General features: G+C 53.2%; 57 protein-coding genes (1 of these 57 running past the window's edge). 25 read left to right on the forward strand and 32 right to left on the reverse strand.

The features are described 5' to 3' along the window. Positions 1-75: 75 nt before the first annotated feature. The 3 genes from JJU14_RS07425 to JJU14_RS07435 all read right to left on the reverse strand — a co-directional run bounded on the left by JJU14_RS07425 (position 76) and on the right by JJU14_RS07435 (position 2398). Complete coding sequence (locus tag JJU14_RS07425) at positions 76-663, reverse strand: hypothetical protein (protein WP_228612134.1); 588 nt, start codon at positions 661-663, stop codon at positions 76-78. Next, the gene (locus tag JJU14_RS07430) at positions 660-2078 is read right to left on the reverse strand and encodes a HAMP domain-containing sensor histidine kinase (RefSeq protein WP_228612136.1); all 1419 of its coding nucleotides are present in this window, start codon (positions 2076-2078) and stop codon (positions 660-662) included. Before JJU14_RS07430 ends, JJU14_RS07425 begins: the two co-directional genes overlap by 4 nt. A gap of 137 nt (positions 2079-2215) precedes the next feature. Then, positions 2216-2398: a hypothetical protein gene (locus tag JJU14_RS07435; protein WP_228612138.1), complete on the reverse strand. Its 183-nt coding sequence runs from the start codon at positions 2396-2398 to the stop codon at positions 2216-2218. Between the two features lie 583 nt (positions 2399-2981). Here JJU14_RS07435 and leuA point away from each other — a divergent pair. The 10 genes from leuA (at position 2982) to JJU14_RS07485 (ending at position 11809) form a co-directional block, all read left to right on the forward strand. Next, entirely contained in the window at positions 2982-4556 is a 1575-nt protein-coding gene (gene leuA / locus JJU14_RS07440) for a 2-isopropylmalate synthase (protein WP_228612140.1), read from the forward strand. Beyond that, complete coding sequence (gene leuB, locus JJU14_RS07445; RefSeq protein WP_228612142.1) at positions 4553-5626, forward strand: 3-isopropylmalate dehydrogenase; 1074 nt, start codon at positions 4553-4555, stop codon at positions 5624-5626. The genes leuA and leuB overlap by 4 nt, the downstream gene beginning before the upstream one ends. A 2-nt stretch (positions 5627-5628) precedes the next feature. Next, complete coding sequence (gene leuC / locus JJU14_RS07450) at positions 5629-7035, forward strand: 3-isopropylmalate dehydratase large subunit (RefSeq protein WP_228612144.1); 1407 nt, start codon at positions 5629-5631, stop codon at positions 7033-7035. Then, a complete protein-coding gene (gene leuD / locus JJU14_RS07455) occupies positions 7032-7646 on the forward strand; it encodes a 3-isopropylmalate dehydratase small subunit (protein ID WP_228612146.1) in 615 nt (204 codons plus the stop codon). Before leuC ends, leuD begins: the two co-directional genes overlap by 4 nt. A gap of 206 nt (positions 7647-7852) precedes the next feature. Next, complete coding sequence (locus JJU14_RS07460) at positions 7853-8347, forward strand: energy transducer TonB (RefSeq protein ID WP_228612149.1); 495 nt, start codon at positions 7853-7855, stop codon at positions 8345-8347. Between the two features lie 308 nt (positions 8348-8655). Beyond that, entirely contained in the window at positions 8656-9384 is a 729-nt protein-coding gene (locus JJU14_RS07465) for an alpha/beta hydrolase (protein ID WP_228612151.1), read from the forward strand. A 152-nt stretch (positions 9385-9536) separates the two neighbouring features. Then, a complete protein-coding gene (locus JJU14_RS07470) occupies positions 9537-9857 on the forward strand; it encodes a heavy metal-binding domain-containing protein (RefSeq protein ID WP_228612153.1) in 321 nt (106 codons plus the stop codon). 2 nt (positions 9858-9859) lie between these two features. Further along, entirely contained in the window at positions 9860-10120 is a 261-nt protein-coding gene (locus JJU14_RS07475; RefSeq protein WP_228612155.1) for a hypothetical protein, read from the forward strand. A 24-nt stretch (positions 10121-10144) separates the two neighbouring features. Beyond that, complete coding sequence (locus JJU14_RS07480) at positions 10145-11323, forward strand: serine hydrolase (protein WP_228612157.1); 1179 nt, start codon at positions 10145-10147, stop codon at positions 11321-11323. Positions 11324-11413: 90 nt separating this feature from the next. Beyond that, positions 11414-11809 (forward strand): DUF4019 domain-containing protein, encoded by a 396-nt coding sequence (locus tag JJU14_RS07485; protein ID WP_228612159.1) that lies wholly within the window; start codon positions 11414-11416, stop codon positions 11807-11809. A gap of 95 nt (positions 11810-11904) precedes the next feature. On the opposite strand, the gene JJU14_RS07490 is transcribed toward JJU14_RS07485, so the two are convergent. The 3 genes from JJU14_RS07490 to JJU14_RS07500 all read right to left on the reverse strand — a co-directional run bounded on the left by JJU14_RS07490 (position 11905) and on the right by JJU14_RS07500 (position 14271). Further along, positions 11905-12666 carry an SDR family oxidoreductase gene (locus JJU14_RS07490; RefSeq protein ID WP_228612161.1) on the reverse strand — a complete coding sequence of 254 codons (762 nt, stop codon included), beginning with the start codon at positions 12664-12666 and terminating at the stop codon, positions 11905-11907. Between the two features lie 153 nt (positions 12667-12819). Next, complete coding sequence (locus tag JJU14_RS07495; protein WP_228612163.1) at positions 12820-13227, reverse strand: hypothetical protein; 408 nt, start codon at positions 13225-13227, stop codon at positions 12820-12822. Positions 13228-13293: 66 nt separating this feature from the next. After that, on the reverse strand, positions 13294-14271 hold the full coding sequence (locus JJU14_RS07500; protein WP_228612165.1) for a DUF3667 domain-containing protein: 978 nt from the start codon (positions 14269-14271) through the stop codon (positions 13294-13296). Positions 14272-14426: 155 nt separating this feature from the next. Between JJU14_RS07500 and sthA the strand changes: the two genes are divergently transcribed. Then, entirely contained in the window at positions 14427-15860 is a 1434-nt protein-coding gene (gene sthA / locus JJU14_RS07505; RefSeq protein WP_228612167.1) for a Si-specific NAD(P)(+) transhydrogenase, read from the forward strand. 65 nt (positions 15861-15925) lie between these two features. Here sthA and hemE read toward each other — a convergent pair whose 3' ends face one another. Next, a complete protein-coding gene (hemE, locus tag JJU14_RS07510; RefSeq protein ID WP_228612169.1) occupies positions 15926-16999 on the reverse strand; it encodes a uroporphyrinogen decarboxylase in 1074 nt (357 codons plus the stop codon). Between the two features lie 234 nt (positions 17000-17233). Beyond that, entirely contained in the window at positions 17234-18049 is an 816-nt protein-coding gene (gene nudC, locus JJU14_RS07515) for an NAD(+) diphosphatase (protein WP_228612171.1), read from the reverse strand. Positions 18050-18212: 163 nt separating this feature from the next. Between nudC and rsd the strand changes: the two genes are divergently transcribed. Beyond that, a complete protein-coding gene (gene rsd / locus JJU14_RS07520; RefSeq protein ID WP_228612173.1) occupies positions 18213-18698 on the forward strand; it encodes a sigma D regulator in 486 nt (161 codons plus the stop codon). 66 nt (positions 18699-18764) lie between these two features. Here rsd and fkpA read toward each other — a convergent pair whose 3' ends face one another. Beyond that, the gene (fkpA, locus tag JJU14_RS07525) at positions 18765-19502 is read right to left on the reverse strand and encodes an FKBP-type peptidyl-prolyl cis-trans isomerase (RefSeq protein WP_091345204.1); all 738 of its coding nucleotides are present in this window, start codon (positions 19500-19502) and stop codon (positions 18765-18767) included. An 80-nt stretch (positions 19503-19582) separates the two neighbouring features. Here fkpA and JJU14_RS07530 point away from each other — a divergent pair, with 80 nt between their 5' ends. After that, positions 19583-20581, forward strand: coding sequence for a WD40 repeat domain-containing protein (locus tag JJU14_RS07530; RefSeq protein WP_228612175.1), 999 nt, complete (start codon positions 19583-19585; stop codon positions 20579-20581). A gap of 46 nt (positions 20582-20627) precedes the next feature. Continuing rightward, a complete protein-coding gene (locus JJU14_RS07535; protein WP_228612177.1) occupies positions 20628-20855 on the forward strand; it encodes a SlyX family protein in 228 nt (75 codons plus the stop codon). Positions 20856-20870: 15 nt separating this feature from the next. Here JJU14_RS07535 and JJU14_RS07540 read toward each other — a convergent pair whose 3' ends face one another. Further along, complete coding sequence (locus tag JJU14_RS07540; protein WP_228612179.1) at positions 20871-21077, reverse strand: YheV family putative zinc ribbon protein; 207 nt, start codon at positions 21075-21077, stop codon at positions 20871-20873. A gap of 142 nt (positions 21078-21219) precedes the next feature. On the opposite strand from JJU14_RS07540, the gene JJU14_RS07545 reads away from it, so the two are divergent. The 5 genes from JJU14_RS07545 (at position 21220) to JJU14_RS07565 (ending at position 24937) form a co-directional block, all read left to right on the forward strand. After that, the gene (locus JJU14_RS07545; protein WP_228612181.1) at positions 21220-23121 is read left to right on the forward strand and encodes an ATP-binding cassette domain-containing protein; all 1902 of its coding nucleotides are present in this window, start codon (positions 21220-21222) and stop codon (positions 23119-23121) included. Next, entirely contained in the window at positions 23114-23566 is a 453-nt protein-coding gene (locus JJU14_RS07550) for a TIGR02444 family protein (RefSeq protein ID WP_228612183.1), read from the forward strand. Before JJU14_RS07545 ends, JJU14_RS07550 begins: the two co-directional genes overlap by 8 nt. A 105-nt stretch (positions 23567-23671) precedes the next feature. Next, positions 23672-23812 (forward strand): DUF3149 domain-containing protein, encoded by a 141-nt coding sequence (locus JJU14_RS07555; protein ID WP_091345199.1) that lies wholly within the window; start codon positions 23672-23674, stop codon positions 23810-23812. A gap of 167 nt (positions 23813-23979) precedes the next feature. Continuing rightward, entirely contained in the window at positions 23980-24294 is a 315-nt protein-coding gene (locus tag JJU14_RS07560; protein ID WP_228612185.1) for a hypothetical protein, read from the forward strand. Between the two features lie 82 nt (positions 24295-24376). Then, entirely contained in the window at positions 24377-24937 is a 561-nt protein-coding gene (locus JJU14_RS07565; RefSeq protein WP_228612187.1) for a CBS domain-containing protein, read from the forward strand. 68 nt (positions 24938-25005) lie between these two features. On the opposite strand, the gene pmbA is transcribed toward JJU14_RS07565, so the two are convergent. Continuing rightward, the gene (gene pmbA / locus JJU14_RS07570) at positions 25006-26364 is read right to left on the reverse strand and encodes a metalloprotease PmbA (protein ID WP_228612189.1); all 1359 of its coding nucleotides are present in this window, start codon (positions 26362-26364) and stop codon (positions 25006-25008) included. A 106-nt stretch (positions 26365-26470) separates the two neighbouring features. Here pmbA and yjgA point away from each other — a divergent pair, with 106 nt between their 5' ends. The 6 genes from yjgA to JJU14_RS07600 all read left to right on the forward strand — a co-directional run bounded on the left by yjgA (position 26471) and on the right by JJU14_RS07600 (position 31782). Continuing rightward, entirely contained in the window at positions 26471-26992 is a 522-nt protein-coding gene (yjgA, locus tag JJU14_RS07575; protein ID WP_228612191.1) for a ribosome biogenesis factor YjgA, read from the forward strand. Between the two features lie 146 nt (positions 26993-27138). Then, positions 27139-27681, forward strand: a complete 543-nt coding sequence (locus JJU14_RS07580; RefSeq protein ID WP_228612193.1) for a PH domain-containing protein — start codon at positions 27139-27141, stop codon at positions 27679-27681. Continuing rightward, positions 27674-29245 carry a PH domain-containing protein gene (locus JJU14_RS07585; RefSeq protein ID WP_228612195.1) on the forward strand — a complete coding sequence of 524 codons (1572 nt, stop codon included), beginning with the start codon at positions 27674-27676 and terminating at the stop codon, positions 29243-29245. Before JJU14_RS07580 ends, JJU14_RS07585 begins: the two co-directional genes overlap by 8 nt. Positions 29246-29505: 260 nt before the next feature. Further along, complete coding sequence (locus JJU14_RS07590) at positions 29506-30021, forward strand: YfiR family protein (RefSeq protein ID WP_228612197.1); 516 nt, start codon at positions 29506-29508, stop codon at positions 30019-30021. 5 nt (positions 30022-30026) lie between these two features. After that, entirely contained in the window at positions 30027-31253 is a 1227-nt protein-coding gene (locus JJU14_RS07595) for a sensor domain-containing diguanylate cyclase (RefSeq protein WP_228612199.1), read from the forward strand. 43 nt (positions 31254-31296) lie between these two features. Further along, a complete protein-coding gene (locus JJU14_RS07600; RefSeq protein ID WP_228612201.1) occupies positions 31297-31782 on the forward strand; it encodes an OmpA family protein in 486 nt (161 codons plus the stop codon). Between the two features lie 96 nt (positions 31783-31878). Here JJU14_RS07600 and JJU14_RS07605 read toward each other — a convergent pair whose 3' ends face one another. The 21 genes from JJU14_RS07605 to mshL all read right to left on the reverse strand — a co-directional run. Continuing rightward, positions 31879-32874: a branched-chain amino acid aminotransferase gene (locus JJU14_RS07605; RefSeq protein ID WP_228612204.1), complete on the reverse strand. Its 996-nt coding sequence runs from the start codon at positions 32872-32874 to the stop codon at positions 31879-31881. Positions 32875-33007: 133 nt separating this feature from the next. After that, on the reverse strand, positions 33008-34447 hold the full coding sequence (tldD, locus tag JJU14_RS07610; RefSeq protein ID WP_228612206.1) for a metalloprotease TldD: 1440 nt from the start codon (positions 34445-34447) through the stop codon (positions 33008-33010). Next, positions 34444-35292: a carbon-nitrogen hydrolase family protein gene (locus JJU14_RS07615; protein ID WP_228612208.1), complete on the reverse strand. Its 849-nt coding sequence runs from the start codon at positions 35290-35292 to the stop codon at positions 34444-34446. The genes tldD and JJU14_RS07615 overlap by 4 nt, the downstream gene beginning before the upstream one ends. Next, positions 35270-39094, reverse strand: coding sequence for a YhdP family protein (locus JJU14_RS07620; protein ID WP_228612210.1), 3825 nt, complete (start codon positions 39092-39094; stop codon positions 35270-35272). Before JJU14_RS07620 ends, JJU14_RS07615 begins: the two co-directional genes overlap by 23 nt. A gap of 32 nt (positions 39095-39126) precedes the next feature. After that, a complete protein-coding gene (gene rng / locus JJU14_RS07625) occupies positions 39127-40590 on the reverse strand; it encodes a ribonuclease G (protein WP_228612212.1) in 1464 nt (487 codons plus the stop codon). Next, positions 40587-41159 (reverse strand): Maf family protein, encoded by a 573-nt coding sequence (locus JJU14_RS07630; protein WP_228612214.1) that lies wholly within the window; start codon positions 41157-41159, stop codon positions 40587-40589. Before JJU14_RS07630 ends, rng begins: the two co-directional genes overlap by 4 nt. A 10-nt stretch (positions 41160-41169) precedes the next feature. Beyond that, positions 41170-41652 carry a rod shape-determining protein MreD gene (gene mreD / locus JJU14_RS07635; protein ID WP_091345170.1) on the reverse strand — a complete coding sequence of 161 codons (483 nt, stop codon included), beginning with the start codon at positions 41650-41652 and terminating at the stop codon, positions 41170-41172. Then, complete coding sequence (mreC, locus tag JJU14_RS07640) at positions 41652-42500, reverse strand: rod shape-determining protein MreC (protein ID WP_228612216.1); 849 nt, start codon at positions 42498-42500, stop codon at positions 41652-41654. Before mreC ends, mreD begins: the two co-directional genes overlap by 1 nt. Before the next feature lie 42 nt (positions 42501-42542). Next, entirely contained in the window at positions 42543-43586 is a 1044-nt protein-coding gene (locus JJU14_RS07645; protein WP_228612218.1) for a rod shape-determining protein, read from the reverse strand. A gap of 206 nt (positions 43587-43792) precedes the next feature. Continuing rightward, a complete protein-coding gene (locus tag JJU14_RS07650; RefSeq protein ID WP_228612220.1) occupies positions 43793-47833 on the reverse strand; it encodes a DUF6701 domain-containing protein in 4041 nt (1346 codons plus the stop codon). Beyond that, positions 47833-48282 carry a type II secretory pathway component gene (locus JJU14_RS07655; RefSeq protein ID WP_228612222.1) on the reverse strand — a complete coding sequence of 150 codons (450 nt, stop codon included), beginning with the start codon at positions 48280-48282 and terminating at the stop codon, positions 47833-47835. The genes JJU14_RS07650 and JJU14_RS07655 overlap by 1 nt, the downstream gene beginning before the upstream one ends. Then, complete coding sequence (locus JJU14_RS07660) at positions 48272-49072, reverse strand: type II secretion system protein (protein ID WP_228612250.1); 801 nt, start codon at positions 49070-49072, stop codon at positions 48272-48274. Before JJU14_RS07660 ends, JJU14_RS07655 begins: the two co-directional genes overlap by 11 nt. Then, positions 49072-49614 (reverse strand): prepilin-type N-terminal cleavage/methylation domain-containing protein, encoded by a 543-nt coding sequence (locus JJU14_RS07665; RefSeq protein WP_228612224.1) that lies wholly within the window; start codon positions 49612-49614, stop codon positions 49072-49074. Before JJU14_RS07665 ends, JJU14_RS07660 begins: the two co-directional genes overlap by 1 nt. Further along, on the reverse strand, positions 49608-50066 hold the full coding sequence (locus tag JJU14_RS07670) for a type II secretion system protein (RefSeq protein ID WP_228612226.1): 459 nt from the start codon (positions 50064-50066) through the stop codon (positions 49608-49610). Before JJU14_RS07670 ends, JJU14_RS07665 begins: the two co-directional genes overlap by 7 nt. 13 nt (positions 50067-50079) lie before the next feature. After that, complete coding sequence (locus JJU14_RS16660; protein WP_300976190.1) at positions 50080-50556, reverse strand: prepilin-type N-terminal cleavage/methylation domain-containing protein; 477 nt, start codon at positions 50554-50556, stop codon at positions 50080-50082. Positions 50557-50573: 17 nt separating this feature from the next. Beyond that, positions 50574-51128 carry a prepilin-type N-terminal cleavage/methylation domain-containing protein gene (locus tag JJU14_RS07680; protein ID WP_228612228.1) on the reverse strand — a complete coding sequence of 185 codons (555 nt, stop codon included), beginning with the start codon at positions 51126-51128 and terminating at the stop codon, positions 50574-50576. Positions 51129-51198: 70 nt separating this feature from the next. Beyond that, the gene (locus tag JJU14_RS07685) at positions 51199-52422 is read right to left on the reverse strand and encodes a type II secretion system F family protein (RefSeq protein ID WP_228612230.1); all 1224 of its coding nucleotides are present in this window, start codon (positions 52420-52422) and stop codon (positions 51199-51201) included. Beyond that, positions 52415-54148: a GspE/PulE family protein gene (locus tag JJU14_RS07690; protein WP_228612232.1), complete on the reverse strand. Its 1734-nt coding sequence runs from the start codon at positions 54146-54148 to the stop codon at positions 52415-52417. Before JJU14_RS07690 ends, JJU14_RS07685 begins: the two co-directional genes overlap by 8 nt. 3 nt (positions 54149-54151) lie before the next feature. Further along, positions 54152-55237, reverse strand: a complete 1086-nt coding sequence (locus JJU14_RS07695) for a M48 family metallopeptidase (RefSeq protein ID WP_228612234.1) — start codon at positions 55235-55237, stop codon at positions 54152-54154. Then, positions 55234-56127: an AAA family ATPase gene (locus tag JJU14_RS07700; RefSeq protein ID WP_228612236.1), complete on the reverse strand. Its 894-nt coding sequence runs from the start codon at positions 56125-56127 to the stop codon at positions 55234-55236. Before JJU14_RS07700 ends, JJU14_RS07695 begins: the two co-directional genes overlap by 4 nt. A gap of 9 nt (positions 56128-56136) precedes the next feature. Next, on the reverse strand, positions 56137-56627 hold the 3' end of the coding sequence (gene mshL, locus JJU14_RS07705) for a pilus (MSHA type) biogenesis protein MshL (RefSeq protein ID WP_228612238.1). Its footprint extends 1177 nt past the window's final position; 491 of the gene's 1668 nt are visible here — the last part of the coding sequence; its start codon lies beyond the right edge, outside the window — the gene reads right to left on this strand; it ends in the stop codon at positions 56137-56139.

Genomic DNA, 56627 nt, shown 5'->3' on the forward strand with positions numbered 1-56627 from the left:
TCGCCTTCCAGTCGCAGCGTCAATAAGCGCAGTAAACTGGGATCATCATCCACCAGTAAGACGCGGCCTTCAGGGTTACTCATGATCCACTCCGTTATCCGGCTGATTCAAGCGGGCTTCAATCTGGGTCAGGGCTTCAATTTGCTGCTCCAGTTCCAGATTGCGGGCTCGCAGCTGCTCGTGCTCGTGCTGCACATCAGCCAGAGTGCGGCTCAGGGCACTGATGGCCGACTCGGCTTCCAGCAGTTTCTGATTAAAAGCCAGATCCCAGCCAAACAAGGCGGCCAAATCCGGTGACGCCAACATCAGGTGCTCGGCCAGCTGCATCTGGGCACGAAAACGGGTTAAGTAGTTATTTTCCGGGTGTAGCTGCATCAGGCTCATCTGGATCGCGGCTAGCTCAGGCTGCTCTTCCAACAGCCACTGCTCACGCTGCAGCGAGCTGCTACTCAGCACTTGCTGGCGAAACTGCAACCAGGCCAGCAGGCTGTTGCCATCATCCCCCAGGCTGAGTTGCAGCTCGGGTTCAGCAGTAGTATCCGGCTCCGGTTCAAACTCAACCAATTCCGCTACCGCCTCTGGCTCAGATGCAACCTGCTGCGAATTGAGCAACTGACAGCCCACCAGGCTCAGTAGCATCAGACCGTATAAGAGAACTTTCATACCAATTCCTCGGGCAAAGGCAGGCGAATACGTACACAAAAATCCGCCTGAGGTGAATCGACAATATCGGCTTTTCCGCCGAGCAAACGGGCGCAATCCGCTACAATGGAAAGACCAAGACCGGAACCCAGTACCTGATCATGGCGCGGGCTCTGACCACGCTGGAACGGCTCAAACAAACGTTCGCGCTGCTCGGGCGCGATGCTGTGGCCTTTATTGGCCACTTCCAGCCACCAATGCTGTTCGTGCTGCTGCAGCTCAATGCGCACTTCGCTGTTCTCGGCACCATAGGCCTGGGCATTGTTGATCAGGTTATCCAGAATTCGCCGGAACAGCATACCATCGGTATAGAGCTGCTCGACCAGGCAGTTCAGCTGAATGGCCTGGCCGCGTTGTTGCAACGCCAGGGTATGATCCTGCACACAGGCTTCAATCATGGCGCGGGCCGGGTGCCATTTCAACTCGGGCTTGGCTTGTTGCAGCAACCGGTTGTAATCGAGCAACTGTTCAGTCAGCTGACTGAGCCGGTCGGCACTGCCATTGAGCAAAGTCACTACTTCCTGCTGCTGCGGTGTCAGCGGGCCAACCAATTGTTCGGTTAATAAAGAACAGCCTTCCCGAATGCTGGATAACGGTGTTTTTAGTTCGTGCGAAGCGTGCCGCAGTAAAATCAGCCGCAAGGATTCCAGCTGCTGCAAACGACCGGCCAGCACCCGCAACTGCTCGCCCAGCTCCGTCAGCTCTTTTGGGCCTTGCACCCTGGCTTCAGGAAAGGGCTGCTGCCGGCCAATGGCGCGGATCATCCGCTCCAGCATGGTAACCGGGCTGGTAATACGGCGCGAACCCCAGATTACCAACAGCAGGGTTATAAACACCAACAAAATGGTTTGCCAGGTCAGCTGTTGCTGGGCTGAAGCCACATCGCGCTGCTGCGCGGCCAGTTGCAGCTCCAGCTGCTGCCAGATCTGCTGCGACAAACGGCTTTGCTGCTGCCGCAGTTGCTGCAATAAGGGTTCTAACTGGTCGGCACTTTGCTGGGCAAAGGATTGATTGAGCTGCTGTAGAGTGAGTTCTTGTTGCTGGCACAAGGTACTTTCGGTGAGTGACTGACAGACCTGAGGCAACAGTTGCTGGTAACTGGCCAGATGGTTTTGCGCCAGCCGGGCCAGGGCATCGGTTTTCAGCACGGCAAACTGGCGGATGGCACGCTCGATATCCACCACCTGGTTTTGCATTTGCTCCATCCGCCGCACGCTGGCAGCCGAGTTGCTGGCCTGCTCGACCGCTTGCTGGCTGATGCCGGTTAAAGCACGGTGACTTTGCCACATCAACACCGCTACCGGGATCAGCGCCAGCACAAAGCTGGACAACACCAATTGTCGCAACGAAGCGGTTTGCAGCAGTTGAAGTTTCATCGATGGGATACGGTCGTCCGATTTGGTTCAAGCATACCGTGTTTCAAGAAGAAGCGACAGTCTGTGGCCCGAGTAACCGGAGTGACCCAAGTAACCGGAATGAACCGAGCGACCAAGCCACAGACCATCAAGGGGATTTAGTTACCTGCAGCAGGCTCAGCCTCAGCAGGCAGTGGTGTTGCAGCACCAACAGATTCTGCCTGTTCACGTTCCCAGGTCAAAACGCCCTCGTTATTCAAGTCAATACGACGCAGCATGGCGGTAACCAGCATCAGATTCAGAATCAAAAAAGTGACCAGCGTAGCAATTACAGGGTCCATCGTCGTTCTCCTCAGGCGCTGTGATACAAAGTTCGTGATGAAATTCCAGCGCATTCTGAGGTAACTAATACAACTGTTGTGCCAACTTTATTAATCCATATAAATCATGGAGTTAAATTAATAAACAACCAGCATTCAGCCGATAAGTGTCTCCAATTGGCGACAGTAAAAAAGGGGTATTACAAAATTCATTTAAAAACAGATGCTTACACTGTCTTGGTTTTGCGACACTGGCCTGCCAGCTATAAAAACACGGACATTTCGCCTCGGGCCTGGCTGCCCCGACCACTGAAAAAGATCGACGTTTAGCCATCTATACTGTTGCAAGCCCGAAAAAATGGTGGTATTAATAGATGCACTACAAAAATAAGGCGAACCACAATGCCATTGAATGCTTGCGTTACCAGCATTATTTTCAACCTCCTCCTCCTTCGTATACTGCGCGGGGCGGATTGGTGCTGTTCGTAAGTTAAGTAGCCAAATTCTGAAAAACCCCGTGCCTAAGGCCGGGGTTTTTTGCTTTTGGGCAACGCCATCCCTGCCAGGGCATCACCCAGACAAGAACGATGAAAGGAAAAGCAGCATGAGTGCGGACAATAAAATCTGGATCTTCGACACCACCTTGCGCGATGGCGAACAGGCACTACGGGCCAGTTTAAGCCAGAAGCAAAAGATCCAACTGGCCCATGCCATCGCCCGGCTGAATGTCGATGTGATGGAGGTCGGCTTTCCGGTGTCTTCCCCTGGCGATTTCGACTCGGTGCAGCGCATTGCCCGGGAAGTGAAAGGACCAGTAATTTGCGGCCTGGCTCGCGCCGTTCCCGGTGATATTGAGGCCTGTGGCGAAGCCTTAAAAGCCGCCGAGCGCCGGCGTATTCATACCTTTATTGCCACCTCGCCACTGCATCTGGAATTCAAGCTGCGCAAAACCCTGCAACAAGCCACCGAGCAGGCCGTAGCGGCCATTATGCAGGCAAGCCGTTACACCGACGATATAGAATTTTCCTGCGAAGACGCCGGCCGTACCCCGATTGACGATCTGTGTTACATCGTCGAACGGGCCATTGCGGCCGGGGCCACCACCATCAATATCCCGGATACTGTCGGTTACACCATCCCCACCGAGTTTGCTGCCATCATTCAGGCGCTGAAGAACAAGGTACCGAACATCGATAAAGCCCGCTTAAGCGTGCATTGCCACAACGATCTGGGACTGGCGGTTGCTAACAGCATCAGTGCGGTTCAGGCCGGTGCCCGCCAGATTGAATGCACCGTCAATGGCATTGGCGAGCGGGCAGGCAACTGCTCGTTGGAAGAAGTGGCGATGATTGTGAAAACCCGTCAGGATGTGTTCGCGCCGCTGCACACCGACATTAAAACCACCGAGATTTACCGCAGCTCGCATCTGGTCAGCCAAATCTGCAATATGCCCATCCAGCCGAATAAGGCAGTGGTGGGCGAAAACGCCTTCGCCCATTCGTCCGGTATTCACCAGGATGGCGTGTTAAAGGCACAGAATACCTATGAAATCATGTCGCCAGAGCAGGTGGGCATTCGCCAGAACGAACTAAACCTGACCTCACGCTCTGGCCGCCATGTGATCCAACACCGTTTAAGCGATCTGGGCTACAGCAAAGACGATTACAACCTGGACGAGCTGTACCAGAGTTTTCTGGCACTGGCCGATCAGAAAGGCCGGGTGTTTGATTACGATTTGGAAGCCCTGGTGTTTTTTCAAAACCTGCAAGAGCAGGATGAATTCTACCGGCTGGAGTTTTTAAGCTCCTCCACCCATACCGGCCATGTAGCCAGTGCCACCGTTGGCCTGCGTTGTGGCGATGAATTGCTGACCGAAGCGGCCACCGGCAATGGCCCGGTCGAAGCAGCTTTTCAGGCCATTCAGCGCATCAGCAAGCTGCCGGTCAGTATGGTCGACTTTAACTTAAGCGCCAAAGGCAGCGGCGAAGATGCGCTGGGCCAGGTGGATATCATCGCCGAATTTGAAGGCCGACGTTTCCATGGTGCCGGCCTTGCCACCGATATTGTCCGGGCCTCGGTGCTGGCCTATGTGCATGTATTAAATATGATTCAACGCGCCCAGCAAGTAGATGCCTGCAAACAGGCGCGCCAACGAACCACAGGAGCAGAAACAGAATGAGTGCAACAAGTTACCAGGTAGCCGTACTGGCCGGCGATGGCATTGGGCCGGAAGTGATGGCCGAAGCCATCAAAGTGTTGCAAGCGGTCGAGCAGCGGTTTGGCCTGTCGTTCCAGTTAACCGAAGCCCTGATTGGGGGTGCAGCCATCGATGCCGAAGGCCAGCCACTGCCGCCCCACACTTTATCCATTTGCCAGCAAAGCGATGCCATCCTGTTTGGCTCGGTCGGTGGCCCCAAGTGGACCGGGCTGGCGCCGGACCAGCAGCCCGAGCGCGGCTCTTTGCTGCCACTGCGTAAAACCTTTGATTTATTCTGCAATCTGCGTCCTGGGCAGATTTACCCGGCTTTTGCCGAGTTATCACCGCTGCACCCACGCGTCAGCAGCCAGGGCATGGATGTACTGTGCGTGCGCGAGCTGACCGGCGGCATCTACTTTGGCGAAAAAGGCCGCGGTGAGGACAGCGCCTTTGATACCCAGACCTACAGCAAAGCAGAAATCAGCCGCATAGCCCGGGTTGCTTTTGAAGCCGCCCAAAAACGCAGCCACAAAGTGACCTCCATCGACAAAGCCAATGTGCTGCAAACCAGCATTTTATGGCGCGAAGTGGTAACCGAAGTGGCCCGTGATTTCCCGGATGTTGAGCTGGAACATATGTACATCGACAACGCCGCCATGCAATTGATCCGCAGCCCGCAGCAGTTTGATGTGCTGCTGTGCGACAACCTGTTTGGCGATATTTTGTCCGACGAACTGGCGGCCATTGCCGGCTCACTGGGCCTGCTGCCTTCGGCCAGCTTAAACGGCAGTGGCTTTGGCTTGTACGAGCCAGCCGGCGGCAGTGCGCCGGATATCGCCGGAAAAGGCATTGCCAACCCCATTGCACAAATTTTAAGTGCCGCCCTGATGCTGCGTTACAGCTTTGGCCAGGAAGATGCAGCCAAAGCCATTGAACAGGCAGTGCAGCAGTGCCTGCAACAAGGCATTGTAACCCGGGATATTCAACCCGATTCTTGCTATGGCACCGCCGATGTCGGCAGTGCCATCGCCAACGCTATTGCAGGAGCCTGACCATGGGCCAGACTTTATACCAGAAAATTTATCAAAGCCATGTCGTGGGCCAGCTGAATGCTAGCACCGACTTGTTGTACGTCGATCGCCATCTGATCCACGAAGTGACCTCACCACAGGCCTTTGCTGGCTTAAAGCAAGCCAACCGGCCTGTACGACGGCCAGATCTGACCTTCGCCACCATGGATCACAACGTGTCTACCCAGCGTCGCAGTATGGATGCTGCCGGTGAAACCTCACGCAAACAGCTGGAAGCTCTGGCGCAGAACTGCGATGAGCACCGCATCCCCTTGCTGGATTTAACCCATCCGGATCAGGGCATTGTGCATGTGATTGGCCCGGAGTTGGGCTTAACTCAGCCCGGTATGATCATTGTCTGCGGTGACTCGCATACCTCTACCCATGGCGCTTTTGGGGCTCTGTCCTTTGGCATCGGTACTTCGGAAGTTGAGCATGTGCTGGCTACCCAGACACTGCCACAGCAACAGGCAAAAACGTTGAAAATAGACATCAACGGCGCACTGTCACCCCACGTGACGCCAAAAGATGTGATCCTGGCCGTGATTGGCGAGCTGGGCACCGCCGGTGGCAATGGCTATGTGGCGGAGTTTAGCGGCAGTGCCATTCGCGCCATGAGCATGGAAGGTCGCATGACGCTGTGCAATATGAGCATCGAAATGGGGGCCAAAGCTGGCTTGATTGCGCCGGATGACACCACCATCACCTATTTAAAAGGCAAAGAACATGCGCCAACAGCCGAGCACTGGGATGCGGCAGTGGCTTACTGGCAAAGCCTGTACTCCGACGATGACGCTGTGTTTGATAAGGTGGTCTTTATTGATGCCAGCCGTATCAAACCTCAGATCAGCTGGGGCACCAGCCCGGAGCAGGTGATTGCAGTAGATCAGCCAATCCCGGCAGCAGAGGCTTTTAGCGAGCAGAGCAAGCAAGATGCGGCCCGCCGTGCCTATGAATACATGGGGCTAACCCCAGGCCAGAAGCTGACAGACTTGACGGTCGATGTGGTCTTTATCGGCTCCTGCACCAACAGCCGGATTGAAGATTTACGCGCCGCGGCCAGCCTGGTAGAGGGCAAACAGGTAGCCGAGGGCGTGCGCGCTCTTATCGTACCGGGCTCCGGTCAGGTCAAGCGTCAGGCCGAAAGCGAAGGCTTGGCCACTATTTTCAAAGCCGCTGGTTTTGAATGGCGCGAGCCGGGCTGCTCCATGTGCCTGGGCATGAACGACGACCGGGTCGAAGCTGGCCAGCGCTGCGCCTCGACCAGCAACCGTAACTTTGAAGGTCGCCAGGGCCGTGGCAGCCGTACCCACCTGGTTAGCCCGACCATGGCCGCAGCTGCCGCCATCGCCGGCCGTTTTGTTGATATCACCACAGGAGATTGGGCATGAATCCAAGCATCCACCACTTATTCGCTAGCGGCCTGGTCTGCCCACTGGATAAAAACAACGTCGATACCGATCAGATCATTCCGAAACAGTTTCTGACCTCGGTGAGCCGGGATGGTTTTGCCGAAGCACTGTTTTACGACTGGCGCTATCTGGCCGATGGCAGCCCAAACCCGGACTTTGTGCTGAACTACCCACAATACCAAGGGGCAAGCATCTTGCTGAGCCGGGCCAACTTCGGCTGTGGCTCCAGCCGTGAGCATGCGCCCTGGGCACTGCAGCAGTATGGTTTTCAGGTGATTATTGCCGAAAGCTTTGCCGATATTTTCTACAACAATTGCGCCAACAATGGCATGCTGCTGATAGCGCTGAGCAAAGGCAACATCGACAGCCTGTTCACCCGCTGCAGCGAAGGGCCGCAGCAGTGGCACATTGATTTAAAAAATCAGGAAATTCGCTTTGGCAACAATGCCGCGCTCGGCTTTGAGATTGATCCGGACATCAAGCAGCGCCTGTTAAGCGGGCTGGATTTTATCGGCAGCAGCGAGCAATTCGCACCGCAAATCAGCGACTTTGAACAAAGCCGCAAAGCCAGCCAGCCCTGGCTGGGTTAAGTCACTCATTGGTCCATCACAGGCCCTCACCAGATGAGGGCCTGTCCACTCACTGAACTCACCGTTTCACTGAAAAACACATCTTTTAATTTTAATTACAAAATCACTGTGTTATTTTAACAGTCGCTTCGCTTTCACAGCAAAGTAAACTCATTCAATATTTTACGCAGCGTCACAGCAGTGACATAGCCAAGGGATAGGTAGCTATGACTATAAAACGGAACAGAACAGCATTGATCGGTTTTTTTGTCGGAATGGTGCTACTGGCTGGCTGCAGCAGCAACCAGTCCTCAGAGCAGTTTAGCGACTTACCCCTGACCGAGGCAGCACTGCGTGCTCCTGAGTGGCACAGCCTCCAACGCTATGAAGCGCTTTATCCGGTTGATGAGGCACGCGCGGGCAATAGCGGCTGTGCAACCGTTGAGTATGTCATTACCCCCGACTACCGGATTACCGATGTCAAAACCACACACTCAACCAGCAGGCACTTCGCACAGCAAGCACGGCAGGCAATTACCCGCCTGAATTTTGCTAATGTTGCTTCCGGAATCTTAACCGAACCGGTAAAAACAAGAACACGCTTCGAGTTTTGCCTGCAAAACAATGACGGTGACTGTGCTGTCAGCATGCTGCAACAAGAGCGGCACTGTCAGGGGACTGATGTATTCTTTTCCATTGGTTCTCGGGTAAAAAGGCTATGACATTTCCAGGAAGTTCAGGTGCAGGTTTTCAAGCAAGCAACTCAACAAGCCACTTCATCCGGTACTGTGTTGTGTCCGCACTCTGCCTTTGGCTGACAGGTTGCGCCCAGCTAGTAGCCTTTAAAATCAATGATCATATCAAGCCCAGATCCAGCACACAGGATGAAGGCGAGTTGTTACAGGCAAACCATTACCGGCACTGCCTTGAGCCTGGCTCCTGCATCAGTTACTGGCACATTCAACCGACGGATGAGCCCATCGATTATACATTTAAGCTTACTGTTCAGACACCTACCGATGCTTGGAGCATGACAACTAACCTCTCGACCGATGATCAGAATCTATTTCAGGGCACCATGTTGATTCTACCCTGCTATAGCTGCACCAAAGAAACGATGGGATGGCATGCTGCCTATTTCAGGCATCTTGGATTCAATGTATTGCTGCCGGATTTATTAGGCCATGGCGACTCAAGCCCTGGTTTGGGTTTTGGGATTAAAGATGCGCAATTACTCGAGCAAATCATCCACAAGCATCATGAACTACCAAAACCTTTGTTGGTGACCGCACTATCGATGGGGGCTTATACCGCAGCGCATTTGCAGCACCAGCTGGATGTGGATGGCATGATCTGGATTGCACCCAGTGTGCAGTTTGATGATGCTGTGTCGCTGTACCCGCAACTTAGTGGCTCGCGTTGGCACCGGCTTATCCCGGCAACGTCGTTGCGAAAAGGTGCTGAACTGGCGTTAAAAAAAGCCAACATCACGCTGGCGCAAACCAATCTGCTGGACTATCCACCGCTCTCGCGCTCACTGGTTTTACTCTCAGATCATGATCTCATAGCCCCCTATGATCACTACTTAGCCTGGAGTGAGCTGCCGCACATTGATCTGTTCAACCTGACGGAATACCAGCACTTTCTAATGATGGCCATAACGCCAGACAAACATGAGATGATCTTCAGTTGGCTCAAGCAGCTTGCCCCCCTGGCGGCCCAGACCGCTCATGCTGTCGAGCAGAATGAGTCCGATTAACGGTGTTTGCTTTTGTTGTACCCTATACATTTTTAGTTACAAAACGACATGCTGCTAACACTTACATTATGCCGTAAGCTGGGCTAGTTTGAGAACTTGTTACTCTTGCGACTTTGTTTCTCTTGCTACTTACGTTACTGAGGAGACTTGCCATGCTGTTCACAACCACCGATTCATTACCCGGCTATCAGATCCAGGCTGTGCTTGGCGTTGTCACCGGCAATGTGGTGCAATCCAAGCATGTCGGCCGCGATATTATGGCCGGGCTTAAAGGCATTGTTGGCGGCGAGCTAAAAGGCTACACCCAGATGATGAGCGAAGCCCGCGACAAAGCCATTCAGCGACTGGTCGAAGAAGCCACCCAACTGGGAGCCGACGCCGTGGTTGGCATTCGCTTTAGTACCAGCTCAATTCTGGCCGGCTCCAGCGAGCTGCTGGCTTATGGTACTGCCGTCAAATTGCAGCGGGCCTGAAGATGAATCAACTCAATGAGCAGCAAGCCAAGGCCGCCGCCGATGCCCTGCTTGGCCCGCAGCAGGCAACCATTGATGCCAAAAGGCAACATCAACAGGCGGCTCAGCAAAAAGCCAGCGCACACCGCAAACGCATGGCATGGGCCCTGCCCTGCCTGGCTGGCGGCCTTGCTCTGGGCATGATGCATACAGCCCCACTTTTGTCGGCGATACTGGCGGTTCTTGCTATCGCCACACTTGTCACCTTTATCGTCCGACAATAGACCAAACTGCTCAGGGAAGAATATATGCACACCAGACTAGCCAATCTTTCCATCAGCCTCTTGCTGTTTGTTACCGCTTGTACGGCCAAACCACTACTATCAGTGACTTCAGCCGATCAATCCCCCGAAGCTACAAGCCTTTTCAATTGGCATCAGGCTAGTATTGCGTCCGGGTTTTCCGGCCTGGCTTTGGTGGTTCAGGACGACAACATCCTGCTCAAACAGGCCTATGGACTGGCCGACTATGAAGCTGGCCGAGCATTTACCACCGAAACCGTCTTTGATACCGGCTCTGTCACCAAGCAATTTACCTCTGCGGCAATTCTCACCCTGCAACAGCAAGGGCTCTTGTCGGTGCAGGATACCTTAGCGCAGTTTTTTCACGATGTGCCGGCAGATAAAGCCGGTATTAGCCTGCATCAGTTGCTAACCCACAGTGCCGGCCTGGTTGATAATCTCAAAGGTGGTGATTACAGCGCGGTTTCGCGCCAGCAGTTTCTGCAGCAGCTGTTTGCTTCCAAGCTGCACAGTGCTCCCGGCACCGAGTTTGCGTATTCAAACGCAGGCTATGGTTTGTTAGGCCTGGTGATAGAGCAGGTTTCAGGCCAAAGTTATGAGGCTTACCTGCAGCAATGGCTGTTTCAACCGGCGGGTATGCAGTATACCGGTTATGTGCAGCCCAAGTGGCAACCAGAGCAACTCGCTGTCGGCTACTATCAGGACCGACGCTGGTTTCAGCGGCTAAGACATGGTCTGAGCAAGAACGAGCTCCCGGCCAGGCGCTGGGGCAGCCCATTGGATCACAGCTGGGCAGAGGATGGCCCCTGGTGGAATCTGCATGCCAATGGCGGTTTGCTTTCCAGCCTGGATGATTTGTATCTGTGGTATCAGGCGTTGCAGTCGGACAAAATTCTGAACGATGAACAACGTAGCCTGCTGTTTACACCTCACCAGGCCACAACCCGGCCCGGGCTCTACTACGGTTACGGCTGGATAATCGACAACAGCAACCCGGATGATGGCACCGTGATCCGCCACGGTGGCTCCAATGGCTTATTTACCATGGACTTTCGTATCCAACGACAGGCAGAACAGCAACTATTGCTGCTATGGATGACCAACTATTCGGATCAATTCTTCAGCCAGAATCGTGATGCTTTGCTGCACGCAGTACCGTTCGATCACCTTAAAAAGCACAAATAAAGAACTTTTTTTTCACAAAATAATTGTTTAATATTGCAAACAGGCAGCGGAACTGTCCCGCTGTTTTCAAATAATGGAGCCGGATGCCTTATGAAAAATCTCCTGATTGCCACCTGTTGCCTGCTACTGAGTAGCTTTTGCTTTGCCAGTGAGCATGGAAAAAACACGGCCTTGAACTGGCTGCAACTGATTGATCAGGGCCAGTATGAAACCAGCTGGCAGCAAGCCGGCTCAATGGTGCAACAACAACTGAGCGCAAGCCAATGGCAGGACACACTGCACAAGGCACGGCAGCCTTTCGGTGCCTTGCAAAACCGCGCAGTGCTGAGTCAGCAAGAGCACGCCTCCTTACCCGGTCTGCCGGATGGTCGCTACCTGGTGCTGACCTTGCAAAGCCAGTTTGAACACAAGGCCGAGGCCGTTGAAACCCTGACACTGAGCTTTGAGCAAGGTGAGTGGCGAGCGATTGGTTATTTTATCCGGTAGGCCAGCTTCGCCAACCACCAGGATGGCAAAGGCTTTGGTTCAGACTGTTATTTCCCCACTGGTAGCTTTAACCCTAGCCTTGTGATCATTGCCTGCTATCGCATGCCCTTATGCTGTGCTCCATCGATGGAAATGCATTCTCCGGTTACCCAGTGCGCACGGGGCGAGGCCAAAAATACAGCCACATCTGCAATCTCTTCGGCAGTGCCAAGGCGTCCGGCCGGGATGCTGGCTGTCGCCATCTGGTAGATCTCAGGTTGTTCAGCCTTTATGTGAGCCCAGATCCCGCCCGGAAACTCGGTTGAGCCTGGCGCGATCGCATTGGCTCGGATCCCCTGTGCCGCATGCATTACCGCCAGCTTTTTGGCATAGGCGATAAGCGCAGCCTTGGCAGCCGTGTAGCCGTAATCTGGCATAGGATCACACTCTAGGCCGGAGGTTGATGAAACCAATACAATGGAGCCACTGCCCTGCTCAAGCATCCAGGGAATAACCTGCTCACAGGCATGGACGGCTGCCATTAGATCGACCTTCAAGCTGGCATCCCAGTCCTGCAGGCTTGGCCCTACTGCCAGCGCCGAGGCGTTATGTACCAGAATATCAACACCACCCAAAGCCGCTCTGGCAGCGTCGATAAAAGCCGACAGGGCTTTTGGGTCCGCGACATCGCAACTCGCCGCATAGACGTTGACACCCGTCTGATTAAGTTCATGCTCGGTTTTGCGGAGTGCGGTTTCATCACGGGCGCAAATTGCGACATTCGCGCCTTCGGCAGCGAGGCCTAAAGCAATAGCGCGGCCTATGCCACGGCTGGCACCAAGAACGATGCAGTTACGACCTTTAAGTTTGAGATCCATAGGAAAGTAGCCATAGTGAGGTGATAACTCTCAGTATAGATTTCACTGAAAGAAAAGGGGGTCTTTTAAGCACAATTTTCTACGCTAACCCGACCATTAAGTTACTGATGAAAGGGAGCTTAAAGTCTATCTGGTATGGTGCGATGCAAAGGGTTAACTGCCGGCAGAGACATAGCTCACCGTGAGCTTATCCCGCCGGCCCCAACTGTGTTCCGCTTTAAATTCAGAGCCGCTTAACTCCTTTTCGATAAAAAGCTCAGTGTTGGACAGCCAGCGGATCGGGTGTGGAAAATGCTCCGGGTGCCCTCTTTCGATAAAGATATTGCCACTTTTGTTCGGCAGTTTCGCCTTTGCCTTCAGAATAGAAATTTGGGTACTAAAATCGGTAGTGGCACCGCAGTCTCGTTGAAAGATCACTGCTTTATAGCGCTTATCCGGCGAGATTATTTCGGCATGCACTTCGTTAGCGCACATACCTCCGGCCATGGTATGCAGTATCACCCCAACGAAGGCAATGGGCAGCACCACAATGAATAGGACAATCTTTATCAGTGTCTTCATCTAAACCTCATCAGCAAAACACGATTAAAAAACTTGTGTAGGCTCTTTCCTGCGAAGGGCAGCGCACTACATCCACAACACACTCAGCACTATCAGCGCCAGAAAAGCGCAGAGGAAAATCAGGTTGTAGATGGAACTGGTAAGCCAAAACTTCAGCACCGTTTTGCTCCAACCCTGCTGGTAGTAAAATTTCTGGCACAGCAGCAAGTACAAAGGGATCCACCACAGCAAAGCGGTTTTCAACCAGCCCACCGAGCTGGCCAGCCAGGGCCAGGGGATGCTGCTTTGCAGCATGCCAAGCAGCAACACAAAAACGCCCATTTGCAAAATAAAGCTGTGGCTATGCAGCGCCAGGATCAGGTGCTCCATGTAAAAACGGTTGGAGCGGATGTACATCAGCTTCAGTAGCAAGGCAAACAGCGGTAGCAGCAAAAACATCATTTGCGGTGCCAGTGAAAAAAACTTATTGATTGCGAGTTTAGGGCTGGCTATCAACGCATTAAAACGCTCATCAACCCGCTGCTGGGTTGCATCGGAAAGAAAAGGCAGTGGCAAAGCATAGGGCAGCTTTTCCACGCCAACAAACTGAGTTGGTCCATTGTCAGGCGCTGTTGTTGCGTCACCACGGGCCTCGGCCTCAATTTTTTGCATCAGCTCGCGCAGGGTTAGTTGGCTGCCATCCTCAATTTCTATAAGAATGCTGTCAGGATCGGTGTGAGAACTTTCTTCAATCGCCTGATGCGGGACCAACTGGGCAAGAATGAGAAAGGTGAGTACCGAGGTAAAAATATACAATCGCAGCGGCGGCACATAGGGCACCCGATGCCCCTGCACATAGCGTCTGGTTAAAAAGCCAGGACGAAACCACAGCGGCCACAAAGTGCGCCATAAACGGCTGTCCCAGTTGCTAAATTCGCCAAAAAACTCGCTCAAAACCCCGCTTAAGTTTCGAATGTAGCTCTTTTTCTCCTGACCGCAGTGATGGCAGAAGGCCCCTTGCAGGGCAGTGCCGCAGTTATCGCAGTGTTTTAGCAAGGTTTCCATGCTGTTTATTCTTGTTATGTAAAAGTCCTGTACTGATTTTACGTGAGCGCTGGGTTTTGGCAATAGCCCGCATAAAAGCTGCCGTACCGACCATGGTCGGCTTTTTTTCAGTGTGAAATCAGGCTATTGTTATACTAATTTTGAAACTGGCTGAGATGGAGCCGCCTGTGGCGACAAAAACCAAGCAAAAAACCCCTGCTTACGACTTTGATAGCATTATTATCGGCACCGGTCCCGGCGGTGAAGGCGCAGCCATGAGCCTGGCGAAAAGTGGCCAGCAGGTCGCAGTCATTGAACGCTATCAATCGGTTGGCGGTGGTTGCACCCATTGGGGCACCATCCCATCCAAAGCGCTACGCCATTCGGTCAGCCGCTACATTGAATACAAAGAAAACCCGCTGTTTCAGCTGGATGAAAACAAAACCCATCTGACCTTTGATGAAATCTTAAAGCATGCCGCTGGCGTGATCCGCAAACAGGTGCGACTACGCAGCAGCTTTTACGATCGCAACCGGGTGACCATTTTCCATGGCGATGCCACCTTTATTGGCCCGCATCAGCTGGAAATCACCGAAGCCGATGGGTCTAAGCAAGTGATCAGCGCCGCCAATATTGTCATTGCCAGTGGCTCGCGCCCGTACCGGCCGGCCAATGTCGATTTTAACCACCCACGCATTTACGACAGCGATACCATTTTGTCGCTGCGCGATGATCCACGCCATGTCATTATTTATGGTGCCGGGGTCATTGGCTGTGAGTACGCCTCTATTTTCCGTGGCCTTGGGGTGCGGGTGGATCTGGTGAATAACCGCGATCGTCTGCTGGCCTTTATGGACAGCGAAATCTCCGACTCGCTGAGCTACCACTTCTGGAATTCCGGCATCAATATTCGCCACGGCGAAGAGTTCGAAAGCATTGAGGGCCGGGACGATGGTGTGGTGATGCACTTAAAATCCGGCAAAAAAATGAAAGCCGACTGCATTCTGTTTGCCAACGGCCGTACCGGTAACACCGATAGCCTGAATCTGGCAGCTGTGGGGCTAAAAGCCGATGGCCGGGGTCAGCTAAAGGTAAACGACAACTATCAGACCGAGGTGCCGCATATCTATGCGGTTGGCGATGTGATTGGCTACCCAAGCCTGGCTAGTGCTGCCTACGATCAGGGCCGGATTGTCGGCACCGCCATTGTCAAAGGCAACTGCGAAACCCGTTTAATTGAAGACATTCCGGTTGGCATTTACACCATTCCGGAAATAAGCTCAGTGGGTAAAACCGAGCAGGAGCTCACTGCAGCCCGCATTCCCTACGAAGTAGGTCGGGCGCAGTTCAAACATCTGGCCCGGGCGCAAATAGCCAACACCAATGCCGGCAGCCTGAAACTGCTGTTTCACCGTGAAACGAAAGAAATCTTGGGCATTCACTGCTTTGGCGAGCGGGCAGCGGAAATCGTCCATATCGGCCAGGCTATTATGATGCAAAAAGATGGTGGCAATACCATTGAGTACTTTGTGCATACCACCTTCAATTACCCGACCATGGCCGAAGCCTACCGGGTGGCGGCATTAAATGGGTTAAACCGGTTGTTTTAAGGTGTAGCACTGCCTTTAAACGCACAAAGCCTGGCAGTTGCCGGGCTTTGTGCGTTTTACCGAATTTAATCATCGGTATTCATATGGTAGGTCGGGCTAAAGGATTGCACTGCCTCGACAAACACACTCACCCGCTCTGGATCCACATCCGGCGTAATACCATGACCCAGGTTAAACACATGGCCGGTGCCCTGACCATAACCATCCAGAATGGTCTGTACTTCCTGGCGAATGCGTTCTGGGGTACCCAGTAAAATATTCGGGTCCATATTGCCTTGCAGAGCCACCTTATCGCCAATGCGCTTTCGCGCCTGGCCAATATCCATGGTCCAGTCCAGGCCAACACCATCGCAACCGGTGGCTGCGATTTGTTCCAGCCAAAGGCCGCCATTTTTGGTGAACAAGGTCACCGGTACCTTGCGGCCGTCGGCTTCGCGGGTTAAACCGTCGACAATTTGCTGCATGTAACTGAGCGAATGCTCTTTGTAATCACGCGGGGTCAGCACACCACCCCAGGTATCAAAAATCATCACCGACTGCGCACCAGCGGCAATTTGTGCATTCAGGTACAAGATGACACTTTGCGCCAGCTTATCCAGCAGCATATGCAGCACTTCCGGCTCGCTGTACATCATTTTCTTAATAATGCTGAAGGTTTTGCTGCTACCGCCTTCGACCATATAGGTAGCCAGCGTCCAAGGGCTGCCGGAGAAGCCAATCAGCGGCACTTCGCCGTTCAGCTCGCGGCGAATGGTACGCACCGCATCCATCACATAACGCAATTCCTGCTCAGGATCGGGTATTGGCAAGTTGACCACTTCCATAAAGTCACGGATTGGTCGCTCAAACTTAGGTCCTTCACCAGCACCAAAGTACAAGCCCAGCCCCATCGCATCCGGGATGGTCAAAATATCGCTGAATAAAATAGCTGCGTCCATCGGATAACGGCGTAGCGGCTGCATGGTCACTTCACATGCAAGCTCCGGGTTTTTGCACAGCGACATAAAGTCGCCAGCCTGAGCACGGGTAGCACGGTACTCTGGCAGGTAGCGACCGGCCTGGCGCATCATCCAGATTGGGGTACGATCTACAGGTTCTTTGCACAAGGCGCGCAGGTAACGATCATTTTTTAATTGCATGATGGGATCTGTCCTCGGAGTGAATGGTGCTATCTTAGCATTGCTGCAGCCAGTGCTCTAGTTCCAATGCGGATCCGAATCAAACTGACTGCAGACTGAATTTTGCAAAAAAAGTTCAAAAAGTCGCTTGTATGCCAGAAAAACATCTGCTATAAAATGAAGGCGCTAGTGAAGAATAAGAATAAAGAAGCCCGTTCACGGGACCTTCTAATCACTTCGGTGATTTAAGCCACATTATGTGGCTTTTTTATTGCCTGCAATTCGCTGTTTCACCCGCTCAATCATCTGACCCGATAGGGTTTGTGCCGGTGGTACCTCGGGCAGTTTTGTTACATCAAACCAATGGGCCTCTTCAATTTCATTTGGCTGGCAACGAATCTCTCCCCCTGCATAACGAGCAATAAAACCAGTCATCAATGAATGCGGAAAAGGCCAGGGCTGACTGCCAACATACTCTAGCTGGTCGATATCAAGTCCTACTTCTTCTTTGACTTCCCGTAACGCGGCTTGCTCTAGAGTTTCAGCCGACTCGACAAAACCTGCCAGAATGGAGAAGAACCCTGCTTTGTGCCGGCTGGAACGCGCCAGCAATAATTGCTCACCCTTCACCACTGCAACCAGCACACAAGGGGCGATGCGCGGGTAGCAACGATGGCCACAACGGTGGCATAAGGCTGCGAGCTCCCAGCTCACCAGATGCATGGCCGAGCCGCACTGACCACAAAAACGGTGTGTTTGCATAAAAAGCGCGACCTGCACCGCCCTGGCGGCCAGTTCAAATACCGCATCGCCATAACGCAGCAACTGCCTGGGGTTTTGCCAGTTCTCTTCATCATCTCGATGATCGTTGACCACCCAATAATACACCGGCTGCCCCTCAAACTCGCCCAGGGTACCGCTTTGCTCTGGCTCACCAAAGAAGGGTACCAGCTCGGCCATGCTACTAAAATGCAAGCCATGCTGCGCTTCGGGCCAGTAAAGCCGCTGCTGATTGACTATCAGCCAGTAGCCCTGGGTCTCGGCTTTTAGTGGTAAACTGTGACTGATCATCGTTTATCCTTGTTTTAGGAACATTTAGCAACAATGGTTGGCCTGTTGCCTGACTGGGGGTATGATAAATGGTCAAAGAGTTCAGACCAATGAAAAAACAATTGATTTTAGCGGCAGAATTCTTTTAAGTAGACGATAGACCAGACAGGGTAAGGAGCAGGTCATGTATAGGCGGGTTCAGGCAGCACAACAAAAGTGGGGCGGCGCTTTAACCGCAATCGATCATTGGCTGGAAGAACGCCAGCAATTGATCATCAGCTATTGCAAACTGGCGGGCTTACCTCCCTTTGACGACAAGCAGCGTGCCAAACCCAGCCAGGAAGCAGTGCAGGAGTTCTGTCAAATTCTGATGGACTACCTGTCGGCCGGTCATTTTGAAGTTTATGAGCAGATCGTATCCGAATGTGCGGTTAACGGCACCGATAGCCGGCAACTGGCCAATCGCTTGTATCCAAAGATTGCCGCTTCTACGGACTTAGCATTGGATTTTAATGATAAATATGCGGATCACTTCAGCACCCGGCAAAGTGGTGCCTTTGATCTGGAACTATCTGATCTGGGGCAGGCACTGGAAGAGCGCTTCGAGTTAGAAGATGAGCTGATCCACACCTTGCATCACAAGCACAGCGATCGGCAAACCACAGCCTAGCGCTAAGTTAATGCAGACAGCAAAAGGGCAGCTCATGGCTGCCCTTTTTCGTGGTTGGGTTGGCCGTTACTCGCCGGCTTTTTTGATATCCAGCAATTCGACTTCGAACACCAGCACACTGTTCGGTGGGATCACGCCCATATCACGCTCGCCGTAGGCCAGCTCAGATGGAATGGTGAAACGGAACTTAGAGCCTACATTCATCAGCTGCACACCTTCAGTCCAGCCTGGAATAACGCGGTTTAATGGGAATTCAATCGGCTCACCGCGCTCGTACGAGCTATCGAACACAGTGCCATCAATCAGGGTACCCTGGTAGTGCACCTTTACCGTATCAGCAGCCGCTGGTTTAGCCCCTTCGCCCTGCTCCAGCACCTGGTATTGCAGACCAGATTCGGTCACCTGCACGCCATCTTTACCGGCATTCTCGGCCAGGAAAGCCTTCCCGACAGCCTTGGCTTCTGCTGCTGCTGCCTGAGCCTGTTGCTCTTGTTTTTCACGGAAGCTTTGATCCAAGGCGGTTAAGTGCTGCTGAATATCCTCTTCGGTTACCAGCGCCTTGCCTGCAATAGCATCTTTCATGCCACGAACAATGAGATCGGCATCCAGCTCAATACCCATAGCCTTATGCTCGGCCACGGCATTTTCAATGTAGTAGCCGGCAGAAACACCAAAGCTGTAGGATTGTTTCTGGGTATCGGTATCCAGTTTCACCGGGCCTTCATCAGAAACAGAAGCTGGCTGACAGGCGGCCAAAGTTAAGACTGATGCAGCCACCAGGCTGAGTTTGGTTGTTACGCGCATTATTTTCTCCAAATCGGGCAGCCTAAGCTGCGCACTGTGTTATGATTTTAATCGTCATCCTATACTAACGGTTTGTGGAGATGAGGTTAAGCCATAGCAGCAAATATCTGCCAATTTTCCTGTTTGCACTGCTAACAGCAGCCTGCAGCCGGGTGGAAACCACGCCGGTGCAGCAATGGAAGCATGCTGCCCAGGCCACTTATGCCGCCGCCATCTCCAGCGATGGCCGTTATGCGGTGCAATCGTCGGTGCAGCATGGTATTACCATCTGGGATACCGAGCGTCAGGGTTTGATGTACCAATGGAATCATCGCGATGCCGATGAAAACATTGTGTTTGCGCTGGCCATAAGCCCAAACAACAGCCATGTGCTGAGCGCCGACCGCACTAACTTTGCCTTGTGGCGCATTGCCGATGGCGAAAATGTCGGCTACTGGCAGCTGGACGAGTCTTCCGTTCGGGATATTGCCGTCTCACACAATGCGGAGCACCTGTTAATCGGCAAAGGCAATGGCGGTGTGCAGCATATTACCTTTGCCAGCGGCCGCAGGCTGGAGTTTCTTGGCCACAGTGAGCGCATCAACAGCGTCGACTTATCGCCCAATGGTCGCTTTGCCCTAACCGGTGGCAACGATTACATGGCCTATTTGTGGAATACCGAGACCGCCCAAATCGTTCACAGCTTTCCGCACCCAAGCCGGGTTACTAAAGTCGCCCTGGACCCACAAGGTCGCTTTGCGTTTACCGCCGACAGCCAAAGCACAGCGCAGATTTGGGATATCCAAACGGGTCTGCTGGTTAGCCGGTTGCAATTTACCGCCCGCCAGCAAATATTTAGCGCCGTACGTTTTAGCGCTGATGGCCGCTGGCTGGCCACCGGCGCTCCCAGTCGCAACTTAGCCCTGTGGGATGTTCAAAGCGGGCGCGAGTTGCAGCGCTGGCGGGTCTCACCCCGGGTTGGCAGCCGGCCACCCAGCGCCGCCGTGCATGCAGTGGCTTTCTTTGGTCCTAATCAGCTGATCAGCGAAAGCTCCAGTGGTTTGGCCGAGGTATGGCAGATCCAGCTGGACAACCACTAAAGCAGTTGCGTAGACTTCAACCCCGCAATACAGAGCGAATCAGGTTATGAGCAGCACAGACAGCGACAAAGTCGAACTTCATATTATTGAATTGGAAAGCAAAATTGCTTTTCAAGACGATGCCATGCAGCATCTGAGTCAAGAGCTGCTGGAGCACCAAAAACAAATTAAGTTACTGCAGCAGCAAGTGCAACTGCTGGCGAAGCAGCTGCAACGGCAGGATCAGGATGACATCATGCCACAAGAGCAGGAGCCACCACCGCCGCATTATTAAAGAGGTGGGACGGCTTTAATCCGGCTTAAAGACTCCAATCAGTTGTTCACTGCCGCGCGCCGCTTTGCTCACATCCGCATCCGGTTGCGTCATCTGATAGCCGCAGTGCACGCACTCCACTTTTTCCACATTGTGTTCTAAAAACAGCATCATGCTGTCCATGGCATGGCATTTTGGGCAGGTAGCACCAGCGATAAAGCGTTTTTTCTTGCGGGTTGTCATACAGCTCTCGATTTGTGAACTCTGCCCATTATACATCAGTGCCCACTAAAATGATCAGTGCTGTCGCCCACTGTGCTCGCTGAGCAGTCACTTCTTCAGGTATACTGCCTGCTTTGTGCAATGCTGCAACAGAGATGTCTTCATGATCCAATTGCAACAACTTGAACTGCGCCGTGGCAGCAAAGCCTTGTTTAGCGACGTCAGTCTGACCATTTTTCCCGGCCAGAAGATTGGCATTATCGGCGCCAATGGCTGCGGCAAGTCGTCTTTATTCGCCTGCTTTTTGGGGCAGCTGGCTCCTGATGCCGGTGAGCTTAGTATTCCGTCCAGTTGGGTCATCTCGACAGTCGCACAGGAAACACCGGCACTGGATTGCCCGGCGATGGATTATGTGTTGCAGGGCGATGAAGCCTTGTATCCGCTGCTGCAACTCCTCAAACAAGGCGGCGATGGCGAGCAGCTGGCCAAAGCCCACCAGCAAATTGAGCAGTTAAACGGTTACAGCGCCGAAGCCAAGGCCGGCATTCTGCTGGCTGGCCTGGGCTTTGATGGCGCCATGCAGCAACAAGCGGTGAAATCTTTCTCCGGTGGCTGGAGGATGCGGCTGAACCTGGCGCGAGCGCTGATGAAGCCCTCGCAATTGCTGCTGCTGGATGAGCCGACCAACCACCTGGATTTGGATGCGGTGCTCTGGCTGGAGAAATACCTGCAAAACTACGATGGCACCCTGCTGCTTATCAGCCACGACCGGGACTTCCTGGATGCTGTTACCGACAGCATGATCCATATCGAGCGCCAACAGGTGCAGCTGTACAAAGGCAACTACAGCCAGTTCGAACGCCAACGCGCCGAGCGGCTGGCACAGCAGCAATCCATGTTTGAGAAGCAACAACAGCAGGTCGCGCATTTGCAGCAGTTTATCGACCGCTTTAAAGCCAAAGCCTCCAAGGCCAAACAAGCCCAAAGCCGGGTCAAAGCGCTGGAGCGCATGACCATGCTGGCCCCGGCTCATGTCGACTCGCCATTTAGTTTTGCGTTTCGCCCGCCCAAAGCCCTGCCCAACCCACTGCTAAAGCTGGAAAAAGTGCAGCTTGGTTATGGCGACCACACCATCTTGCACAACATCAATTTTCAGTTGTTACCGGGCAGCCGCATTGGCTTACTGGGCCGCAATGGTGCCGGTAAATCCACCCTGATCAAGCATCTGGCCGGTAATCTGCCAGCCCAGGCTGGCGAGCTTTGGACCGCCAGTGGCATCAGCCTGGGCTATTTTGCCCAGCACCAACTGGAAACGCTGCGGCCAACCGATTCGGCGCTGTTGCAATTGCAACGGCTGGATCCGGCCGCCAGCGAGCAAAGCCTGCGCGATTTTCTGGGCGGTTTTGGCTTTCATGGCGATAAAGCGCTGGAACCCTGCGCGCCTTTTTCCGGTGGTGAAAAAGCCCGGCTGGTCCTGGCCTTGCTGGTGTATCAACGGCCGAACTTACTGCTGCTGGATGAGCCAACCAACCACCTGGATCTAGACATGCGCGAAGCCATCGTCATGGCGTTGCAGGAGTTTGAGGGTGCCATCGTGGTGGTGTCGCACGATCGTCACTTACTAACCAGTACCACCGATGAATTTTATCTGGTAGCCGATGGCAAGGTAGCCCCCTTTGCTGGTGATTTGCAGGATTACTATCAATGGCTGCAACAAGACAGCCGCAAGCAAAACACCCAGGCAGAACCCAAGCCAGACAGCGCCAGTCAGCGTAAAGACCAAAAGCGCCTTGAAGCCGAGCTGAGAAATCTGCTTAGACCACTCAAAAAAAAGCTGGAACAAGCCGAAGCCCAACAAGAGCAGCTTACAACCCGGCTGGCCGAACTGGAGCAACAACTGGCCGAGCCAGAGCTGTACGAAGCTGCGCGTAAAGCGGAGCTGACCGAGCGCCTGAACGAACAGGCCAGTGCTAGCAAAACCCTGGCCCAGGTGGAAGAAGACTGGTTCCTGCTGCAGGACGAACTGGAGCAGACCGAGCAAGCGTTCTGGCAGCAATATGGCTAAGCTGCCAACGGCTGAGCAATTCTGGCAGTTCTGCCTGCAATGCTACCCTGGTATGCAGCAATCGTTGCTGAGGTTGCAGGATGACTTGGGTGCCAATGTCAATCTGCTGCTGTTGCTGCTGTATGCAGAGCAACAACACTGGTACTGGTCTGATGCAGAGATAGCCCGGCTGCACCAGGCAGTGCTGCCGGCCAATCAGCAGTACACCCTGCCCATTCGCCAGTTGCGCCGTCAGTTAAGTGAACAGCCCACCATTAAAGCAGCTTTGTTGGAAGCCGAGCTGGCAGCAGAAAAATTAGAGCAACAGGCGCTGCTCACAGTCTGTCCGGAGCCAGCTCATCCGTCGGATACCGATTTGCTTGCACGGTACTTGCGGCAGTTGGCACCACAAGCCGAGCGTTGGCAGCAGACATTGTTTGATCTGCGTCAAAGCCTGATGCACTAGCCCCTCTTACGCCAACAAAGCCCCCGCAAAGCTTGATCCAGGTCAGTTTTTACCCAGCCGCTTGCTTCTACACTGAATGCAGTTATCAGACAGGAGGAGCATCCCATGAACCTGTGGCAAGAATTTATATCCGATCCGGTGATCTTTATTTCCTTTACTGGCCTCGCCCTAGTGATAGGCCTATGCATTTTTTATGCAGTGTACTTTTTGTACAAGGTTGACCACGACAAACAGGAAGCCAAATAAACCCCTGGCACCACAGCCGCAAACCAAACTTTGCGGCTTACTGCTGGTAGGATCCAGCGTCAGGTGCCGACTATCGCAAATCGGTATTTTTTTAACAGGTCCCTCTTGCGTTTTCGGAAGCCGGGCGCCATCTTAAGACTGGTCGTTCGTTCTTTGATGGCACTGTGATGCAGCTGATCCGTTCACTTTGGTTGTTGTTGCTGGTTACTGGCTTTAGCCAGTCGCAGCCTTATGCCAGTAGTGAAGCCTCGGTACTGCCGCAACAAGACAGCATCGCTGCTCTGTTGCAACACAGCAGCGATTGGGTACAACGCTCTAAGTCGTACGATGACAATCACGATGATAGTGATGCTGCCACCACAAGCGCCCAGCCACAGCGGGTAGCCAGCCTCTACAGCGCTACTAACTCAGCCGCTAGCATTGCACTGGCCACGGTCCGAAGTGCCAATCTTGCCAGGGCTCCTCCGGTTTTATCCTGCTAACACAACAGTCATTTTTTGCTCCGGCGACGGAGTCCAACTGCTTTGTTGCAGCAGCCTGAATGGCTGCTGCGGAGGATTGACCATGAAACACCTGACCCTTTACCCACTGGATGCCAACGATCATCTGGTGCAACCCAATGAATGTCATCAGCAGGAACTTAGCACAGCCGCTATCCATTGGCTGACCGATTTTCAGCAGCACCAGCCCAGTCTGCTGGAAGCCGAAACACCGGCCACCGAAGCACTGATGATGTTGGAGCGCGAGCACAGCACACTCAAGCTGGTGGTCGATGCCAATGAAGAACTGATTGGTCTGATCAGCCCACAACAATTATCGGCGCAAAGCATTATGCGCCGGGTGGTGATGGGCGAAGCCCGCGATGAGATCACCGTCAGGGACTTGATGCTGCCACGTAGCCGCTTAAAGGCACTGGCGTATCAGGATCTGCTGCGCAGCAAAATAAGTGATGTGCTGAGCACCTTGCAGCGCGAAGGTGAGGCGTTTTGTTTGGTGCTGGATCGCAACAGTCATCAAATCCGCGGCGTACTAAGCAGTGAAGCCATTGCTAAGCGCTTGCAGCTGCCACTGAAGGTCACGCCTGCACCCACTTTTTTGCAGTTGTTTGATTCGGTGCTGGCCTGACACCCGGAAGTGTGTAAAAAGCAACAGGCCCGCTAGTGCGGGCCTGCCTGTGTTGACGCTATGAATCTTTAATTGCCGGCCAACTGCATCGACTCAATCAGCACCGAGCCGGTTTGCACACCGCCGCGCACATCCACATCCTTGCCAATGGCAACAATACGCTGGAACATCTCTTTCAGGTTGCCGGCAATGGTGACTTCTGCCACCGGGAACTGAATTTCGCCGTTCTCTACCCAAAAACCTGCAGCGCCGCGCGAATAATCACCGGTTACAGTATTCACCCCTTGCCCCATCAGTTCGGTCACCAGCAGGCCACGTCCCATGTGCTGGCAAAGGGCGGCTAAATCCTGCTCGCCATGCTGTACCAGCCAATTATGGATACCACCGGCATGGCCGGTACTGGCCAGGCCAAGTTTGCGGGCTGAATAACTGGTCAGTAGCCAACTGGTCAACACACCTTGTTCAATCACCGCCAGGTCGCGGGTTTTCACGCCTTCGCCATCAAAAGGACTGGATGCCAGGCCCTGCAGCAGATGAGGCCGCTCGATGATGTTCAAATGCTCAGGGAAAATACGTTGGCCCAGCTTATCCAGTAAAAAACTGGACTGACGGTAAATGCTGCCACCGCTGATGGCACTGACCAGGTGGCCAAATAAGCTGCTGGCAATATCGGCACGGAAAATAACCGGCACTTTTTCCGTCGGCACCTGGCGCGCATCCAACCGGGCGACGGTTTCCTCTGCCGCTTCACGGCCCACCTGCTCCGGACTTAGCAGTTTGGTAAAATCACGATGCACGCTGTAGCTGTAATCGCGCTGCATGTCCTGCTCGGTTTTCCCGATCATCACACAACTGATGCTGTGCCGGCTGCTGGGGTAACCGACCAATTGACCATGGCTGTTGCCATAGACTTTGATGCCCTGATGCGACGAAAACGACGCCCCTTCGGAATTGACAATACGGCTGTCGTAATCAAAAGCGGCCTGCTCTGCGCGGGCACAGCTGGCAATGGCATCGCTGGTATCCACGTCATGCGGGTGAAACAAGTCTAGCTCGGCTGGGCTAAACTCCAGCCAACTTGCTTCAGCGACACCAGCGCAGGGGTCTTCCGAGGTATAGCGGGCAATATCTACCGCTGCTTCGACCGCACGTTGCAGTGCCTGCGGGCTTAAGTCAGCCGTCGAAGCCGAGCCTTTGCGCTGACCAAAGTACAGGCTGATGCCAAGGCCGCCGTCCTGATTAAACTCCAGCGTTTCCACCTCGCCATGGCGAGTTTCGACACTCAGGCCGCGGGTGCGGCTCATCGAAGCTTCGGCGCTGCTGGCTCCCAGCCTTCTGGCATGGGCCAGCACCTGGCTGACCGCTTCTTTTACTTCCGCAATTTCCTGCTGGATGTCTTGCTGTATTTGCTGCTGCGTTACTTGCATAGCCCCTCGTTCCTGCAATAAAGAGCACACTCTTTGCAATGCGCTGCTCTTTCACACTGCGATACGTTATAATGATGCCATATAGTGTACTCAGATAAGTGACAAGATGACAGAATTTCTCCACGGCGACTGGGATGAAGACGAAGAGCTCAAGAGCAAAAGCCAGGTAAAGCGCGAAATGGAAGCGCTGCAAAAACTGGGCGAAGAACTGCTGGCACTGGCGCCTGCCTCGCGCGCCAAGGTACCGATGGACGACGAACTCAAAGATGCCTTGCTGCTGGCCGATAAGTTATCGAGCAAGCGTGAAGCCCTACGCCGCCATATTCAATTTATTGGCCGTTTGATGCGCAGCCGCGATATCGAGCCGATTGAGCAGGCGCTGGCGCTTATTCGCAACACCAATCAGGCCGCTACCCGCAAGTTTCATCTGGTGGAACAGTGGCGTGATCGTCTGCTGGAAGAAAAAGATGCCGTGACCCACTTTGTCGCTGAATACCCGGACGTGGATGTGCAGCAACTGCGCCAGCTGATCCGTCAGGCGCAAAAAGAGCAGCAAAAGCAGCAACCACCGAAAGCATTTCGTGAGCTGTTTCAGCTGATCCGGCCTTACATCACCACCGAGCAATAACCTCTAGTTATCAATACACCCGCATTGCAGCGTTCGGTTGCTATGCGGATTATTGAGCTGCACGCTTAAACAGCAAAAGCCGATAGGCGCTAGCAGTAAAATCAGTTACCATTCTGCTTACAGTTGGTGATCAAGAAGACAGACGCATGGAAACCGCGCCCTTTCAAAATCTTGCCGTTCATCCCAATCAGTTACCTGCACTGGAGCAGCTGGACTGGCAGCCGCTATCGCCTCGCTATAGCCGACTGAATTTTTGGCTCAACAGTGCCACCAGTTTGTTACTGATCCTGCTGACACTCACCTTCTGGTTGCAGCCTTTCTGGCAACCAAGCGAGCCCAACCAACACATCCTGCTGGCTTTTGCTGGCTTGCTGATTGCCGGCAGCTTATGGGTGACTCTGTATTGCTACCTGGCCTTTCCACGTAAACGCTTCGCCCTGCGTGAACACGATTTAAGTTTTCGCAGTGGTCTCTGGTTTGAGAAAAGCGTCACCCAACCCATTTTGCGTATTCAGCATATTGAGTTAAAACGCGGCCCGATAGAGCGCAGGGCCGGGCTGGCAACCATGCAGGTATTCAGTGCCGGTGGCGCCTTACATACCTTTGAAATCCCCGGCTTACCGCTGGCGGAGGCGAAAAAAATCCGCCAGTTTATTTTACAGCACAAGAGCAGCCGTCAGCATGACTGAGCAGTCTGTTAGCAACCAGGCAGCAACAACCGAGTTGCAGACCCTGCAACAATGGCAGCGGGTCTCGCCAATTGCGCTGTTGTATTTTTGTTTGCGACTTATCAAAGCCGTTTTTGGCAATATGGCCTATCTGGCCCCGACCTTGCTGGTGTTTTATCAGGGCATCAAGCGCTACCCAGGCTATTTTACGCTGGCGTTGCTGGCCATTCTTGCACTGCTGCTCACCATTGCTTTGCTGCGCTATCTGGCATTTCGTTTTCGTGTCACCGGCGAGACGGTGGAAATTCGCTCCGGCGTGCTGCGCAAAAAACAGCTGAATATCCCCTTTAACCGTATCCAGAATGTACGGCTGCTGCAGCCGCTGTATTACCGACCTAGCGGGCACCTCTGCCTGCAACTGGATACGGCGGGCTCCAACCAGCAGGAAGCGCAACTCGCCGCTTTGCCCAAGGCGCTAGCCACCGAGCTGCAACAAGCCATTTATGCGGTGCAACAGCAAAGCCCGCACACACCCGCCGATCCTGAGCAACACGCTCAACAAGCTGCAGTCGTAGCAGCCAACAATGAACGCCTGCTCTGCAGTCGCTCGGTCGGCGATCTGGTGCTTTATGGCATCAGCAACAACAGAGTAATGCTGGCGCTAGGCCTGGCGGCGCCGTTTTACAACCAGCTGACCACTGTACTCGGTGATCTGTTCCAACGGCTGGGGCTGGATATCAGTCACTGGTTTAACCCCGAACAGCAATCCTGGTTCTGGCTTGGACTGGCCGTGCTGGCATTGACCATGCTGATTATGTTGCTGATCACCTTGTTTTCCATTGCCGCCTCGGTGCTCAGCTACTACCAGTTTCGGTTGGTGCGCAGCGAGGATCGTTATATCCGCCGCAGCGGCCTGCTGACCCGGCACGAAATCAGTATGAAGCCTTCCCGTTTGCAATGGATCCGGCTGCAGCAAGACTGGCTGGATAAAGTCTTTGGCCGTTGCAATCTGCGCTACGAGCAGGTGCAGGCGCCGATGAGCGCCGCCCAAAGCCACGCGGAACATGGCAAAATTATGGTACCTGCCCTGCCACCGAGAGAGGCGCAGCAATTGCTAAGCGAAGCATACCCAGACCAACAACTGCACCAGGTAAGCTTTCGGCCGGTCAACTGGCGCTTTGTCATACCCAGCCTGCTGCTGTTCTGGCTGCCTGCGCTTGGCATCAGCCAGTGGGCGCTGCGGCCGGACGATGCACTGCTGGCCAATCTGCTGTTACCACTCTTTACGCTGCTGCTGGGACTCCTGCTGCTGCGCTGGCGCCGCTTTGGCTATGCCATCGACGCCCATTACCTGTACCTGCGCCGCGGCGTGATCGGGGTAGATTATTACTGCGTACCGCTGCACAAGCTGCAGCAGGTTTCCCGCCAACAGCACTGGCTGATGCGCCGCGCCCGGCTGCGCCATCTGCAGTTAGTCTTTGCCTCCGGCAGTCTTAGCATTCCTTACATGCCAGCAGAGGACGCCGAACAAATTGCCAATTACGCCCTCTATCAGGCGCAAAGCAGCGACAAAGGCTGGATGTGATCCTTAGCCCGAAATCAGTCCGCATGAACTTTAAGTCAGGGGTATCCTTCCCATTTCAGGGAAAAAAGCAGAATATCTCCACAGCACCGCGACAAAACACGATACAATAAGCTCAAGACTTGACCTTTTTAGCCGATACATCGGTATCCATGCATGGATAGCCGCTCAGTTGCTTTACTCAACAAATGGATGATGTTGTGAACCCCCATTTCTGTCGTTGCTTTAAAATGACTTTGTTGTCCTTAAGTATATTATTGCTCATGGCAACCTATGCAGGCATTGCCTCAGCTGAAGAGTCAAGGTCACCGCACGTAGCACCTCTTCCTCCTGTTTCAGAGCAAGTTGCCAACTTGGTGCTCGGTATCATTCGTTACAGCCGATGGCCTGAGCCTTTGCAACATGTCAATATTTGTGTGGTAGGCAATGTCATGCATGCAGATATTTTATTGCAGGCGACTCATTTTATTGGTGATGTCCCGGTAGACAGCCAGGTTTTATCCATCGAAGAGGCACTGGCTCAGACCTCTGGATGCCACTTGTATTACCTGGGTTACTTATCAGGAAGTTACTACCAGCAGCTGTACGATGCCGTTGGCAATACCGCTGTCATTACCATGGAAGAAGAAAACGAACATTGCAGCATGGGTGGGATGTTTTGCTTCACGGTAGCCAACGACAAAGCCACGTTTAAAATTAACCTTGATGCCGTTTCTCGGAGCACCGTGAAGGTCCACCCAAGCGTCTTACGTTTAGGACAGCACCGAGGTGGCTTATGAACGTCTTGCGCAAGGAAAAAGCCCCACGATTGCCAAGCTTGCAACGCATTTACATCAGAAGCACGCTGGTGGTATTGCTGATAAGTATTTTATCACTGGCGATTATCATTGGTGGCCTTGGCATGAAGCAACTTACAGCGTTCGCCCAAATGAATTTACAGCTGGTGGCTCGCTCAACTGCAGTCACTATAGAAGCAGCCGTTTTTTTTGATGATAAAGAAATCGTTGCTGAGCAGCTCGAGCATCTTCTGAGTGACGTCGATGTTGTCCAGGCGCGAGTCACTCTGCTCAACGGTGATCACTACATCAGTTGGAAGTCAGAGCAGGCTACAGAGTCTAGTCGCGTGTCGGACAAACTCATACATTGGCTGCTTAAACCTGAAAGTGCTCCAATCGCCATGCAACAGCAAAACATTGCAACCATTACATTATGGCCTAAGGGTGAGCGCATTTTACTTTTTATGTCCTACGGGTTCATAAGTCTGCTGTTTAGTCTGGGGGGCACTCTGGCCTTGCTCATTTTGGGAACCAGGCACTTGCACCGCTTGATGAGCAAACCGCTGTTAGAGTTAGCAATGGTCACCTCGAAAGTGCGAACACAACGTGACTTCAGTCAACGGGTCTCCCGCAGCAAAATTGCCGAGATTGATCAATTGCGTATCGACTTTAACGCCTTACTAGACGAGTTAAATCAATGGCAAACGACCGTAGAGGCCGCACATACTGAACTACAGCAACATGCTTATTCAGATTCACTGACCGGTATCCGCAACCGCAGCTTCTTTGAAAAAGCACTGCATCGTGCTGTTGAGCGCGCCCAGCGTCAATCGAGCGAGCTTTCGATATTGTATATTGACGGCGATGGTTTTAAAGCCGTCAACGATACTTATGGGCATGCTGCTGGCGATGATGTATTAAAAGCGTTAGCGCACCGAATTCAGCAAAACTTACGAGCAACCGACTTGGTAGCTCGCTTGGGCGGCGATGAGTTTTGCATCCTGATAGATGCAGCTGAATCGGCAGAAAATATTGAGCAACTTTGTGAAAAACTTATAGCCCAGGTGAGTCAACCCATCACCTTGCCGGACCAAAGTAGCGTAACAATATCCATCAGTATTGGGGTGGCACGCTTCCCAATACACGGTGGGAGTGTAGAAGAATTGATGCAAGCTGCCGATACTGCGATGTATCAGGTTAAAGGCAGTGGTAGGAATGGATACAGCCTACCCTAGCCATCATCGATTCAAAAAGGAAGAAAGTTAGAGGAGTACACTGATGCGACTATTTCGCTGTATTTGTTTGTTCTTTGCATTGGCTTTGCTACTTAGTGGCTGCCAAGCCTCGACAGGACTAAACAACCAACAATTGAGAGTTTTAGTACAAGAAGGATTCGAACCCCATGGCGATGAGTGGGTACTTAACTTATCCGTTCTGCTACTTTTTGGCTTTGACCAAGATATGCTTTCCAAAGACAGTGAAACTGAGATCCGACGATTAAGTGATACCTTACGCAGTGTTGGTATCAACAGCCTCCGCATCGAAGGGCATGCCGATGCCACCGGAGACGAAAGCTATAATCTGCAACTGTCTGAGCGCCGGGCAAATAGAGTGGCAGAGGTCTTTATCTACGCAGGTACAGCACCACAGCTGATCAGCACCCGAGGTATGGGCAGCGCTTTTCCTATCGCCAGTAACGAGACTGCGGAAGGGCGCGCACAAAACCGGCGTGTCTCAATTATTGTCGGACCAAGCTTTACTTAACGACCAGCCGGATGCATGGCTGAGCTTGAAGTGGCCTGCTGCGACACAAATAAAAACCCGCGGTTATTTCGCGGGTTTCTAAATGGTAGAGGCAACTTAGACTTTACGCAGCCAGCCGTGCTTGTCTTCGGCTTTGCCCCACTGAATGGCATTCAGTGCCTGGCGCAGTTTCATGGTGACCGGGCCGGCTTCGCCGCTGCCCACCTGATGCTCGGTGTTGCCACGGATCAAGGTGCCAACCGGGGTCAGCACCGCGGCCGTGCCCGACAGCGCAGCTTCGGCGCCCGGCTTGGCTGCACGCTCCAGCAGCTCATCAACGCTCAGCTCGCGCTCTGAGACCGTCATGCCAAGATCGCGTGCCAGCGTCAGGATGGAATCACGGGTCACACCGTGCAGGAAGCTGGTATCCAGCGCCTTGGTAATAATTTCATTGCCATCAATCAGCAGGAAGTTGGCGGCGCCGGTTTCCTGTACGTCACCGCCCGGACAGAACAGCACCTGATCGGCCTGCACGCTGGCGCGGGCTTTTAAAATCGGTTGCAGTGCGCTGGCGTAGTTGCCACCGCTTTTCACCATGCCCATATGGGCCGCACAGCGGGCGCCATTTTCTTCCAGTAATAAGCGCAGCGGCTTAGCACCACCAGCAAAGTAATCGCCGACCGGCGATAGCAAGACATACAGCAGAGACGACGCTGTTGGAGCAGCCGCTTTGCCGATGGCCGCTTCAGTACCAATATGGGTTGGCCGGATGTACATGGATCCCGGCGGGGCCGGTACGTCGGCAGCAAAGCGCCGCACGATGTCGATAATCATCTGCTCCAGCATCGGCGCGTCAAAAGCCGGTAAAGACAGCAGCTGACTGCTTTGCTGCATACGGGCAACGTTGCGATCCATCCGGAACAGATGAATGGAGCCATCCTCATGCCGAAACGCTTTTAAACCTTCAAAGCAGGTGCTGGCGTAGTGCAGCACATGGGCACCCGGGTGCAAGCTGATGCTATTGGATGAGACGATCTCTGCGCTGCTCCAGGCGCCGTCACTGAAGCGGGCCATTGCCATTTCTGGCATAAAAACGGTACCAAATGCTGCCATAACTTCTTCCTGTAAGGGTTCGGGTCTAAGCCCGCTCTGAGGCGGGTTGATAAAACGACTATGTAAAGTGCCTGAGTGTACTCACTGACCGCCTGGCTGGCAAACTAATCACACCAGCTGGCGACCTTAGCGCTTACTGGGTACCGCCTACGGTCATGGCATCCAGCTTCAAAGTGGGCTGGCCAACGCCGACCGGGATGCTCTGGCCTTGTTTGCCACAGACACCGACACCAGTATCCAATGCCAGATCATTGCCAACCATCGACACTTGCTGCATCGCAGCCGGGCCATTGCCAATCAGGGTTGCGCCTTTGATCGGTGCCGTGATTTTCCCATTTTCAATCAGATAAGCTTCCGACGCAGAGAACACAAACTTGCCGGAGGTAATGTCGACCTGGCCACCACCAAAATTCGGCGCATAGATGCCCTTTTTCACGCTAGCGATAATTTCTTCCGGCGCATGTTCACCGGCCAGCATGTAGGTGTTGGTCATACGTGGCATCGGCAGGTGGGCAAAGGTCTCCCGCCGGCCATTGCCGGTTGGCGCAGTGTTCATCAGCATAGCATTGTGCTTATCCTGCATGTAGCCTTTTAAAATGCCGTTTTCAATCAGGACATTGTACTGCGAAGGCGTCCCCTCATCATCGACATTCAGCGAGCCACGGCGATGTGCCAGGGTGCCGTCATCGACAATGGTGCAATGTTTGGACGCCACCTGCTGGCCAATACGCCCACTGAAGGTGGAAGAGCCTTTGCGATTAAAATCGCCTTCAAGCCCATGGCCGACCGCTTCGTGCAGCAAGACACCAGGCCAGCCTGCACCCAGTACTACCGGCATGGTACCAGCCGGGGCATCGATGGCCGTCAGATTCACCTGCGCCATCCGTACCGCTTCGCGGGCATAGTGTTGCCAGCGCGGACCGCCATCCACCTCGGCGGTGAAATAATCGTAATTGCTGCGACCACCACCGCCAGCGCTGCCGCGCTCGCGACGTTCACCCTGCTGAAGTAATACCGAGCAATTGAGTCGGATCAAAGGCCGGATATCGGTGGCAAAAGTACCATCACTGGCCACCACCAACATTTCTTCGTACACACCGGATAAACTAACCATCACCTGCTTTACCCGCGCATCCAATGTACGGATATAGGCTTCGATGTGATGCAATAAGGCCACTTTTTCGGTATTGCTCAGGCTTTGCAGTGGCTCACATGGCAAATAAATCGCTTGGTTTTCCCGTCGGCTAAAGGCTTTGACGCTGCCTTGCTGGCCATGATTGGCAATACCCCGGGCGGCAGTGGCTGTTTGCAGCAACGCATCCTGACTGATGGTATCAGCATAGGCAAAACCGGTTTTCTCGCCGCTGATGGCGCGTACACCTACGCCTTGCTCAATATTGAAAGAGCCGTCTTTTACCAAGCCGTCTTCCAGTACCCAAGACTCATGCACGCTGGATTGAAAATACAGATCAGCATAATCCAGTTGGTGCTGCAGCAAATAGCTTAAATTCTGTTGCAGATGCTGCTCGGTCAGCTCATGGGCATGCAGCAGGTTCTGTTCGACTCGGTTCATGGTGTCAACTCACAGTTAAAACGGTTGTGTTGCCAAAGTGGCATGGCCTGACGCACGGCCGTTAATTCATTCAGATCTATACGCACACTGATCCAGCCTGGCTCAACGCCGGCATCCGCCATTACCCGGCCGTAGGGATCAATAATCAGGCTATGGCCATAGGTCTCACGGCCGTTGGCATGCTTACCGGTTTGGTTCGGCGCTACCACAAAGCACTGGGTTTCAATGGCCCTGGCTCGTAACAGACTGTGCCAGTGGGCGGCACCGGTGACTTTGGTAAAAGCCGATGGCACCGAGAGCACCTGCATGCCTTGCGCCGCTAGTTGCTGCATCAGACCTGGAAAGCGCACATCATAGCATATCGTCAAACCAAGCTTTAGTCCCAGGCAGTCTGCCAGGGTGACTTTTTCACCGGCCATGGTGCTGTCCGACTCGCGGTAACTGCCGGTATTATCGGCAACCTGAACATCAAACAAATGCAGTTTCTGATAATCCCCCAGCAGGCGACCATCTGGACCAAACAGCAGGCTGGAGGCATAGAAACGAGTGGGATCTGCACTTTGAGTTGGGAAAGAACCCAGCAACAGGTAAAGCTGAAACTCGCGGGCCAAAGCAGCCAGTTGCTGTTGCCAGTGCCCCTGACCAAGCGGCTCCTTAAAGCGCTGTTGCCAGCCCTCGGGCCCACCAAAAATCAGCGCACATTCCGGCAACACGACCAAATGCCGCTTAAACGGTGGTAGCTGCTGCAAGAAAGACCTTATTTGCTGCAAATTAACAGCAGGCTCGGGCGCGCTGCACCATTGCAGCGCCGATAGCTGCCAATCAGTCGCCATGGGGCTGGCCATTTTTCTCCACCTGCTCAGCTTCATTCGGTGGCTGAGCAACCCGAACTGGTACCGGCACTTCGGTGCTGTGACGATTCACCTCCGTCACCACCGGCTCATCAAAGGTACCGGTGACCGTAAAATTGACCCGGGAAATCACTTCGGCCGAGGTAAACATTTCATCCAATGCCAAAGCAGCCAAACCCGACACTGGGTTCACCATCCAGGCAATGATCACCGGCAAACTGGAGGTGACTTTCGGCACCAGCGTCATCTGATAATCCAGTTTACGGTTCACTAAATCAGCATAGCCCTGCATGCTAAGGTTACCGGCCACACCATCAATGGTGCTGTTGCTGGTTTGCGCCACACCCTTGTGCAGGCTAATCTCACCTTGCATCCGGTTGTAGAAAAAGCCCTTAGCAAAAACATCGCGAAAATCCAGCCGTAGCTTCCGCACCAGCGAGTTAAGACTAAACAACGAAAATAAACGAGCACCTTTATCACTGACTTCAGACAAAGAGCCCTCCCCCAACTGCCAGCTGGCGGTGCCTCCCAGACTGGCTAGTTCAAATTGCAGAGGACTGCCCTGCCAGTTCAGGTCAAACTGAATATCCGCCCGACTGCCGCTGATGGCAGTGCTGATCTCATATTCACTGAGCAAGGCACCTAAATTGGGACTGCTCAAACTGCCTTTAAAGTGGCTCAAACCAAGGCCGCTGTCTGGCTGCCAATGCCCACTCAGTTGCAGCCGGTTGCGTTTGTAGTCGGCCTGAAAACGCCTAAGTTCCAGCCCTTGGTCCGTATTGGCCAGCTCAGCCTCCACTTGCCCCAGCGCATAGAAGCCATAGCTGCAATCCTGACAACGCAGCCGAATGGGAGGCAACTGCTCTAGCCACCCCATCGGCTGCTGCTCTGCAGCTGGCAACACCGCCGTTTGAGAAAGCACCGCATCCTGCGCTTTAAGACGTAAATAATCCATATCAATGGCGATACCGCGCTGCTGCCAGTCATGATAAAAACGCCATTGGCTGGCCAATTCGGCGCCATTGAGCTGCAAGGCCCAATGATCATCCGCAGGCGTCAACTCAAACAGCGTCTGATGCAACGCCAGCTGATCGGCCAAGTGCAACGTAGCCACCCGCCCCCGCACCCGGCTTAGTGCAGGCCATAGCCCAGAAGGATGCTCGCTGGCAGCTGTCAGTGGTGGTAGCAATAGTTCAAACCAAGGCTGTAGTTCAGTGGCATCCAGTTCAACATCCACCACTAAACCAGGCTCCAATACGCCGTAATGGCGCCCGCCCAGTCGAAGTAGCACCTGATCCATAGCGCCGCTGTCGTGTCGCAGTCGTGCCTGAAAGTACAACGGTTCGGAGTAGGCTGCTCGGATCAAGCTCTGCTCGGCGTCGCCCTGCACCCAGACCTCCAGCGCAGACTCATCGCCAACAGCTTTGGCATAAGGAGCCGGCAAGGCCAATGCCGTCTGCTCAAAATTAGCCTGCAGCTGGGCCTGATAGGCAAAACCATCACCCGGTAATTGCACATCCAACTGCAGCTGCCAGTTGGTATCACCATGGGCCAGCTCAGGCAACTCGATGGGCAATCGGCTTAGCATCTGAGCGGCTTCCTGCTGACCATCCAGCTGCAGTCCCAGTTGATAGTGCTCATTGCCTTGTTGACCAGACAGCTGGAGCGCAAACGGCAACCCAGACCAACTGGCTTGCATAGCGGTAGCATCTATCCGATCGTTATCAAACTGCAGCCGGCCACTGATCTGCTCAAAGTGCAAGGCAGGTGCTTTCAAATAAGCCTGGTTATCATCAAACCACACTTCGCCCTGTGCCCGCACAGCCGCTTGCTGCAAGCCAACGGCTAGCTGCAGCCTACCCTGCACCTGGCCCTGCAATCCAACATAAGTCAGTGCCTCACCAACAGAGCCAGCCAATGGCGATTGCTGCATCAGGCTCTGTACCTCCGCTGCATCGGCCGAAGTTGCTATATCAATCCACAAGGTATCGGCCTGAAACAGATCATCGATACGCACTTCAACCAACTCACTGACCGCCAGCCCTTGCAATCGCGCTTTTGAACTGGAAATCTGCATCTGGCTGTTTTCGAACCAGAGTAAGGCTTCTACCTCGGACAGTTCTGGCCAGTCCGGTTGAAAGCGCATCCGCCCCTGCGTTACCTGACCGGTTGACTGAAAAACACCTTCATTCTGAGGGAACGGAAACTGAGCCAAGGGGCCATGCCAAAGGGTAGCCGCGTTGCGTACCTCACCACCGAGCAAAGACCAGGACAAATAATCGATGATGCTGCCAGGCATATAGTGCCGCGGATAAAAATGCATCGCATTGGCCACTGCTACCCCATCCGCAGTGGCCAGTAGAAACAATTCGGCCTGCTCAGAAAAGTTTAGCACCAGCTGCGCTTCAGCCTGTACATCATTGCCTTGCAGGCGAAATTTTGGCATACGCAATTGCCAGACATCGTCCAGATAGCGCAGCTGCAACTCTGCCTGCAGCTGCTGATACTGCATCGGTTGGCTAAAAGCGCCTTGCCAGTCTAATGCACTGTCCTCACTAGCCAGATGTAACTCAGCAAACTCAGTGGCTGCAACGAAGTAGCCATTGAGCCGCTGCACCCCGGGGATATCGGCATAGGGCTGGCTGTGCAGTTGATCCAGCTTGGCGTGCAGCTGCCAGTCATCCGGCTGTATAGCCCAGGCCAACTCCCTCAACAGTCCAGCTGGCTGCAACTTGGTAAGTAACTGCAACTCGGTCCGTTGTTGGGCGATTAAAGCGCTTAATGGTTGCAAAGCAGCCAACTCCAGCCCCTGCAGCTGACCAGACAGCTGCTCATCGATACGGTGCAGTTGCAGCTGGATGCCTGGATAGCTTTGCTCTGAACTGCTCAGCTGTAACTCGGAAGAGTACAGTGACCAGCCACTATCAACGGGATGCCAGAGCAATTGCCCCTGGCTTAGCTTCAGCCAGTGTTCTTGTTGCTCGAGTTGCCATCCCAGGGTGTTATCCGCCAGATCCACCTGAATGCGCTGAATGGCACCGTGCTCAACCCGACCCCAGGCTTGCAAATTAACATGGGCATAGTCCAGCTCGACCAACTCAGGCAAAAACTGGCTCAGCCAAGGCTGAATATCCAGCTGCTCACTTTGCAGATAAAGCTGGCCAAAGGTGGCGTCAAGGCGTTCACCATACAGATCCAGCACAAAAGACAAGCTATTACCCGTAACCCCTTCGACCGCTATCGCACCTTGCCCCTGATGACGCTGACCTTGGTTACGCCAGCTGAGCTGACGCACAGACAACACCAGAGGATCACTGTGCGCCAGCTCGAGCCAGACCCGACTATCCTGAATGGTGAACTGTTGCAGTTGTCGAAAAAACAGCTGCTCCAGTGCATCGGTGAGCGGTTCCTGCTGACTGCCATTTGAAGCCGCTCCAACCAGGCTTTCAGCCACTAAGCGAAGTTCAACACCTGAAAGCTCAACATGGCTGGAGCGTAACTGCAAACTGCGTAAGCTATTCCAAAAGTGCAGGTGCACCCTAGCTCTGGCAACCGAAAAACCCAGCTGCTGACTTTCGCTGGCAAATTCCAGATCATGCAGCAACAGGGCCGGACCTCTGGCTTGCCAACTGGCACTGAGCTCACCTATGCGGACTTCAGTACCATACTGATTGGATAAAAGTTGTTCAATCTGAGACTTGTAATGATCGGCATAAGGCAGGCTGTAGCGCAGGATAGACACCAGCGCCGCCAGTAGCACCAGACTAATGGCCGCTAACAGCCATAGTTTGTGCAAACAAAATAAACACAACCGCCCCACTTTTTGCACTAAATCATCACCACATCAAATTGTTCCTGGTTGTACAAGGGTTCTACCTGAACACTGATTTGCTTACCGATAAATACCTGCACCTCTGCCAGGTTATGAAACTCATCGTTGGTCAGTGCATCTTTTACTTCTGGCGAGGCATAGACTACAAATTCATCAGCATCATAAGCCCGATTCACCCGGACAATTTCACGCAGTACCTCAAAACAAACGGTTTCAACTGTTTTCAGACTGCCACGCCCTTTACATACTGGACAATCAGAACAGAGGATATGTTCCAGACTTTCCCTGGTTCTTTTGCGCGTCATCTCTACCAGTCCAAGGGCTGAAAAACCATGGATGTTGGTTTTGGCCCGATCGCGACTTAGGGCTAGCTCCAGGCTGTGCAGCACCCGGCGCTGATGCTCTTCGTTTTGCATATCGATGAAATCGAGAATAATGATACCGCCCAGATTGCGCAGCCTAAGCTGGCGGGCAATGGCCTGAGTAGCTTCAATATTGGTGTTAAAAATGGTATCTTCCAGATTACGATGCCCGACAAAAGCGCCGGTATTGACATCCACTGTGGTCATGGCTTCGGTCTGATCAATGATGAGATAACCACCACTTTTTAGCATCACTTTGCGCTCCAGCGCACGCTGGATTTCGCTTTCAACATCAAACATATCAAAGATCGGCCGCTCGCCAGGATAGTACTCCAGCAGTGGTGTCATCTGCGGAATAAACTCATCGGTAAACGCCAGCAACTCCTGGTAGGTCAACTTAGAGTCGATACGAATACGTTCTAGATCGGTGCCGATAAAATCACGCAAGATACGGTAGGATAGGTTCAGATCTTCATAGACACGCCCTTCTTTGCGGGTTTTCTGCTTGCGCTTGCTGATTTTGGCCCAGAGTTTTTTTAAAAAGCGGGCATCTTGCTTTAGCTCTTCTTCACCAGCCCCTTCGGCAGCTGTCCGGATGATGTAGCCGCTGTGTTCATCGACAAACTCTGCAACCACAGCTTTTAAACGCGTGCGCTCTGTTTCACTTTCAATGCGCTGGGACACACCAACATGATTAGCATCGGGCATAAACACCAGATAACGAGAAGGCAGGGTAATGTCGGTGGTCAATCTTGCACCTTTGGTACCTAGAGGATCTTTGACCACCTGCACCAGCAACAGCTGGCCTTCGCGAACCAAACCCCGGATGTCCCGGTTCATTGCGGCCTGCCCGGCATCATCCGCCACCTGCGGCTGCACAATATCGGACGCATGCAGAAAAGCGGCTTTGTCCAAACCTATATCGACAAAAGCTGCCTGCATACCCGGCAACACCCGGCTAACTTTGCCGACGTAAATATTGCCGACAATGCCTCGCTTGGCCTGGCGCTCAATATGCACCTCCTGCAAAACGCCGTTTTCAATCAGCGCAACCCGGGTTTCACTCGGCGTTACATTGATTAGTAATTCAGAACTCATTCGGCTGCCTCCAGCTGTTGTAGCAGCTGATCGGTCTCGTACAAGGGCAGACCAACCACAGCACTGTAACTCCCTTCCAGGTATCGCACAAAACGCCCACCAATGCCCTGAATACCATAACCACCAGCTTTGTCGGCAGGCTCACCGCTGCGCCAATAGTCAGTGATCATCTGTTCGGACAAGGGTGCAAAATGTACCCGGCTGCTCACCAACTGTTCAAGCAACCGTCCCTGCCATGCAATCGCTACCGCGGTATGTACCTGGTGAACCGTGCCGGACAATAATTGCATCATGGCTTTAAAGTCAGCTTCATCCACTGGCTTCCCCAGTACCTTGTTGTCAATCACCACGATGGTATCGGCACCGAGTACCGGCATCCGGCCGCCAATAGCGGCACAGCCAGCTTCGGCTTTAGTGCGCGCCAAGCGCTGCACATAGTCCACAGCTGCCTCCGTTGGCAGCAAACGCTCATCCACATCAATGCTTACCCGTTCAAAGGGCTGTTGCAGTAAGCTTAGCAGCTCATGCCGACGCGGGGAGGCTGAAGCCAATCCAATCGTTGTTTTCATCGCCTTTGTCTTACCGTACTTTAAATTGTCGTCGAACCCTGCGTAGCAACCAGAATAACCAAGGCCAAACCAGCGTACCGGTCAGTACTGGCCAAAGGTAATCCGGTAAAAAATATACACCGGTCAAGAAGTGGCTGAGCCAAAAAATCAGCAAGTGGTATAAAGCCAGCAATAACCCAACCAATAGTGATTGCTGTAAAATCGAGAAGTTGCGAATTTTCTGATGATTGGCAGCCATCACAAAAGCTACCACAGAAAAAGCCAGTGCATTGACGCCAAGCACCGTCCCTACCAGCACATCGACCAAAAAGCCCACCACAAAGGCAGTGCCAATGTTGGCGCGAAATGGCAAAGCCAAGACCCAATATAACAAAACCAGTAGTGCCCAATCCGGTCGGAACAGCTTCACCATAGCAGGCATGGGCATAACCATCAGGATCAGCGCCAGCAACAAGGATAAATAAATCACACTTATGCCTTTAGCTCGTTGCATCAGTCGGAGTCTCCTTGCTGGTCCAGCTCAGTCTGCGGCCAGAGCAACAGCACATAGCGGATGCGATCTAACTGCGCATAAGGCTCAGCCTGTACTTGCAAAAAAGGCTGACTGACATCACGTTGGATCCGGTTTACCCGCGCTACTGGGTAGCCCTCAGGAAAACGTCCATCCAAGCCGGACGTCACCAGCCGATCGCCATCCTGAATATCAATACTGTGGGGCAGATGCACCAACCGGATGCGATCCCATTGCCCCAAGCCTTCGGCGATTACCGCAACGCCAGTACGTTCAATCCGCAGTGAAATGGCATGAGTAGTATCGGTAATTAACAGCGCCCGGCTGCTGGTGGGACCAACACTGACCACCTGGCCCAAAATGCCTAGCTCATCAATAATGGGCTGAAACTCGGTCACCCCATCGTTGCTGCCTTTATTCAGCACTATCTGGTGGCTGAACGGATGACTGTACACGGCCAACACTTCCGCTACCAGCCGCTGGCCTTCGGTCACCGGCGCTGATCCCAGCAGCTCACGTAACTTGTTGTTTTCCTGCTGTAAGAACTCAAGCCGCTGCAGATTGCCACTTTGGCGCAACAAGCGCTCACGCAGCTGATCATTTTCTGCCAGCAAACGTTGATGCGACATAAACTGCTCAGAAGCACCAGTCAAAATCACTTGAGGCAGGCTGGCGACGTAAATCAGCGGGCTAACAGCAGCAGTAAGATAACTGCGCAGTTGCGTAGAGCTATCGGTATAGCGGTCAATAAGCATCAGGCCGATACTCAGTAACAGCGCAAAAAAAAGGCGCAGCCGCAACGAAGGGCCGCGTTCAAAGATTGGATTCATCAGGCAACCCTAAAAGCGCAGGGCTGCCACCAGAATTGTGACTTAGTCATAACTGAAGACATCACCACCATGCATATCGATCATTTCCAGTGCTTTACCACCACCACGGGCCACACAGGTGAGCGGCTCATCAGCCACCACTACCGGGATGCCGGTTTCCTCCATCAACAAACGATCCAAATCGCGCAGCAAGGCGCCACCGCCAGTCAAGACCATACCACGCTCAGAAATATCTGAAGCCAACTCTGGTGGTGATTGCTCAAGTGCCACCATGACCGAACTCACGATACCAGCCAATGGCTCTTGCAGCGCTTCTAAAATTTCATTGCTGGTCATAGTAAAGCTGCGTGGCACCCCTTCAGCCAGGTTGCGGCCGCGAACTTCAATTTCCAGCACATCATCGCTGGGATAGGCAGAGCCAATTTCTGTTTTAATACGCTCTGCTGTGGCTTCGCCAATCAAAATTCCGTAATTGCGGCGTATGTAATTGATGATAGCATCATCAAACTTATCACCACCAATGCGGACTGACGATGAATAGACCACACCGTTTAGGGAAATAATGGCCACCTCTGTGGTACCGCCACCAATATCCACCACCATAGAACCAGTCGCTTCAGACACCGGCATACCAGCACCAATCGCAGCAGCCATCGGCTCATCGATCAAATAGACTTCCCGGGCGCCAGCGCCCTGTGCCGATTCACGAATAGCACGGCGTTCAACCTGAGTAGAACCACAAGGCACACAAACCAGCACCCGGGGACTGGGCCGTAAAAAACTGTTGCTGTGCGCTTGCTTGATAAAATGCTGCAGCATTTTTTCGGTCACATAGAAATCGGCAATCACGCCATCTTTCATCGGCCGAATGGCTTTGATATTCCCAGGCGTTCGGCCCAACATGCGCTTAGCCGCATGACCGACCGCAGCCACACTCTTAGGGCCACCGGCACGCTCTTGCCGGATCGCCACCACAGAAGGCTCATTCAGTACAATACCCTGATCTTTCACATAAATTAGTGTGTTTGCTGTACCCAGATCGATGGATAAGTCGTTGGAAAAAATACCGCGCAGTTTATTAAACATGGAACTGATTGATCCTTATGCTCATTCAAGCCCGGATGCTGCAAGCCAGGACCAAAGGGACCGACTGCAGTCTCGGGTATCGGATAGACAAAAATTCTGTGGTTATTCTATGTAACAATGCCGCAAGAAAACAGCTTTATCCAGCATTTTTGCTGAATTCCTTACAGAAAGAGTAATTTCGAGAAGAACAGAGGTTTGACCTGTCTTCAAGGCAAAGGTTCACGCCAGAATATTCGCCGTGGATTGCCACGATAACGACCAAAGACAGCCTCTGCACTTGGGTCTTCCACACCATCACCTTTCCAGTCGAATTGCAGCCATGCATCGGTACTTAATTGCCACTGCCAGAAACCAGGAACCATAGGAGGAGATAACCAGAGCGACTGGGCTTCATTTTGACCGTTTTGCAACAATCCGCCTGGCCCTTGCACTGTGATCGACGGCATGCCAGCACTGGCCTCGACACTGGCTGCGCTCGCACTGAACGCAGTGCATTGATCCAGCTCTGATAAACGAAAACGCTGGCCATCCCAGTACTGGGCGCGCACCATCAGAGGCAAAGGAATGTCTTCTGGCCCAAAGGCGTTCTCGAGTGTCAAGCGGCCATAGCGTAGATCCTGTAAACCAGCCAGCTGCACCGCCGTGCAGCTTTCCGAAGCAACACAGTCCGAGGCTGATTGTGGATCCATATCAAGCCCGTCCAGGCCGATACTATCTCCATCCTGAAAACGCAGCCCAAACTGTAGCTGACTATAAGGGCCATCCGGTTCGCTTGAACGTAAAAAAGTAACTTCCTGCTCCAGCCAGACTGCTTCACCGAATTGCCAGCTAAAATCCCCAGCTGCGGTGTTGATCCGGGCCGATAGATCCTGCCCATTTGCAGCCTGCTCAGCCACCAACTGCTTACTTTGTGGGATACGGACAAAATCCCCGAAGTAGTTATGGGTTCGCTGTCCGGATAAGGATCTTGCCTGCACGGCCATCGACCAACGCATTGGTTGCCCCATGTAGCTAAAGCCTGAACAACCCGGCTCAATATCAGCATACAACAAGGCAAAGTGGTCTGGTGTAATGCGCCCGACCGGTTGACTGATGGCTGGCGGTATCGTCATGCCAAGATAGCTCAGAGGGGAAGGCCGGGCAGTGATACGAAACACTCCGACTTCGGACAAGATCGCACTCACCTCTGAGGTAGCAGTTACGGAGCGTTGATGTTGGTAGGCGGATGGCTGCAGCTGGCCTTGGAAAGCACCATCGGCTGCCAACGGCGCTACCAGCTCATGCTCAAGTGAAATGCCAGCCAGGGTAAAGTTTGGCGTGACCGGCATATCACAAATGGAGGAGCCTCCGCTCTGCCAGGCATGAGCACTTAGCTGTACATTAAATGCTTCGCCCGCTCGCACAAATGCCGGGCAACTGGCATTGCCAGCGGCACAATTTGCTGCTGTTTGAACGCACAAACCATAAGGCCGTTTGCTGAATTGAGTAGCACCTTGCAGGACCAGGCCTGCGTCACCGGTTACATTAGCCCCCTGATAGCGGGCATTCAGCTGCACCCGACCGGCATCGGCATAGTTCACTCTCAGCAGGGCTTCGCCGTTGGCATTAAAAGCCAATGTCTGAGCAGATGGTGCAGCACTGCTCAAACCGATGGTTTGATTATTCACATCCAACGGCATCGATACTGGCCGGGCGCTTGCATCAGGCGTAATGTAATCCGACCAAAACTGCACAGTGCGACTGACATTGGCAAAGGCCGGCACACAGGCCTGGCCCGGTTCATTCTGACGCACCGCTCGCAGCCGCACATCGGTTTCTGGCTGATTGGCAATCCCATCCGGCACCTCCAGCACAAAACCACTATTGGCAAAGTTAAGTGTACAGCTGGCGGTATTTTTCGGCCCACTACCTGCACGGCACAAGGTGGAGCTGAGCGGCCGGGTGCCGGGCACAGAGCCGGTGACCCCGACGGTGACCGCACCTACTGTACTTCGACGCAATTGGACAGTGGTGCTACCGCCGCTAAAGTTGATCACATGGCCTCCCAGCCATTCACCACCAGGCACCGGCTGTGGACTTAAGGTTGCAGTGACTGGATCTGTGTATAACTGACTGCAGTCTGCATTGAGACAAGCTCGCACCGTCAGGGTTTCAGGCTGACAAGTCAACGCTTGGCCAGTGTGATCAAATTCGAAGTGATCGATTTGCACCCCGACCGGTAAAGAGCGCAGGGCGCAGATGCTGACATTATCCAGCTCATGATTGTTGTTCGAACCGCCGGTAGAGCCGGTAAATGATAAGAAAAAGTTCTCCGGCACACTGCCCTGACCAGGCAGAGCCAATGCATTAAAGGGCGAAACCAACGACTGGAAGCCAGCGCCGGTTTTCAGATCCCGCTCTACCGACACCAGAGCCTGACCTGAAATACGCGAATCAATCACGATGCGATAGCGATGTCCAGGTGCTGCGGAGGGACTTGGCCGCTGATCGATGGCAGGAGATAAATTAGCAGCGGTACCGGCCAGATAACGGTATTGATTGGATGCAGAGCCCCGAATAGCAATGGCATTGCGCCGAAACCCTGGTCCTCCAACCCGTCCTTCGGTCGGGTTGGAAAAATTACCCCATTCATCTAAGCCAATACCCAACCAGCCACCTGCAAACCCAGGATCGCCATTGTTTCGCTGTGCATAGCCAAGCGAGCCACCAAAGCTTCCTGGTTGAGGTGTGACATTGGCATCCGATAAAATCACCGCCACCCCATCGGCACCAAGCCCTGTGGCCGGGGACCAGGCAAAATAATCAAACTCAATAACTACCAGATTATCTGCGGCCGGAAACAAGCGCTGATAAGTTACGGATGTCGATTGGTTACCGACCGCCTGAGTTAAGCGTAAGCGGCCATCAACGATGGAAGGGGTAAAACTACCGCTGCTGCGAGAAGTAACCCAATCCTCCGATAAAACACCACCTGAAAAATTATCATTAAAACACCCCAGACAAGTACTCTGTCGCACCGTACCATCGTAGTTGCGCCCATCATTCTGATTGTTGTAGATGGTTTGGATCTGACGGGCAGACAGCGCCGATGAAAAAAACAGCACTTCATCCAGATCACCTAGAAATGGATCAGACATAGTGCCATTGGCTTGCCACCAGACCCCCAAAGCTGCCCGGGTTACCGACAGCGCTGCTGCCGATGCTGTTTGGCACTGCACCAGGTTGGCATTCAGATAGAGGCACAGTTGATTGCCGCTGCGGGTTAAAGTGGTGTGGTACCAGTTGTTGTTGGTTAATACCGGCTCGGGCGAACCAAAGGCATAATAAACACCTAACAAACCAGCCCGCAGCACATTATTGTTACGGACATAGAGCTCTAAAACCGTATCTTGGCTGTTGTTAGATGCGGAAAGGATTTGCCGGAAGCTATTGCTGGCATCGGCCTTAAACCACAAAGACACACTGAAGTCAGTTAAGCCATTGAGCAACCCAGACGGTAATTCTACCCGACTCATACCGGCCGAGCTAAAGTTAGCGCCAGCCACTACCTTCCCATTGGCGGGTGTTAACTGATATCCGGTCGCTGGGTATTGCTGCATCAAATCTTCCACCACACTGTTATTTAGCGTGTTGCATAAATCCAGCGGATACAACGCTCTGGGATCAGGCACTGTGACTGGGCTTGCTGTGCATAAACCAGGTAACTCAAGCTGCTCAATAGCGGTATCATCCCGGGTGACCACGGTATTGGTACCAACACTAATGCTGCCTGTAGCTGCCAGACCACCGACAATTACATCGTTATTATTAATGTTGATACTACCAGCAGCATAAATTAAGCCGTTGATCTCAGCCTGATTATTAATGGACACATTGCTACGCACCACTATGGTGAGCTGCTCCGGGTTACCGCTGGCATTCAATCGCAGAAAATTATTCGTAAAAAGGTTATCATTCACAAAGATGGTAACGCGAGCGCCACTGGCAATGGATAACTGATAAAAGTTATTGGTATTTAATGTACCAAAATAATAGCTGCCACTATTTAAAGTGCTACCGCTGGTTGGCCAGGGTGTCGTTTGCCAGGGAACATTAGCAAGGTCAAATGGACTGATACCATTAGCCCCCAGATTCGGATTAATGCCACTAGGGCTGGCATACAACTCCTGACAATTTGGTTGTGCCCACAACGAACTGGCAAAGAGCAGACAAAGAAAAACACAACACGAGTTTAGTAATCGCTGCATTAGAACCCGACCTCCATCTGCACCGTACGGCTGGCACAGAGCTCCGCATTTTGACAAGGCATTGACCAATCAGACTGACTACGGCACTCGCCACTACTTTGCAACAAGAAAAGTTGCCCCTGGCTGGTGCCGGTATCAAGCGAAACTGAAGCTGAACAGGAAAGTCGCACACGGCAATTGCTTAGGCCATGGCCAGTCAATATAAATTGCGCAGAGACGGCAGCGCACGATGCAGTCTCTTGCTCCAGGGGGAACAGCTGAGTGGCAGCCAGCTCCAGTCCGCTTTGTGCAGCCAAAAGCGCACGGGTTCCCAGTACTTCATACACCACCGACTCGCTGCTGCTCAGCAAGATTCGGCTCATGGCCAGCAAGAGGCCAAAGATCACCACGATGACAAAAATTGCCACCACCAATGCACTGCCTTGGTGTTGCCGAGGATTAGGGTACATTAGGCAGATGCACCTCGTGATTAAAAAACAAGTCCTCGGTCAGCGTACTACCAAAGTTCAGCACAATATGTACCACGGCATTGCGGCTTAGCACAGGGGCATCGTAGCGAAATACCTGCCCTGAAGGCAGGGCGGTCGTATTTAATCCCTCAGCCATCAAAACACCTGCCCCCATGGCTGCAGGTTCAGGCTGAGTGGCAGCAAAACCATAATCCGCATAGCGCCATAACTGACTGCCCTGCACACAATAACTAACCGGTGTTTCCAGCAGATAAAAACGCCGCTCAGGGGAGTGCTGTGGAAAGCTGTGACTTGCAGCCAGATGAGCGACGGCTTCTGAGCCGGAAGCATCCGGGGTTATGCCATTTAGTAGCACATTGTATGCCCGCGTTGCATCGTAAATATCCGCTGTTTCACGCGGGTAAATCACCAAGCGTTCATTGCCCTGCACGCCGGCAAAGCCAGTAGCGCTGGCCAGCGCAAGCTCGGCGGCCGTATCCGGACTCATTGGCGCCTGCAGATACAAGCCACTTAGCACAAAGGGCGTAAACTCCACACATTGCAAAGCGCCACTTCCTGCGATACGGACGCTGTTAGGCACGGCACTTCGCAACTCACGACTAAGCCGCTCAATGGCAAAACGGCTTTGTCCCAATACTTGCTCACGCTCACTGACATCGACATACATCCGGGCTGCAAAGCCTATAAAGCTGGTGACTGAAATAGCCAAAATACTCAACAAGACAATGCTGGTAATCAGCTCAATCAGGGTAAAACCGCGGCTGACCATCACCAGTTCCCCTTATAAGCACTGAACACAATAGCACTGTTGGTGGGGGTGGTAATCACCACGTCAATACGTTTGACTGAGCGATTGGACAGGCCCAGCTCTGAACCAGCATAACGCACCCGGACCTCAGCCCGATAATTGCGGTAGGCCTCGGCTAGCTCCAGCGCCAGGATATTGGTTAAAATATCGGCACCTTCAACACCAAAGCCATCAAAATCATCCACGTCATTAAACCACAACCGGGTTTCCGCACCATCCGGACCAAAGCCAGCCTCTGCGGTGCAGGGCTCAGCCCCAAGGGTTAACTCATCGCAGCGCAGCAAACCACCACTGCGATCACTTTGTTCATCAAAAGCGCGGGCCAGAATTTCATTCATCAGGCTATGGCCAAGCTCTGACGCCCGTACCTGATGCCAGGGGTCGGTACTACGCACAAACAAAGGCGACAAAACGGCTGTGATAAGCGTCAGCGCTACCGCTAGCACCGTGATGCCAATCACCAGCTCGATCAGGGTCACACCTCGCTGACTGCCGTTTAACATGACCGGATATACCCCTCACTTTCAAGGCAAATCTGCAGGCTATTACTGCCAGTGATAGTCAGCGTGCAGGCTGGCGTGGCCGCAGCACACCCTTGCGGGCGACCCAGAGCATCAAAGCTTAACTGACTAAAATTAGCAGCTAAAGTGACATTGTCTCGGCTGTCGATACAAAGGTGGGTGGCGTCGTTGCGGCAGTCAGTACTGGTACCAAAGGCTGAGCTGCTCAGTTGCAGAGCGCTGCCCGGACAAAAAGTAGCGTCGGTGCACTGCATCGCCTGGATCTGCACCCGGCGTAGTATGGCCAGCGCCTGGTCCCGATAGTGGTATTCAGACGTACCTGCCCCGCTTAAAAAGCGGGGCAGCAAGGTGACACTAAGGATACCAAGCAGCACCATCACCACAATCAGCTCTACCAGGGTAAAGCCTTTGGGTGACACGTACTGCCTGATCATACTGGCTCCTTAACTAGCAACCAGCCGATTGCACAACGATGGTGGGTTTCGCCAGGGCAGCAGTAGACTGAGTGTACAGCACCTGACAAGCCTCTGCTACGGTAGCCGTATAAGCGGTTCCATCGGGCGTAATGGCAACGCTCGCTGGATCGGAAGCGGGGACTGCCGCCACCGTCCAGTCATCGCCATCCAGGTCCAGAATAATGCCCATAACCGCTACGGTCGCGGCTGGGTAGCCAAAAGCCGTAGCAATCTCACCTGCAGCATCCGTTACAGTGCCAGTCGCGTTATTCTGCACTCCGGCAATAATGGCTTTGCCGTACACCAATGCAGAGGCTGATTCCAAAGAACCCTTGACTGCATTTAGCGTACTGGCACGCGCATCCCCGGATATATTTAAAAACCGCGGAGCTGCTGTAACGGCCAATATCCCCAGAATCACGATCACGATGATCAACTCTACCAATGTAAAACCTTGTTGTTTCTGCATGTAAAACCTCTGGGCGATTATGGTTTATTTAAAAAGATACTGATTTGTCCCGTGGAAGGGTTGTAACTAAAACCATTGCTGGCACTGATATTTGTTGGGGCGGAACCAAGGCCGGTGGTTTGATGGTAGAAACAGTCAGGTGCTTCGTAACGAACAAACAGGGTATTAGCTGTGGCGAAGGTAGTGCTGGCTGATGGTGGATTTTGCAAAATCAGATTCAGTGTCTGCAGGCAGCGATCTGCGCTCATGGCACTGACATTGGTGTTGGTTACTGGTTCACCGGTGGGATAGCCGCGCACAGTGCCTTCGGTATTAATTCCAACCACAGCACCATCAACAGCCACAGACGTCACATTTGCGCCAACATTATCAACCGGCCGGCCAGCCACCTCCCACTGAGCCCGAACCAGGCCCACAGCTGAAGCAAAGCCACCGGCAATGCCCTCAACCGCAGCTTCTTCCGCTTGCTCGGTAATATTTAAAAATCGTGGCAGCGCAGTGGCAGCCAGTAAGCCTAAGATGATAACCACTATCACCAGTTCTATCAGGGTAAAACCTGCTTGCTTTTTCATCGTCAATCTCCTGAGTTGCTTTGTTTTAGTATAGAGCGACTTGTTAAAATTACACGCTTTTTCGACAGCGCTAATTCCCTCCCCTGTAGGCACTGAGCATATCCCACATTGGGGTGAAAATACCTAACGCCAGGATCAACACCATGATGGCTACTATGGTGATTAGAATTGGCTCAATCCGTGCAGTCAGGGTTTTTAAATCGTAGGCGACTTCGCGTTCATAAAAGCTGGCGACTTCTGCCAGCATCTCATCCATCTGGCCAGTTTCTTCACCTACCGCCACCATCTGCATCACCAGCGGGGTAAACATCTGGCTTTGGGCACTGACCCGGTAGAGGCTTTCACCCCGTTCAATTTTCCGACGCATCTCGCGAATTTTATCGCCCAGGTAGGCATTATCCACCGCTTCGGCGACCAGGCTAAGGGCAGTAGTCATTGGTACACCAGCTCGCAACATCAAGCCAAAACTGCGGGCATAACGCCCCAGCGTAGCGCGGTTGATGATATCGCCAACCAAAGGTACCCGCAGCTTGAAATGCCCCCAGCGCACCCGGCCTTTGTCAGTTTCAATGCTATAGCGCAACAATCCACCAGCGAACAGTAAAGCCAGCAACAACAGCCAGCCGTAATTCTGGAAAAATGAAGATGTTGCTAACAGGACCTGGGTGGACCAGGGCAGCTCCGCATTAAAACGGGCAAACATTGAGGCAAACTGGGGGATTACCAGTAGATTCAGTATCACCATAGCCACCGCCAATGCTATCAGTACAAAGGTCGGGTAACGGGTCGCTTGTTTGATTTGTTTCCGGGTTTCCTGCTCTTGCTCCAGGTATTCGGATAACTGTAAAAAAGCCTCATCCAACCGACCGGTATTTTCACCCACATGCACAATACTGACCACCAAACGAGTGAACACCTTGGGATGGGCCGACATCGCTACGGATAATGTGCGGCCTTTCTCCAACTCCCCCTCGAGTTCGAGCAGGATCTGTTGCAGACGAGGAGAGCTGGTACTGTTGGCCAGCCCTTCGATAGCACGAATCATTGGAATACCGGCTTTCATCAGGGCATACATCTGCCGACAAAACATGGTCAGTTCGGTCAGGCTGATGCCCCTGCTCCACTGCAGCCAGCGAATCTCCGTAGCCGCTTGCTGCGGTAATGCTTCAATCGATACAGGGATCAGCTGGCGTTGACGCAACAGATCAGCCACACCACCTTCGGAGCCCGCCTCTATCTGCCCCTGCACAGCTCTACCCTGACTATCGCGGGCCTGATAACGAAACTCAGCCATGCGTACTACCCGCAGAACCAGCCTCGGTATCGAGGTACTCAGAGACCCGGATTACTTCATCCAGGGTGGTGACGCCTTGCTGGGCATAATCCAGTGCCATTTGGCCCAGACTTCGGAAGTGCTCACTGTGATAAGCCAGCGAGACAAAGCCTTCGTTATCGCCCCGCCTGAGCGCGTCGGCCAATGGCTTGGTGAGGATCAACAACTCAAAGACGCCAACCCGGCCTTTGAATCCTGTGTGATGACAGGACTGACAGCCCTTGCCATGCCAGTACTGAGCCAGAGGGTCCGCCTTGCTGTGTCGCAGCCAGTTTTGCTCCAGCTCATCCGGTTGATACGGCTCTTTGCAATTGTCACAAATCCGTCGCACCAACCGCTGTGCCAAAATAGCCCGTAATGAGCTGGCCACCAGGTAAGGGGCCGCTCCCATGTCCACTAATCGTAATGTACTGGTCACTGCATCATTGGTGTGTAGGGTAGAGAGCACCAGGTGACCGGTCAAAGCACCGCGCAGTCCCATTTCAGCGGTTTCCTGATCGCGCATTTCCCCGACCATAATAATATCTGGGTCTTGCCGCAACGTAGTTCTTAGCACTTCACTAAAACCCAGACCAATCTTGTAGTTCACCTGAACCTGATTGATACGGGAAATGCGGTATTCGACCGGATCCTCCACCGTAATTATTTTACTGCCTTCTTGGTTCAGCTCACTAAGCAAGCCATACAAGGTAGTCGTCTTGCCTGAGCCAGTAGGGCCAGTCACCAAAATCATGCCGTGTGGGCTTTTTATTAACTGACGCAACTTACGAATAAAGTCAGCCGGCATACCGGTTTGTTCCAGCGACAGTAAACCTGCGGTTTGGTCTAACAATCGCATCACTACCGACTCACCGTATTGCACCGGCATGGTAGATAAGCGCACGTCAATCTTATGGCCTTTTACTTGGATCTGAAAACGGCCATCCTGCGGCAGACGTTTTTCCGAGATATCCAAATTGGCCATCAACTTTAGTCGCAGGACCAATGCCGACGCAATACTGACCTCATTCAGCGTACTTTCCTGCAAGACACCATCCACCCGCTGACGGATGCGGATCAGCTTTTCATCCGGTTCAATATGAATATCCGAAGCCCGCACCTGGACCGCATCTTCAAACACCGACTGCAACAACTTGACGATGGTAGTATCGGATTCGGTATCCAGATTCAGTGCATTGAAGTCAAACTCGCCGGTTTCGGCATACTCTTCTTTTAATTGCGTTGCAAAGCTCTCAATCTCTTTGGTGCGGCGATACAGATTGTTAAAAGCCTCCATCAGCTGACTTTCACGCACTACGGCGATCTGAATTTGCCGCGGGGCCAGCATGGGGGCAAGCTGGTCTAAAATTGAAAGATCGGCCGGGTCGCTCATGCCCAATAAGGCGCGCTGCTCATTGGCTTCCAGTACCAAAGCTCTGGAACGGCGTGCATGCACTTCGGGCAAGAGCTGCGCTACCTTCGGATCCAATCGCTGCTGACTTAAGTCGAGAAATGGTACGTTTAACTGCTGCGCTAAAAAATGCAGCAGCTCATCTTCCTGCAGCAGGTTTAGATCGATCAGCGTGGCACCCAACTTGCGGCCGGTCAAACGCTGCTCAGCCAGTGCTTGCTCCAGCTGCTGGTCAGTAATCATCTGTTCATGCACCAGCAAATCACCCAGCCGCATTTTTAGTTTAGGTTTAGCCATCGCCTAGTTAAGCTCCTGTAACCGTTGCCGGATATAATCTTTGCTTGCTGGGGTAAGATCCTCCCCAAGTTGCAAGCTGCGTTGAAACTGTCGGGCTGCTTGTTGCCGTTGCCCCAGAGCATCGGAGCTTATAGCCATCCCTAACCACCAGCGACCTTGATGTGGCTCCAACTGACCAAGTTGCTCAAAAGCAGTCAAAGCAGACTGATGCTGGCCCAGCTGTTGCCAGGCGGCCGCCCGCATGGCGAGCTCTGCCGGTCGCAACCCCGTTTCAGGCAGTAGCTCTAGCACTTGCAACACGGGCTGCCACAACTGCTGCCGGGCATAACTGGCCGCCAGCAGTGGAGCCAGCTGATGAACATCAGCCCCTTGCTCTAACCCTAGTTGCAACCAGTACTGGCTGCCGGCTTCATGCCCGCCCTGCTGCGCCATCCTGGCCAGCGCCACATAGGCCTCGGATTGCTGCGGTGCCATAACCTGCAGTTGCTGCCAGTACGCGCGGGCTTCTGAAGCGCGGCCCGCCTGCTCTGCTTGCCGGGCTTGCTGACTCAGACGTTGTTGCTGCTCAGCTGGACTGAGCGTCACTCGCTCTACTCTTAACTGAGGCGACGCCGGCTCGCTGGCCTCACCGCTGATTATGGCTGCTTGCACCGGTTTAGAGGGTTCAGACTGGGGCGTTTGTTCTGCCACCACTACCTCGGGCTCCGGATTTATTATCTGTGTTGGCTCTGAAGTCGGCTGTGGCAGTTCTGTTGCATAGGGTTGAACTGAACGCTGCTCGGTTCCAGACTGTTGCTTCGAATCTGCCTCATTGAGCTGCGCTTTTCCTAACGCTTCCATCGGCAGCTGCTGTGGAGCGTCTTCAGGTAGCTGAGCCTGCGACAACAAAACAGGGGGCACTGGCTTGCTGCTGATACCGGGCCAAAACCACCATAGTGCCAGAGCAATAACGATGACCGCCAGGCCAATCAACAGCCACAGCGGCAGGCGATGCCGTACTGCGACGACCGGTGGCGGTAAGGATTGGGCAGGCTTCACCCCAGCTTTGCGCTTATCCAGATCCTTGAGCATCTGATTGATCACACTCATAAAGGCCCCCACTGCCAGAGTAAAGTCCCCAAAAGAATGAAAACCATCAGTGCAGCAGACAACCAGATGAAAGCAGGTTCTGGTTGTACATCTTCAGTATCTTTTGCCGCAGCGCGGACATGCCACCAATTGATCTGCTGCTGACCTCGCCCATACGCCAGCATCATGGCCTTATGCGCTAACACATTCACCAGCCGGGGGATCCCTCGACTACAACTGGCCAGTCGATTGAGCGCAAAGGGACTAAAACGAAGTTGTGGATTCCCCGCAATACTTAATCGTGTCTGCACATAGGCAGCGACTTCAGCGACTGTCATTGGCCTCAGACGGTAGGAAAAACTAATGCGTTGGCGCAACTGACGAAATTGATGCTTGGCCAGTCGCAGATCCAGCTCCGGCTGAGCGAACAGCACCACTTGCAATAATTTACGTTGTTCTGTTTCCAGGTTGGTCAGTAAACGTAAAGCCTCCAAGGTTTCATCAGGCAGTGCCTGAGCTTCATCAATCACCAGGATCACTTGCTGCTCTCTGGCTGCCAGCAACAACAAATGCCGTTGCAGCAGCTGATGCAATTGCTGTTGATCGATATTACCTGAATACTGAAGCCCAAGCTCCGCTGCCAAGGCCCAGCGCAGCTCTATGGGCGATAAGGCCGGATCAGGCAGATAAGCAAGACGCCAGTGAGCTGGTGCCGTATGCAGCAGTTTGCGGCATAAGAGCGTCTTACCGGTACCCACTTCGCCGATAATCTTGATAAAACCTTCACCGGCAGTCAGTGCCGTCTGCAACACTTCGAACGCCTGCTGATGCGGTGCAAGGCCCACATAAAATGCCGTGTTGGGCGTTAGGCTAAAAGGCAACTGCGACAGTGCAAAGTGCTGAAGGTACATGCACAGCCCCTAAGGGTACCAACGATTCAAACTATCTGCCGACTGCTGAATGTGCGGCTGCCATTGTTCCGGCTCCACCACCACAGGACGCAGTAAAATTACCAGTTCTTTTTTCTGCTCCAACGTATTCTTGCTGGTAAAAAGCTGCCCCAACAATGGAATTGAGCCAAGGATCGGCGTGCGTGAAACCATGTCCGTGCTGACCGATTGCATTAACCCTCCAATCACCACAATTTCACCACTGCGAGCCCGGATAATGGTATCCGATTCACGAATATTGCTCCGAGCCAATGGCAGCACAATATCTTCATTGCTTAAGCGGATAGTTTTAATTTGCTCGGCAGTCTCGGTGACCGAAGGGTGCACATGCAAAATAACCTGACCATGCTGGTCAATTTGTGGTGTTACATCCAGTGCAATCCCCGAAAAAAAAGGCTGCAACTCGATCGATGGTGTACTAATGGTCCCGCCAACCGTGGCAGTGGTATCACTGCTAATGT

The sequence above is a fragment of the Alkalimonas sp. genome (assembly GCF_020831925.1).
In the GTDB taxonomy this organism is placed as follows: Bacteria; Pseudomonadota; Gammaproteobacteria; order Enterobacterales; family Alteromonadaceae; genus Alkalimonas.

Excerpts from the sequence above, each read along its gene's own strand:
- JJU14_RS07425 (WP_228612134.1), bottom strand. The coding sequence starts at position 663 with ATGAAAGTTCTCTTATACGGTCTGATGCTACTGAGCCTGGTGGGCTGT.
- JJU14_RS07430 (WP_228612136.1), bottom strand. The coding sequence starts at position 2,078 with ATGAAACTTCAACTGCTGCAAACCGCTTCGTTGCGACAATTGGTGTTG.
- JJU14_RS07435 (WP_228612138.1), bottom strand. The coding sequence starts at position 2,398 with ATGGACCCTGTAATTGCTACGCTGGTCACTTTTTTGATTCTGAATCTG.
- leuA (WP_228612140.1), top strand. The coding sequence starts at position 2,982 with ATGAGTGCGGACAATAAAATCTGGATCTTCGACACCACCTTGCGCGAT.
- leuB (WP_228612142.1), top strand. The coding sequence starts at position 4,553 with ATGAGTGCAACAAGTTACCAGGTAGCCGTACTGGCCGGCGATGGCATT.
- leuC (WP_228612144.1), top strand. The coding sequence starts at position 5,629 with ATGGGCCAGACTTTATACCAGAAAATTTATCAAAGCCATGTCGTGGGC.
- leuD (WP_228612146.1), top strand. The coding sequence starts at position 7,032 with ATGAATCCAAGCATCCACCACTTATTCGCTAGCGGCCTGGTCTGCCCA.
- JJU14_RS07460 (WP_228612149.1), top strand. The coding sequence starts at position 7,853 with ATGACTATAAAACGGAACAGAACAGCATTGATCGGTTTTTTTGTCGGA.
- JJU14_RS07465 (WP_228612151.1), top strand. The coding sequence starts at position 8,656 with ATGACAACTAACCTCTCGACCGATGATCAGAATCTATTTCAGGGCACC.
- JJU14_RS07470 (WP_228612153.1), top strand. The coding sequence starts at position 9,537 with ATGCTGTTCACAACCACCGATTCATTACCCGGCTATCAGATCCAGGCT.
- JJU14_RS07475 (WP_228612155.1), top strand. The coding sequence starts at position 9,860 with ATGAATCAACTCAATGAGCAGCAAGCCAAGGCCGCCGCCGATGCCCTG.
- JJU14_RS07480 (WP_228612157.1), top strand. The coding sequence starts at position 10,145 with ATGCACACCAGACTAGCCAATCTTTCCATCAGCCTCTTGCTGTTTGTT.
- JJU14_RS07485 (WP_228612159.1), top strand. The coding sequence starts at position 11,414 with ATGAAAAATCTCCTGATTGCCACCTGTTGCCTGCTACTGAGTAGCTTT.
- JJU14_RS07490 (WP_228612161.1), bottom strand. The coding sequence starts at position 12,666 with ATGGATCTCAAACTTAAAGGTCGTAACTGCATCGTTCTTGGTGCCAGC.
- JJU14_RS07495 (WP_228612163.1), bottom strand. The coding sequence starts at position 13,227 with ATGAAGACACTGATAAAGATTGTCCTATTCATTGTGGTGCTGCCCATT.
- JJU14_RS07500 (WP_228612165.1), bottom strand. The coding sequence starts at position 14,271 with ATGGAAACCTTGCTAAAACACTGCGATAACTGCGGCACTGCCCTGCAA.
- sthA (WP_228612167.1), top strand. The coding sequence starts at position 14,427 with ATGGAGCCGCCTGTGGCGACAAAAACCAAGCAAAAAACCCCTGCTTAC.
- hemE (WP_228612169.1), bottom strand. The coding sequence starts at position 16,999 with ATGCAATTAAAAAATGATCGTTACCTGCGCGCCTTGTGCAAAGAACCT.
- nudC (WP_228612171.1), bottom strand. The coding sequence starts at position 18,049 with ATGATCAGTCACAGTTTACCACTAAAAGCCGAGACCCAGGGCTACTGG.
- rsd (WP_228612173.1), top strand. The coding sequence starts at position 18,213 with ATGTATAGGCGGGTTCAGGCAGCACAACAAAAGTGGGGCGGCGCTTTA.
- fkpA (WP_091345204.1), bottom strand. The coding sequence starts at position 19,502 with ATGCGCGTAACAACCAAACTCAGCCTGGTGGCTGCATCAGTCTTAACT.
- JJU14_RS07530 (WP_228612175.1), top strand. The coding sequence starts at position 19,583 with ATGAGGTTAAGCCATAGCAGCAAATATCTGCCAATTTTCCTGTTTGCA.
- JJU14_RS07535 (WP_228612177.1), top strand. The coding sequence starts at position 20,628 with ATGAGCAGCACAGACAGCGACAAAGTCGAACTTCATATTATTGAATTG.
- JJU14_RS07540 (WP_228612179.1), bottom strand. The coding sequence starts at position 21,077 with ATGACAACCCGCAAGAAAAAACGCTTTATCGCTGGTGCTACCTGCCCA.
- JJU14_RS07545 (WP_228612181.1), top strand. The coding sequence starts at position 21,220 with ATGATCCAATTGCAACAACTTGAACTGCGCCGTGGCAGCAAAGCCTTG.
- JJU14_RS07550 (WP_228612183.1), top strand. The coding sequence starts at position 23,114 with ATGGCTAAGCTGCCAACGGCTGAGCAATTCTGGCAGTTCTGCCTGCAA.
- JJU14_RS07555 (WP_091345199.1), top strand. The coding sequence starts at position 23,672 with ATGAACCTGTGGCAAGAATTTATATCCGATCCGGTGATCTTTATTTCC.
- JJU14_RS07560 (WP_228612185.1), top strand. The coding sequence starts at position 23,980 with ATGCAGCTGATCCGTTCACTTTGGTTGTTGTTGCTGGTTACTGGCTTT.
- JJU14_RS07565 (WP_228612187.1), top strand. The coding sequence starts at position 24,377 with ATGAAACACCTGACCCTTTACCCACTGGATGCCAACGATCATCTGGTG.
- pmbA (WP_228612189.1), bottom strand. The coding sequence starts at position 26,364 with ATGCAAGTAACGCAGCAGCAAATACAGCAAGACATCCAGCAGGAAATT.
- yjgA (WP_228612191.1), top strand. The coding sequence starts at position 26,471 with ATGACAGAATTTCTCCACGGCGACTGGGATGAAGACGAAGAGCTCAAG.
- JJU14_RS07580 (WP_228612193.1), top strand. The coding sequence starts at position 27,139 with ATGGAAACCGCGCCCTTTCAAAATCTTGCCGTTCATCCCAATCAGTTA.
- JJU14_RS07585 (WP_228612195.1), top strand. The coding sequence starts at position 27,674 with ATGACTGAGCAGTCTGTTAGCAACCAGGCAGCAACAACCGAGTTGCAG.
- JJU14_RS07590 (WP_228612197.1), top strand. The coding sequence starts at position 29,506 with ATGGCAACCTATGCAGGCATTGCCTCAGCTGAAGAGTCAAGGTCACCG.
- JJU14_RS07600 (WP_228612201.1), top strand. The coding sequence starts at position 31,297 with ATGCGACTATTTCGCTGTATTTGTTTGTTCTTTGCATTGGCTTTGCTA.
- JJU14_RS07605 (WP_228612204.1), bottom strand. The coding sequence starts at position 32,874 with ATGGCAGCATTTGGTACCGTTTTTATGCCAGAAATGGCAATGGCCCGC.
- tldD (WP_228612206.1), bottom strand. The coding sequence starts at position 34,447 with ATGAACCGAGTCGAACAGAACCTGCTGCATGCCCATGAGCTGACCGAG.
- JJU14_RS07615 (WP_228612208.1), bottom strand. The coding sequence starts at position 35,292 with ATGGCCAGCCCCATGGCGACTGATTGGCAGCTATCGGCGCTGCAATGG.
- rng (WP_228612212.1), bottom strand. The coding sequence starts at position 40,590 with ATGAGTTCTGAATTACTAATCAATGTAACGCCGAGTGAAACCCGGGTT.
- JJU14_RS07630 (WP_228612214.1), bottom strand. The coding sequence starts at position 41,159 with ATGAAAACAACGATTGGATTGGCTTCAGCCTCCCCGCGTCGGCATGAG.
- mreD (WP_091345170.1), bottom strand. The coding sequence starts at position 41,652 with ATGCAACGAGCTAAAGGCATAAGTGTGATTTATTTATCCTTGTTGCTG.
- mreC (WP_228612216.1), bottom strand. The coding sequence starts at position 42,500 with ATGAATCCAATCTTTGAACGCGGCCCTTCGTTGCGGCTGCGCCTTTTT.
- JJU14_RS07645 (WP_228612218.1), bottom strand. The coding sequence starts at position 43,586 with ATGTTTAATAAACTGCGCGGTATTTTTTCCAACGACTTATCCATCGAT.
- JJU14_RS07650 (WP_228612220.1), bottom strand. The coding sequence starts at position 47,833 with ATGCAGCGATTACTAAACTCGTGTTGTGTTTTTCTTTGTCTGCTCTTT.
- JJU14_RS07655 (WP_228612222.1), bottom strand. The coding sequence starts at position 48,282 with ATGTACCCTAATCCTCGGCAACACCAAGGCAGTGCATTGGTGGTGGCA.
- JJU14_RS07660 (WP_228612250.1), bottom strand. The coding sequence starts at position 49,072 with ATGGTCAGCCGCGGTTTTACCCTGATTGAGCTGATTACCAGCATTGTC.
- JJU14_RS07665 (WP_228612224.1), bottom strand. The coding sequence starts at position 49,614 with ATGTTAAACGGCAGTCAGCGAGGTGTGACCCTGATCGAGCTGGTGATT.
- JJU14_RS07670 (WP_228612226.1), bottom strand. The coding sequence starts at position 50,066 with ATGATCAGGCAGTACGTGTCACCCAAAGGCTTTACCCTGGTAGAGCTG.
- JJU14_RS16660 (WP_300976190.1), bottom strand. The coding sequence starts at position 50,556 with ATGCAGAAACAACAAGGTTTTACATTGGTAGAGTTGATCATCGTGATC.
- JJU14_RS07680 (WP_228612228.1), bottom strand. The coding sequence starts at position 51,128 with ATGAAAAAGCAAGCAGGTTTTACCCTGATAGAACTGGTGATAGTGGTT.
- JJU14_RS07685 (WP_228612230.1), bottom strand. The coding sequence starts at position 52,422 with ATGGCTGAGTTTCGTTATCAGGCCCGCGATAGTCAGGGTAGAGCTGTG.
- JJU14_RS07690 (WP_228612232.1), bottom strand. The coding sequence starts at position 54,148 with ATGGCTAAACCTAAACTAAAAATGCGGCTGGGTGATTTGCTGGTGCAT.
- JJU14_RS07695 (WP_228612234.1), bottom strand. The coding sequence starts at position 55,237 with ATGAGTGTGATCAATCAGATGCTCAAGGATCTGGATAAGCGCAAAGCT.
- JJU14_RS07700 (WP_228612236.1), bottom strand. The coding sequence starts at position 56,127 with ATGTACCTTCAGCACTTTGCACTGTCGCAGTTGCCTTTTAGCCTAACG.